The organism is Paenibacillus sp. FSL P2-0089, assembly GCF_038595095.1.
In the GTDB taxonomy this organism is placed as follows: domain Bacteria; phylum Bacillota; class Bacilli; order Paenibacillales; family Paenibacillaceae; genus Paenibacillus_AQ; species Paenibacillus_AQ silagei.
The window spans coordinates 1,152,154-1,209,824 of record NZ_CP152006.1; the positions used below are offsets into that span (position 1 = coordinate 1,152,154).

Annotated in this window: 53 protein-coding genes and 1 other annotated feature (1 of these 54 running past the window's edge); of the genes, 33 read left to right on the forward strand and 20 right to left on the reverse strand. The window is 55.5% G+C overall.

Features of this window, described 5'->3' with window-relative positions; genetic code table 11:
* From cbiB to NST69_RS04870, 10 genes are all read left to right on the forward strand, one after another.
* On the forward strand, nucleotides 1–735 hold the 3' portion of the coding sequence (gene cbiB / locus NST69_RS04825) for an adenosylcobinamide-phosphate synthase CbiB (RefSeq protein ID WP_342548643.1). The gene continues 231 nt to the left of window position 1, outside the view; only the last 735 of its 966 coding nucleotides appear in the window; its start codon lies beyond the left edge, outside the window; its stop codon occupies nucleotides 733–735.
* Between the two features lie 6 nt (nucleotides 736–741).
* Nucleotides 742–1,515 (forward strand): histidine phosphatase family protein, encoded by a 774-nt coding sequence (locus NST69_RS04830; RefSeq protein WP_342548645.1) that lies wholly within the window; start codon nucleotides 742–744, stop codon nucleotides 1,513–1,515.
* A gap of 683 nt (nucleotides 1,516–2,198) precedes the next feature.
* Nucleotides 2,199–3,659 (forward strand): PLP-dependent aminotransferase family protein, encoded by a 1,461-nt coding sequence (locus tag NST69_RS04835; protein ID WP_342548646.1) that lies wholly within the window; start codon nucleotides 2,199–2,201, stop codon nucleotides 3,657–3,659.
* Between the two features lie 9 nt (nucleotides 3,660–3,668).
* Nucleotides 3,669–4,643, forward strand: coding sequence for a D-alanine--D-alanine ligase (locus tag NST69_RS04840; protein WP_342548648.1), 975 nt, complete (start codon nucleotides 3,669–3,671; stop codon nucleotides 4,641–4,643).
* Complete coding sequence (locus NST69_RS04845) at nucleotides 4,640–5,857, forward strand: aminotransferase class I/II-fold pyridoxal phosphate-dependent enzyme (RefSeq protein ID WP_342548649.1); 1,218 nt, start codon at nucleotides 4,640–4,642, stop codon at nucleotides 5,855–5,857. Before NST69_RS04840 ends, NST69_RS04845 begins: the two co-directional genes overlap by 4 nt.
* A 219-nt stretch (nucleotides 5,858–6,076) precedes the next feature.
* A complete protein-coding gene (cobT, locus tag NST69_RS04850; protein ID WP_076081873.1) occupies nucleotides 6,077–7,138 on the forward strand; it encodes a nicotinate-nucleotide--dimethylbenzimidazole phosphoribosyltransferase in 1,062 nt (353 codons plus the stop codon).
* A complete protein-coding gene (gene cobU / locus NST69_RS04855) occupies nucleotides 7,135–7,698 on the forward strand; it encodes a bifunctional adenosylcobinamide kinase/adenosylcobinamide-phosphate guanylyltransferase (RefSeq protein WP_036727601.1) in 564 nt (187 codons plus the stop codon). Before cobT ends, cobU begins: the two co-directional genes overlap by 4 nt.
* On the forward strand, nucleotides 7,695–8,507 hold the full coding sequence (cobS, locus tag NST69_RS04860; RefSeq protein WP_342548650.1) for an adenosylcobinamide-GDP ribazoletransferase: 813 nt from the start codon (nucleotides 7,695–7,697) through the stop codon (nucleotides 8,505–8,507). Before cobU ends, cobS begins: the two co-directional genes overlap by 4 nt.
* A 287-nt stretch (nucleotides 8,508–8,794) precedes the next feature.
* Entirely contained in the window at nucleotides 8,795–10,351 is a 1,557-nt protein-coding gene (locus NST69_RS04865; RefSeq protein WP_342550083.1) for a cobyric acid synthase, read from the forward strand.
* 2 nt (nucleotides 10,352–10,353) lie between these two features.
* Nucleotides 10,354–10,680: a YnfA family protein gene (locus NST69_RS04870; RefSeq protein ID WP_036727604.1), complete on the forward strand. Its 327-nt coding sequence runs from the start codon at nucleotides 10,354–10,356 to the stop codon at nucleotides 10,678–10,680.
* A 444-nt stretch (nucleotides 10,681–11,124) separates the two neighbouring features.
* Here the strand turns inward: NST69_RS04870 and NST69_RS04875 are convergent, their stop codons facing one another.
* Nucleotides 11,125–12,813 (reverse strand): methyl-accepting chemotaxis protein, encoded by a 1,689-nt coding sequence (locus NST69_RS04875; protein ID WP_036727606.1) that lies wholly within the window; start codon nucleotides 12,811–12,813, stop codon nucleotides 11,125–11,127.
* Between the two features lie 301 nt (nucleotides 12,814–13,114).
* Here NST69_RS04875 and NST69_RS04880 point away from each other — a divergent pair, with 301 nt between their 5' ends.
* The gene (locus NST69_RS04880) at nucleotides 13,115–13,822 is read left to right on the forward strand and encodes a queuosine precursor transporter (RefSeq protein WP_339313089.1); all 708 of its coding nucleotides are present in this window, start codon (nucleotides 13,115–13,117) and stop codon (nucleotides 13,820–13,822) included.
* 113 nt (nucleotides 13,823–13,935) lie between these two features.
* Here the strand turns inward: NST69_RS04880 and NST69_RS04885 are convergent, their stop codons facing one another.
* Nucleotides 13,936–15,030 (reverse strand): Xaa-Pro peptidase family protein, encoded by a 1,095-nt coding sequence (locus NST69_RS04885; protein WP_339313090.1) that lies wholly within the window; start codon nucleotides 15,028–15,030, stop codon nucleotides 13,936–13,938.
* A 174-nt stretch (nucleotides 15,031–15,204) separates the two neighbouring features.
* On the opposite strand from NST69_RS04885, the gene NST69_RS04890 reads away from it, so the two are divergent.
* The 3 genes from NST69_RS04890 to NST69_RS04900 all read left to right on the forward strand — a co-directional run bounded on the left by NST69_RS04890 (nucleotide 15,205) and on the right by NST69_RS04900 (nucleotide 18,012).
* On the forward strand, nucleotides 15,205–16,410 hold the full coding sequence (locus NST69_RS04890; RefSeq protein ID WP_339313091.1) for a PQQ-dependent sugar dehydrogenase: 1,206 nt from the start codon (nucleotides 15,205–15,207) through the stop codon (nucleotides 16,408–16,410).
* Nucleotides 16,411–16,546: 136 nt separating this feature from the next.
* Nucleotides 16,547–17,389, forward strand: a complete 843-nt coding sequence (locus tag NST69_RS04895) for an SDR family oxidoreductase (RefSeq protein WP_342550084.1) — start codon at nucleotides 16,547–16,549, stop codon at nucleotides 17,387–17,389.
* A gap of 119 nt (nucleotides 17,390–17,508) precedes the next feature.
* Entirely contained in the window at nucleotides 17,509–18,012 is a 504-nt protein-coding gene (locus tag NST69_RS04900; RefSeq protein ID WP_339254306.1) for an N-acetyltransferase family protein, read from the forward strand.
* Nucleotides 18,013–18,031: 19 nt separating this feature from the next.
* Here the strand turns inward: NST69_RS04900 and NST69_RS04905 are convergent, their stop codons facing one another.
* Complete coding sequence (locus NST69_RS04905; protein WP_036727611.1) at nucleotides 18,032–18,385, reverse strand: helix-turn-helix domain-containing protein; 354 nt, start codon at nucleotides 18,383–18,385, stop codon at nucleotides 18,032–18,034.
* 90 nt (nucleotides 18,386–18,475) lie between these two features.
* Between NST69_RS04905 and NST69_RS04910 the strand changes: the two genes are divergently transcribed.
* The 8 genes from NST69_RS04910 to NST69_RS04945 all read left to right on the forward strand — a co-directional run bounded on the left by NST69_RS04910 (nucleotide 18,476) and on the right by NST69_RS04945 (nucleotide 26,052).
* Entirely contained in the window at nucleotides 18,476–18,736 is a 261-nt protein-coding gene (locus tag NST69_RS04910; protein ID WP_036727612.1) for a YqkE family protein, read from the forward strand.
* 392 nt (nucleotides 18,737–19,128) lie between these two features.
* Nucleotides 19,129–20,577: an RtcB family protein gene (locus NST69_RS04915; protein WP_342548651.1), complete on the forward strand. Its 1,449-nt coding sequence runs from the start codon at nucleotides 19,129–19,131 to the stop codon at nucleotides 20,575–20,577.
* Nucleotides 20,578–20,579: 2 nt separating this feature from the next.
* On the forward strand, nucleotides 20,580–21,866 hold the full coding sequence (locus NST69_RS04920; protein WP_341169789.1) for an AAA family ATPase: 1,287 nt from the start codon (nucleotides 20,580–20,582) through the stop codon (nucleotides 21,864–21,866).
* A 589-nt stretch (nucleotides 21,867–22,455) separates the two neighbouring features.
* On the forward strand, nucleotides 22,456–22,959 hold the full coding sequence (locus NST69_RS04925) for a sigma-70 family RNA polymerase sigma factor (protein ID WP_076081859.1): 504 nt from the start codon (nucleotides 22,456–22,458) through the stop codon (nucleotides 22,957–22,959).
* Entirely contained in the window at nucleotides 22,952–24,154 is a 1,203-nt protein-coding gene (locus NST69_RS04930) for an anti-sigma factor (RefSeq protein ID WP_342548652.1), read from the forward strand. Before NST69_RS04925 ends, NST69_RS04930 begins: the two co-directional genes overlap by 8 nt.
* A 181-nt stretch (nucleotides 24,155–24,335) precedes the next feature.
* Entirely contained in the window at nucleotides 24,336–24,842 is a 507-nt protein-coding gene (locus tag NST69_RS04935) for a metallophosphoesterase (protein WP_342548653.1), read from the forward strand.
* A gap of 12 nt (nucleotides 24,843–24,854) precedes the next feature.
* Nucleotides 24,855–25,316 carry a GNAT family N-acetyltransferase gene (locus NST69_RS04940; protein ID WP_341169785.1) on the forward strand — a complete coding sequence of 154 codons (462 nt, stop codon included), beginning with the start codon at nucleotides 24,855–24,857 and terminating at the stop codon, nucleotides 25,314–25,316.
* Between the two features lie 25 nt (nucleotides 25,317–25,341).
* The gene (locus NST69_RS04945; protein ID WP_342548654.1) at nucleotides 25,342–26,052 is read left to right on the forward strand and encodes an HAD family hydrolase; all 711 of its coding nucleotides are present in this window, start codon (nucleotides 25,342–25,344) and stop codon (nucleotides 26,050–26,052) included.
* Between the two features lie 128 nt (nucleotides 26,053–26,180).
* On the opposite strand, the gene NST69_RS04950 is transcribed toward NST69_RS04945, so the two are convergent.
* A complete protein-coding gene (locus NST69_RS04950) occupies nucleotides 26,181–27,314 on the reverse strand; it encodes an FAD:protein FMN transferase (RefSeq protein WP_342548655.1) in 1,134 nt (377 codons plus the stop codon).
* A gap of 240 nt (nucleotides 27,315–27,554) precedes the next feature.
* Between NST69_RS04950 and NST69_RS04955 the strand changes: the two genes are divergently transcribed.
* On the forward strand, nucleotides 27,555–28,127 hold the full coding sequence (locus tag NST69_RS04955; protein ID WP_342548656.1) for a TetR/AcrR family transcriptional regulator: 573 nt from the start codon (nucleotides 27,555–27,557) through the stop codon (nucleotides 28,125–28,127).
* Between the two features lie 201 nt (nucleotides 28,128–28,328).
* The gene (locus NST69_RS04960) at nucleotides 28,329–30,083 is read left to right on the forward strand and encodes an SGNH/GDSL hydrolase family protein (RefSeq protein ID WP_342548657.1); all 1,755 of its coding nucleotides are present in this window, start codon (nucleotides 28,329–28,331) and stop codon (nucleotides 30,081–30,083) included.
* A gap of 171 nt (nucleotides 30,084–30,254) precedes the next feature.
* Here NST69_RS04960 and NST69_RS04965 read toward each other — a convergent pair whose 3' ends face one another.
* Nucleotides 30,255–31,187, reverse strand: a complete 933-nt coding sequence (locus NST69_RS04965; RefSeq protein WP_342548658.1) for a glycosyltransferase — start codon at nucleotides 31,185–31,187, stop codon at nucleotides 30,255–30,257.
* A gap of 257 nt (nucleotides 31,188–31,444) precedes the next feature.
* Here NST69_RS04965 and NST69_RS04970 point away from each other — a divergent pair, with 257 nt between their 5' ends.
* Nucleotides 31,445–32,170 (forward strand): DsbA family oxidoreductase, encoded by a 726-nt coding sequence (locus NST69_RS04970; protein WP_339254323.1) that lies wholly within the window; start codon nucleotides 31,445–31,447, stop codon nucleotides 32,168–32,170.
* A 553-nt stretch (nucleotides 32,171–32,723) separates the two neighbouring features.
* On the opposite strand, the gene NST69_RS04975 is transcribed toward NST69_RS04970, so the two are convergent.
* The 9 genes from NST69_RS04975 to NST69_RS05015 form a co-directional block, all read right to left on the reverse strand.
* Complete coding sequence (locus NST69_RS04975) at nucleotides 32,724–34,304, reverse strand: oleate hydratase (protein ID WP_342548659.1); 1,581 nt, start codon at nucleotides 34,302–34,304, stop codon at nucleotides 32,724–32,726.
* A gap of 162 nt (nucleotides 34,305–34,466) precedes the next feature.
* Nucleotides 34,467–35,036, reverse strand: coding sequence for a TetR/AcrR family transcriptional regulator (locus NST69_RS04980; protein ID WP_209879708.1), 570 nt, complete (start codon nucleotides 35,034–35,036; stop codon nucleotides 34,467–34,469).
* Between the two features lie 25 nt (nucleotides 35,037–35,061).
* Nucleotides 35,062–35,457 (reverse strand): hypothetical protein, encoded by a 396-nt coding sequence (locus NST69_RS04985; protein WP_209879711.1) that lies wholly within the window; start codon nucleotides 35,455–35,457, stop codon nucleotides 35,062–35,064.
* A gap of 24 nt (nucleotides 35,458–35,481) precedes the next feature.
* Complete coding sequence (locus NST69_RS04990; protein WP_339254328.1) at nucleotides 35,482–36,006, reverse strand: hypothetical protein; 525 nt, start codon at nucleotides 36,004–36,006, stop codon at nucleotides 35,482–35,484.
* Between the two features lie 58 nt (nucleotides 36,007–36,064).
* The gene (locus NST69_RS04995; protein WP_342548660.1) at nucleotides 36,065–37,036 is read right to left on the reverse strand and encodes an RluA family pseudouridine synthase; all 972 of its coding nucleotides are present in this window, start codon (nucleotides 37,034–37,036) and stop codon (nucleotides 36,065–36,067) included.
* Nucleotides 37,037–37,117: 81 nt separating this feature from the next.
* Entirely contained in the window at nucleotides 37,118–37,303 is a 186-nt protein-coding gene (locus NST69_RS05000) for a CLC_0170 family protein (protein ID WP_342548661.1), read from the reverse strand.
* A gap of 41 nt (nucleotides 37,304–37,344) precedes the next feature.
* Nucleotides 37,345–38,568 (reverse strand): Ger(x)C family spore germination protein, encoded by a 1,224-nt coding sequence (locus NST69_RS05005; RefSeq protein ID WP_342548662.1) that lies wholly within the window; start codon nucleotides 38,566–38,568, stop codon nucleotides 37,345–37,347.
* Nucleotides 38,565–39,662, reverse strand: coding sequence for an endospore germination permease (locus tag NST69_RS05010; RefSeq protein ID WP_339313098.1), 1,098 nt, complete (start codon nucleotides 39,660–39,662; stop codon nucleotides 38,565–38,567). The genes NST69_RS05005 and NST69_RS05010 overlap by 4 nt, the downstream gene beginning before the upstream one ends.
* Nucleotides 39,655–41,265: a spore germination protein gene (locus NST69_RS05015; RefSeq protein ID WP_342548663.1), complete on the reverse strand. Its 1,611-nt coding sequence runs from the start codon at nucleotides 41,263–41,265 to the stop codon at nucleotides 39,655–39,657. Before NST69_RS05015 ends, NST69_RS05010 begins: the two co-directional genes overlap by 8 nt.
* A gap of 187 nt (nucleotides 41,266–41,452) precedes the next feature.
* On the opposite strand from NST69_RS05015, the gene recQ reads away from it, so the two are divergent.
* The 4 genes from recQ to NST69_RS05035 all read left to right on the forward strand — a co-directional run bounded on the left by recQ (nucleotide 41,453) and on the right by NST69_RS05035 (nucleotide 47,822).
* Complete coding sequence (recQ, locus tag NST69_RS05020) at nucleotides 41,453–43,279, forward strand: DNA helicase RecQ (protein WP_036727639.1); 1,827 nt, start codon at nucleotides 41,453–41,455, stop codon at nucleotides 43,277–43,279.
* 15 nt (nucleotides 43,280–43,294) lie between these two features.
* Nucleotides 43,295–45,232, forward strand: coding sequence for a B12-binding domain-containing radical SAM protein (locus NST69_RS05025; protein ID WP_342548664.1), 1,938 nt, complete (start codon nucleotides 43,295–43,297; stop codon nucleotides 45,230–45,232).
* A 572-nt stretch (nucleotides 45,233–45,804) separates the two neighbouring features.
* Nucleotides 45,805–46,392: a nucleotidyltransferase family protein gene (locus NST69_RS05030; protein ID WP_342548665.1), complete on the forward strand. Its 588-nt coding sequence runs from the start codon at nucleotides 45,805–45,807 to the stop codon at nucleotides 46,390–46,392.
* Nucleotides 46,393–46,970: 578 nt separating this feature from the next.
* Nucleotides 46,971–47,822, forward strand: coding sequence for a hypothetical protein (locus NST69_RS05035; RefSeq protein ID WP_342548666.1), 852 nt, complete (start codon nucleotides 46,971–46,973; stop codon nucleotides 47,820–47,822).
* Between the two features lie 564 nt (nucleotides 47,823–48,386).
* On the opposite strand, the gene NST69_RS05040 is transcribed toward NST69_RS05035, so the two are convergent.
* The 4 genes from NST69_RS05040 to NST69_RS05055 all read right to left on the reverse strand — a co-directional run bounded on the left by NST69_RS05040 (nucleotide 48,387) and on the right by NST69_RS05055 (nucleotide 52,080).
* Complete coding sequence (locus NST69_RS05040) at nucleotides 48,387–49,349, reverse strand: alpha/beta hydrolase (RefSeq protein ID WP_339254349.1); 963 nt, start codon at nucleotides 49,347–49,349, stop codon at nucleotides 48,387–48,389.
* A gap of 89 nt (nucleotides 49,350–49,438) precedes the next feature.
* Nucleotides 49,439–50,407, reverse strand: a complete 969-nt coding sequence (locus tag NST69_RS05045) for a type I phosphomannose isomerase catalytic subunit (RefSeq protein WP_342548668.1) — start codon at nucleotides 50,405–50,407, stop codon at nucleotides 49,439–49,441.
* A gap of 120 nt (nucleotides 50,408–50,527) precedes the next feature.
* On the reverse strand, nucleotides 50,528–51,124 hold the full coding sequence (locus tag NST69_RS05050; protein ID WP_342548669.1) for a class I SAM-dependent methyltransferase: 597 nt from the start codon (nucleotides 51,122–51,124) through the stop codon (nucleotides 50,528–50,530).
* Complete coding sequence (locus tag NST69_RS05055) at nucleotides 51,124–52,080, reverse strand: TIGR01212 family radical SAM protein (RefSeq protein WP_209879751.1); 957 nt, start codon at nucleotides 52,078–52,080, stop codon at nucleotides 51,124–51,126. The genes NST69_RS05050 and NST69_RS05055 overlap by 1 nt, the downstream gene beginning before the upstream one ends.
* Before the next feature lie 245 nt (nucleotides 52,081–52,325).
* Between NST69_RS05055 and NST69_RS05060 the strand changes: the two genes are divergently transcribed.
* Together NST69_RS05060 and trmB are read left to right on the forward strand one after the other, a co-directional pair.
* A complete protein-coding gene (locus tag NST69_RS05060) occupies nucleotides 52,326–52,499 on the forward strand; it encodes a hypothetical protein (RefSeq protein WP_179090500.1) in 174 nt (57 codons plus the stop codon).
* 201 nt (nucleotides 52,500–52,700) lie between these two features.
* Entirely contained in the window at nucleotides 52,701–53,417 is a 717-nt protein-coding gene (trmB, locus tag NST69_RS05065) for a tRNA (guanosine(46)-N7)-methyltransferase TrmB (protein ID WP_036727654.1), read from the forward strand.
* A 79-nt stretch (nucleotides 53,418–53,496) separates the two neighbouring features.
* Here the strand turns inward: trmB and NST69_RS05070 are convergent, their stop codons facing one another.
* Nucleotides 53,497–54,636: a glycosyltransferase gene (locus tag NST69_RS05070; RefSeq protein ID WP_342548670.1), complete on the reverse strand. Its 1,140-nt coding sequence runs from the start codon at nucleotides 54,634–54,636 to the stop codon at nucleotides 53,497–53,499.
* A 52-nt stretch (nucleotides 54,637–54,688) separates the two neighbouring features.
* Nucleotides 54,689–55,216, reverse strand: a complete 528-nt coding sequence (locus NST69_RS05075; protein WP_036727657.1) for a phosphatase PAP2 family protein — start codon at nucleotides 55,214–55,216, stop codon at nucleotides 54,689–54,691.
* Between the two features lie 417 nt (nucleotides 55,217–55,633).
* Between NST69_RS05075 and NST69_RS05080 the strand changes: the two genes are divergently transcribed.
* Together NST69_RS05080 and infC are read left to right on the forward strand one after the other, a co-directional pair.
* Nucleotides 55,634–56,875, forward strand: a complete 1,242-nt coding sequence (locus NST69_RS05080) for a glycosyltransferase family 2 protein (RefSeq protein ID WP_036727659.1) — start codon at nucleotides 55,634–55,636, stop codon at nucleotides 56,873–56,875.
* An 83-nt stretch (nucleotides 56,876–56,958) separates the two neighbouring features.
* Nucleotides 56,959–57,102, forward strand: a sequence feature (ribosomal protein L20 leader region).
* A gap of 57 nt (nucleotides 57,103–57,159) precedes the next feature.
* Nucleotides 57,160–57,657, forward strand: a complete 498-nt coding sequence (gene infC / locus NST69_RS05085) for a translation initiation factor IF-3 (protein WP_209879757.1) — start codon at nucleotides 57,160–57,162, stop codon at nucleotides 57,655–57,657.
* The last annotated feature ends 14 nt before the right edge of the window (nucleotides 57,658–57,671 follow it).

Genomic DNA, 57,671 nt, shown 5'->3' on the forward strand with positions numbered 1-57,671 from the left:
GCCCGCCTGTCTCCCTGGCTTGCCGGGCTTGCCGAAGTCTGGCTGATCTCGACCACCATCGCCTCCAAGGGATTGAAGGATGCAGGCATGGCAGTATACACCGAGCTGCGTTCAGGAGATATTCCCGCCGCGCGCCGGGCGCTGGGGATGATCGTGGGCCGGGATACGGCTCATCTGGACAGCCCGGAGATTGTGCGCGGTACGGTGGAGACGGTCGCAGAGAATATCGTCGATGCGATCATCTCTCCGCTGTTCTTCGCCCTGCTGGGCGGGGCGCCGCTGGCCATGGCTTACCGTGCGGTGAACACGCTGGATTCCATGGTCGGCTACAAGAACGATAAATACCGCGACCTCGGCTGGGCATCGGCCCGCTTGGACGATGTCGCCAACTACATACCGGCGCGGTTGACCGCACTGCTCTTAACCTTATGTGCTGCGCTCCTGCGGCTGGAATGGCGGAGATGCTGGCGCACCGTGCGCCGGGATGCCCGCCTTCATCCCAGTCCAAACAGCGGCTACCCGGAATCGGCAGTTGCCGGGGCCCTCGGCATCCGGCTGGGCGGCGAGAATGTATACCATGGCATCGTCTCCTTCCGCGCTTACATGGGTGATCCGCTGCGGACGATGGAGCCGGAGGATATTATTGTGACTTCGCGGATGATGATGTGGTCATCCGCAATATTTGTCTGCATCTGTGCAGCCGTTGCCCTGCTATGGCACGGGATCGGGGGCTAAAGCGGAATGGAGAAAGTTGGCACACAGTCACCTCAGACCAACCCTGCACAGCTGGAGCTGGTATTAGTCCGACATGGCTATACACAGTGGAATCAGGAACGGCGTTATCTGGGGAGAACTGATGTAACGCTTATGCCGGGAGAGGCGGAGCGGTTGAAGAGGCTGAGGGCACAGCCGCCGCTTGGCGGGGAATTCCGCCGCGTCTATTGCAGTGACCTGCGCAGATGCCGGGAGACCCTTGAGGCCCTGGTTCCGCACCTGATGCCGCAGGCAATCTATGATTCCCGGCTAAGGGAGATGGACTTCGGGGCGTGGGAAGGGTGCAGGTATGATCAGCTCAAGGATAATCCGCTGTACCGGAGCTGGATTGACAACCCCGGGTCGGTAACGCCCCCAGAAGGGGAGACGTGGGAGCAATTCGCCGTCCGGGTTGATCATTTCTGGGCGCAGCTTCTGCAGGAGGTGGCGGCAGCGGTACCCGCAAGAGTTGGAACGGCACGGGCATCAGCTGGAGCGGAATCGATTCATCCGGCAGACCCTCCCACGGAAGCGTGTGATCCAGAGACCACTCTGCTGAAGCCAGATCAGGGCCAGGTTCCAGCGGTATTCCGTGTCATGCTGGTGACCCACGGCGGTGTCATCCGGCAGCTGCTGGCGCGGATCATCGAAGGCGTGACATTCTATACCGCAGCAGCACCGGCTCCAGGTGAGGTTACGGTCCTGCATCTGCGGAAGGTTGGAGGAAGCTGGCGGATGGCAGCGGAGAATGCTAACGGGTGAATGAGGCGTAACTACTAACGCTGACGATTCCGCTATCGCAGATACTGAAGATTCCGCTAACGAATACGCTATCGCTAACGAGATACTGATGATTTCCCTGACGATAACGCAACCGCTGATGATTCCGCGCATCTGCTAACGGGTGATTGCACTATGTACATCAGATTGGTCTAATAACCGTGCCAAAACACGTTCTACTGTATTTCCTGCAACAGAATATCAGCAATTACCCCCATAACGGGCAAAATCCAAATTTCTAATGTACATAATGCAGCAGAACACGAAAAAGTGTCAATATACGCTAATCTGACTGTACGAAATACAATAGAACCCTCAGGAGAGCGCCCGAATGGTGTCTAGAGCCAATTGGTATAATCACATCATGTCCGTGTCCCGCCGCACCCGTCGTTTAGGTCCCATGTGGGTACTCGTAGCAGCACATCAGCATTCCGGTCCTATGCGGGCACTCGCAGTATTATATCTGGAACGTCTGGTCCCGGGAGCATTGGCAGCCTCTCATCAGACATTCCGTTCTCAACAGGCGGGGACGCCTACCAGCACCGCAGGCGGCACATTCCCGCCCCTCATCCCCCACAGAACCACGCCCGGATGAAAATCCCGGGGCGGTGGTTCTTTTTTTACGGCAAAGTCTGTGCCATGATAGCTATGGAGGCGATCACAGGATGTTTAAGGATTTCAAGCTCATTGCCGGGCGTCCGGTATCGATCCAGGTGAAGGATTACATGAAGCATCTCATCATCAAAAGCGCGCTCCAAGGCGGGCAGAAGCTGCCCTCGACACGTGAGCTGAGCACCTTGCTGAAGGTCAGCCGGAACTCGGTGATCTCGGCTTACGAGGGGCTGGAAGACGATGGCTTCGCCTATACCGTGCAGGGCCAGGGCAGTTATGTCGCACAAGGCGCGGCAGCGCAGAACGGTGCGGAAGCCGCCCCATGGACGCTGGACTGGACAGAGCGGCTCAGCAGCCAGGCGCTGCTCGCGGAGGAGCTGGACATTATGAAGCGGGGGATACGCGCGGAGAAGGGCACGATTTCTTTTACCAGCATCGCCCCGGATGAGCGTCTCTTCGATCTGGACCATGTGCGCAGAGCGTTCCTGGAGCGTATGTCCGTAGAGGGCAACGTTCTGCTGAATTATGGATATGCCAAAGGCTATAAGCCATTAATAGACTATCTCAAACAATATATGGAGCATAAAGGCGTGGATCTGCGCGGGAAGGATCTGCTGATTACGAACGGGTTCACGGAGGGCTTCGACCTGGTGCTGTCGGCTCTCGGCAAGCGTCATGGCACAGTGGTCTGCGAGAATCCGACGCATCATACGGCGATCAAGAATCTGAAGCTGCACGGCTTCGGAATTCACGGGGTCAAGATGGAGCGGGACGGCATCCACCTCGGGGAGCTGAAGCAGGCGCTGGAGGCGCGGCCATACGACTGTGCTTATCTGGTTCCCTCCTACCATAATCCCACCGGCATCGTCATGTCCCCCGAGAAAAGACAAAGGCTAATGAAGCTGATGCAGGACTATAACGTGCCAGTGATTGAGGACGGGTTCAACGAGGAGCTGCGCTATTCTGGCGCCCATGTGGCTCCGTTAATTGCGGCGGCGGGTGGCGGGAATGGCGTGGTGTATCTCGGCAGCTTTTCCAAAGTGCTGTTCCCCGGGCTGCGGGTGGGCTGGGTGCTGGCGGATGAGGAGCTGATCTATTATCTGGAGAGTGTGAAGCGGGCGCGGACCATTCATACCTCGACGCTCGACCAGTCCATTCTGTATCAATACCTGCTGGGCGGCAACCTGGAGAAGTATCTCAAAAAAGCCCGGCTGGAGTATAAACGCAAATACGAACTGACCTTAGCCTGTTGTAAAGAGCATATTCCGTATGCCTCCTTGTCGGGTGATGGGGGGCTGCATCTGTTCGTAACGTTCGCGGAAGGCTTCAACACAAGGGAATTGCTGGCGGCTTGCCATGCGCGGGGGGTTATTTTTACGGCGGGAGACATCTTCTTCACCGACGGTGCAGGGCAGAACACGCTGCGGCTGGGCTTCTCCAGGGTGGCGGATGAGGATATCAAGAGGGGTATTGCAATCATCGGTAAGACAGCACGGCAAATCATGGGAGAATGAGGTGGGGATATGCTAAGAGTAGGTGTGATTATGGGCGGGGTGTCGTCCGAATATGAGGTGTCACTGAAGACAGGCAGGGAGATGCTGAAGGCGCTTGATCCGGCAAAATACACAGCGGTTCCGGTACACATTACCTCGCGCAAAGAGCTGCTGGAAGGGGCAGCGGGACTGGACTTCGCTCTGCTCGCCCTGCATGGGGCCTACGGGGAAGATGGTACGGTGCAGGGAGCCCTGGAGACGCTCGGAATCCCGTATTCCGGTAGCGGGGTGCTCGCAAGCAGCTTATGTATGGATAAAGGGCTGGCCAAGACGGTCATCCGCAGCAAAAGCATCTCCACACCCGATTGGCTGTGCTGGGACAGCATGGACGAATATGCCCCGGAAGCCGTGCAGCGGCTCGGTTATCCGGTGATGGTGAAGCCGAATTCCGGCGGGTCCAGCATCGGCATGACCAAGGTAAGAGGGCCAGAGGAGCTGCGGGCGGCGGTGGAAAAAGCTTTTGCCAGTGCGGATGGAGGCGCGGTGCTGATTGAACACTATATCCCGGGACAGGAGATTACCTGCTCCATCCTGGGGGGAGAAATGCTGCCGGTCATCGGCATTCAATCGCTGGGTGCGGGCTGGTTCGATTATGAGGCCAAATACGAGCAGGGCGGCGCGGAGGAGCGGATTATACGGCTGCCGGATGCGTTGCAGGAACAGGTGCGGATGGCGGCGTTAACCTGCTATCAGGCGCTCAAATGTGCAGTGTATGCACGGGTGGATATGCTGCTGAAGGATGGGATCCCTTATGTGCTGGAGGTGAATACCCTGCCTGGAATGACGGCAACCAGCCTGTTGCCCCAGAGTGCAGAAGCTGCCGGGATAGACTTCAGCAGCCTGCTGGATGAGATCATTACCGGATCACTGCGGGAGCGCGGGGGTCTGCAAGGTGCATCTGGAGAGGGAGCGCGGACTGTAGAATATGGAGGTGTCAGGCTATGAACACGATGAGAAGGGACAATGCCTTCATCATTAATCCGCGGTTACAAGAGATTCCGCCTTCGGGCATCCGGGCTTTTTTTGATCTGGCTGCGGGTAACAACGATATTATTTCACTCGGTGTAGGCGAGCCGGACTTCGCTACACCCGAGCAGGTAAGAGCAGCCTGTATCCGTGCGCTGGATCGGGGGGAGACGGGGTACACCTCTAACAGCGGACTGCCGGAGCTGCGGGAGGAGATTGCGGGCTATATGCAGACCAGCTTCGGATTGCGTTACGATCCTGCGGATGAAATCTTGGTTACGGTGGGCAGCAGTGAAGCGGTGGATCTGGCGCTGCGGGCCTTCATGGCTCCCGGGGATGAGATTCTGATTCCTTCTCCGGGATATGTTGCTTACGCGCCTATCGCCTACCTGAACGGCGGGACGCTGGCACCGGTGGAGACGAAGGTGGAGGAAGGCTTCAAGCTTACGGCAGAAGCCTTGCGCAGAGCGATTACCCCACTCTCCAAGCTGCTGATTGTGAATTTTCCGAGTAATCCTACGGGGGCGGTTATGACTTACGAGGACTGGCTGCCGGTGGCTGAAGTGGTGAGAGAGCATGACCTGATCGTCATTTCCGATGAGATCTATGCCGAGCTGACCTACGACAGCAAGCATGTAAGCATCGCTTCCCTGCCCGGGATGCAGGAGCGGACGGTGGTGATCAGCGGGTTCTCGAAGGCTTTTGCCATGACGGGCTGGCGGGTGGGCTATGCCTGCGGGAACCGTGAGCTGCTCTCGGCCATGCTCAAAATCCATCAATACACCGCCATGTGCGCCCCTGTACCGGGACAGATTGCTGCTGCTGAAGCCCTGCGCAGTGCGTTGCCGGATATGGAACGGATGAAGGCGTGCTTCAAAGAACGACGCTCGCTGCTGGTGGAGGGCCTGCGGTCTGCCGGATTGTCCTGCCATATGCCGCAGGGGGCCTTCTATGCCTTCGCTTCGATCGGCCGCACCGGGCTCGGGTCAGAAGAGTTCGCCTTGCGCCTGCTTCAGGAGGCAGGGGTTGCCGTAGTACCGGGCCATGTGTTCGGAGCCGGAGGGGAAGGCTATATCCGCTGCTCCTACGCCGCTTCTACGGCGAAGCTGACCGAAGCGCTGGAGCGGCTGGACGACTTCATGAAGATGTCAATGCTGCATAGTGTTGCAGGTAAAAATGTAATTGTAAGATGATTTCATATCACCTATAATCCTTAAAGGAAGAAATAGGGATATTGTAACAGCATTCCGGCCCGCCGTCGGATCAGGAAGCCCCCTTCTTCATTTGGAGGGGGGCTTTTGGGTTGTAGCAGGGGGAGGGCTAAACAACTTCAACGTAACCTGATCAGCAGACACAGATGTATTCTTGCAGCGGGAGTCCGCTTCCGCACTATCTAATAGGAGGCATTATTAATGATCTCAGCCATTCAAGAAGTAACCGGACGGATCGCCCCGCCTGACGAAAAAGCTACACTGCGCGCAGTGCTCCGCCTGAACAGTCTGACCAAGCCGCCCGGAAGCCTCGGGCGGCTGGAGGCGCTGGCTGTCCGGTTGGCCGGAATCTCCAAAGTAGAGCAGCCCTGCTACAGCAAACGAACGGTAGTGGTTATGGCCGCAGACCATGGGGTCTGCTGTGAAGGCGTCAGTGCTTTTCCGCAGGAGGTCACCATGCAGATGGCCTATAACTTCCTCAGCGGCGGGGCGGCTGTGAATGTGCTGGCCCGCCAGGGCGGTGCTGAGGTACAGTTCGTGGACATCGGGATCAACGGCGATATCGAGCACCCGCAGCTGATTAACCGTAAGGTCCGCCGGGGCACAGACAATATGGCAGCAGGCCCGGCGATGAGCCGGGAGGATGCACTGCGCGCGATTCTGGCCGGAGTTCATGTGGCGCAGGAGGCGGTGAAGAATGGAACGGAGATTTTCATTACCGGGGAGATGGGCATCGGGAATACGACAGCCAGTGCGGCGGTCTTGTGCGCACTCGAAGGCATTCCGGCAGAGACGGCGGCTGGGCGGGGGACAGGCATTAACGATGAGCGGCTCCAGCACAAAATCTCGGTAATTGAACGTGCCCTCGAGGTGAATAACCCTGACCCCGCAGATCCGGTTGATGTGCTCGCCAAGGTCGGGGGGCTTGAGATTGCGGGGCTGGCCGGGCTGATTCTCGGAGCGGCGTCCCTGCGGATTCCGGTTATTCTGGACGGCTTCATCTCCGGGGCGGCAGCCTTGATCGCCCGGGCACTGGCGCCGGAATCCACAGCGTATATGATCGCTTCCCATGTCTCTGGTGAGCAGGGGCATAAGCTGATGCTGGACCGCCTCGGTCTGGAAGCGCTGATTGATATGGGCCTGCGGCTGGGAGAAGGCACTGGGGGTGCACTGTGTTTGCATTTCATCGAAGCGGTCTGCCGGATTATGCGTGAGATGGCAACCTTCGAGAGTGCGGGCGTCTCCGGATCGGAGAGCGTATGAGCATTCTGGTCACGGGAGGGGCACGCAGCGGCAAAAGCGGCTTCGCCGAGCGTCTGACCCGCAAGCTGGCTGACTCGCGGCAGGCGGTCTATGTGGCAACCGGACAGGCTTTTGATGCGGAGATGGAAGCGCGGATTGCGTTGCACCGGCAGCAGCGGCAGGCGGATGCGGACGGCTTCCAGTGGGAGACACTGGAGGAGCCGCTTAAGCTCGCAGCGCTGCTGGAGCAGCTCTCCGGCAGCGGCCAGACTGTGCTGGTGGACTGCCTGACGCTCTGGCTGTCGAATCAGCTGCTGGCTGTGGAGGAGAGGAGCGACAGGCAAAAATTCGTGGAGGATGAAATTGCTGGTCTGGAGCAGGCGGTCTCCGGCTTCGAGGGAACGCTGATCCTCGTTACCAATGAGGTCGGCGGCGGCATTGTGCCGGAGTATCCGCTGGGCCGGCTGTACCGTGATTTGGCCGGAAGGATGAACGCCCGGCTTGCTGCCCGGTGCGGGCAGGTATTTCTTGTTACCGCCGGAATCCCGGTTGAGCTGAGAAGCCGGGAGTATCTTCTGTGAGTGCGCGGGGGAGCGCCGCAGCCGCGTTTCAGTTCCTGACGCGGTTTCCGGTCAGAAGCAGCGGGGAGTTCTCGCCGGAGCTGCTGCGCGCCAGCGTGGTCTATTACCCGCTCGTCGGGGCAGCCATCGGCCTTAGCACGGCGCTCGGTGCCGCAGCGGCAGGCTGGCTGCTGCCGGCTTGGCCTGCCGCTGTCGTCACCCTCATCCTGTGGGTGGGGCTGACCGGCGGGCTGCATTTGGACGGCTGGATGGACACTGCCGATGCCCTGCTCAGCTACCGCTCCAGGGAGCGGATGCTGGAGATCATGAAGGACAGCCGTGTCGGCGCTATGGGCGTGCTGGCCTGCGTGCTGCTCCTGCTGCTGAAGGCCTCGCTGCTGGCGGCATGGCTCGAAGGCGGCAGCTTCAGCCTGCTGCCGCTGCTCCTGCTGCCGCCGGTCTGGGGCCGCTGGTACATGGTGCGGGCGATGGCCCGCTATCCCCTGGCCCGCGGCAATGAAGGGCTGGCCGCCACCTTCGGCGGGCTGCCTGCCCGGCAGGAGCGGCGCGCGGGCCTGAGCGCCGCACTGCTGACGCTGGCCGCTGCCGCTGCGCCTCTGGCGCTGGGCGCGGGCGGCGGGGCCTGGCCGCTGCTGGCGGCTGCGGCCATCCTGGCGCCGCTGGCTGCGGCGGCCGGCGGCCGGCTCGCTGCGCGGCGGATTGGCAGCCGGCTCGGCGGGCTCACCGGCGACGTCTACGGCGCGCTGGGCGAGCTGCTGGAGACGGTGGTCCTGCTTGTGCTGGTACTGGCCCAGCACAACCTGCCTTAGCGGGCTGAGCGGCAACTGCCCGCGTGCGTCTGAATTGTGTGCCATGCCTACGCAGCATTTAAGCGCCGCTTGGCACCGCTTCGCCCGGCGCATGAACCGGCCGCGCCGGCCCTTCACCTATACGCCGCACCACCCGGCGACCAACACCTGCGCGCCGACAAGCCGGCAGCAGCAAGAAAGCGAGGAAGATGAACATGGAAGATACAGCCTCATATATAGGCGCAATAGGCGCACTAGGCGCAGCCCGGTCAGCGGAATCCGGGCCTCGGCGCCCCGGCGCCGTGCTGATGATCCAGGGGACAGCCTCCGATGTCGGCAAAAGCCTGGTCACTGCCGCCATCGGGCGGATTATGACCCGGGACGGCTACCGGACGGCCCCGTTCAAGTCGCAGAATATGGCGCTGAATTCCTATGTCACAGCGGACGGCAAGGAAATCGGCCGTGCCCAGGGGATGCAGGCGGAAGCCTTCGGCATTACGGCTACCAGCGATATGAATCCGATTCTGCTGAAGCCCTCCGGAGAGATGAGTGCGCAGATTGTCGTGCATGGGGTGCCGCATGCCGCCCTCAGCGCGAGGGAATACCGTGAGAAGTTCCTTCCCGAAGCTAAGGACACCGTAATGGATGCGCTCGGGAGGCTGCGGGAAGCTTATGATATTGTGCTGATGGAGGGTGCGGGCAGTCCGGCGGAAATCAATCTTAAAAGCCGGGATATCGTCAATATGAATCTGGCCGGATGGGCAGATGCACCCGTGCTGCTGGTCGCCGACATTGACCGGGGCGGGGTCTTCGCCTTCATCGTCGGCACCCTGGAGCTGCTGGAGCCGCATGAACGCGCCCGGGTGAAGGGCTTCATCATCAATAAATTCCGCGGGGATGTCTCCCTGTTACAGCCCGGACTAGACTGGCTGGAGGAGCGTACAGGCATCCCGGTACTCGGGGTGCTGCCGTTCCTGCCGCAGCTGCGGATTGAGGCGGAGGATTCCGTGGTACTAGAAGGAACGTCCGGCCGTCAGCGGGAGGAGTCCGCGAAGGAGCTTGATATCGCCGTCATCCGTTATCCGCGGATCTCCAACTTCACCGACTTCGATCCGCTGGAGGAGGAGCCGGATACCGTCTTACGCTACGTGCAGTCGGCAGATGAGCTGGGAACGCCGGATGTAATTATCCTGCCGGGCACGAAGAACACTGCTGCTGACCTGCAATATCTGCGCGAGCAGGGCTTCCCTGCTGCAATCGAGCGTGCGCTGGAGCGGGGAACAGAGCAGCTTGCCGGAATCTGCGGCGGGTATCAGATGCTGGGCTTGAAGCTGCTGGATCCCCATGCCGTAGAGAGTGCGGAGCCGGGAGAGAGTGAGGGGCTGGGATATCTGCCGCTCTCGACAGCTTTTCTCCAGCACAAGACTACGGTGCGGGTGAGCGGCGGGCTGGCTGCGGATCATCCCCTGCGGTTAAGCACCACAGCCAATGGTGTAACACCGGAAGTTTTGCCTGTCGCTGGTTATGAGATACATATGGGAACAACCACGAACCACGATCCGTCTTCTGTACTCAGCCTGTTTACGCTGGCCGGACCGGAAGGACAGGCTGTGCCGGAGGGTTGGGGAACCCGGGACGGTAGAGTCTGGGGCAGCTATCTGCACGGGCTGTTCCATAATGATGCCCTGCGCCGGAGCTGGCTGAACGGACTGCGCAGCTCCAAGGGGCTGACACCGCTAACGGCGACCTTCTCGGCTGCCGAACTCCGTGAACAGGAATTTGACCGGCTGGCAGATGCTGTGGAGTCCCATTTGAATATGGCTGCGGTATATGCAACCATGGGTTTGCCTGGAGGGGGAGAATAGCCATGCTGCTTGCAGTGCTGCTGTTTGTTGTAGCTGGTCTCGCTGAGATCGGCGGCGGATACCTCGTCTGGCTCTGGCTGCGGGAATCGCGCCCGTTATGGTATGGATTAGCAGGCTCGGTTATCCTGATCGCCTATGGTATAATCCCGACCCTGCAGAAGTTTCCTTCGTTTGGCCGGGTATACGCCGCTTATGGCGGAGTATTCATCGTACTGGCTGTACTGTGGGGCTGGCTGGTGGACCGCAAGACGCCGGATCTCTACGACTGGATCGGGGCCGGCATCTGTGTCATCGGGGTATCCGTCATTTTATGGGCGCCAAGGCACTGAGCAACAACCTTCTCTTTTCCAAAAAAAAGCAGTTCCAAAGGCCACATCGCCTCGGGAACTGCTTTTCTATTGTATTAGCTGGTCCGGCGGATCTTCAAGCTCTGTATCAGTATCAGCGTCAAAAATAGTTGGATTTTCGGCACTTGTTCATGCACCACAGGCACCTTGCTAAGCAATAGTTGGAAAAAAGGCACTTAAAAAAGCTGGAATTACCGAAAAAAGAGAATTCACCCGATAATAAGTTACACTTTTCTAACTAAAATCCTCTAACGTTCCAAAATTGCGGAATTAAGATACATTTATCCAACTAAATCCTGCATCACGCTAACGGCAGCAGCATTCGCAGAGGTCCCAGCACTCCCTTCCACTAAACAAGATACCGTTTGAAAATCAATTTACACTATAAGCGCTCCCGCTATCTCCACATGACCGCTCTTAGCTCCCTCAAATCTTAAACTGCTGAGCGGCCTTCTGCAGCTTCACGGCCTGCTGGTAGAGGTGCTCGACAGTTAGGGCATGGCCCTCCAGCTCTTCATGCTGGCGTGCCGAGTTGTCGGCAAGCGTGTCTGCGTTCTGCTGCGACTTGGCGGTAATCTGCGCCGTTTCTTCTACAGAGGCACTGACTTCCTCGGTACCTGCTGAGATCTGCTGGGTTGCGGCAGAGACGGACTGGATGCTGTGATTGATGCTCTGAATGAGGATCAGCAGGTGGTTGAAGGCGTTGCCTGCTTCGACCACCTTATTCACTCCGGAAGCCACTTCAGCGTTGACATGGTTCATTTCGGATACGGACTGGTTCATATCCTCCTGCAGACTCAGCAGGAATTCACGGATCTGCTCATTGGACTCCTTGGACTGCTCGGAGAGCTTGCGCACTTCTCCGGCCACCACAGCGAATCCGCGGCCATGCTCCCCGGCACGGGCAGCCTCAATGGAAGCATTGAGCGACAGCATCTGAATCTGCTTGGTAATCTCCGTAATCCCCTGCACGACTTCACCGATCATCAGCGAGCGTTCGTTCATCAAGCGGAATTGCTCCAGTGACTGTTCGGAGGCCTGCTCTACCTGGCGCATCTGCTCCACTGCACTCTGGGCAATATCATTGCCGCTCTGGGCTTCGGTGGAAGCCTCGCTGATCTGCTCGGTGACCTCACCGGCGGCGGAGGCAATATGCTGGATGCCCATATTGATCTCATCCATGGCGCGGGAGTTATCCATCGCGCTGCTGGCAATCATGGTACTGCCCTTGCCGATCTCTTCCACAGAGGCCGCTGAATGTTCAGCCATCTCATTAAGGATCTGGACACGCGTCTTCAGATCATTGGAATCGGCCACTACTGTCCCGGAGGTATCCAGCACATGTCCGATCATCTCCTTCAAGCGCTCACTCATGATGCGGAAGCTCTCGGAGAGCTGTCCGACTTCATCGGTACCCTTAAGCGTGAGCGCTTCGGTGAAGTCGCCGCCTGCCAGCTTGTTGCTGTAGGCCGCAAGCTTAGAGATCGGACGGGTGATTCTGCGGCTCATGAAGCCAGCAGCAGTGACGCCTACCACCAGCGCCAGCAGGGTAATTCCTGCGCTTGTCCACAGGATGCTGCTCATTTTGTCTTGGACGAAGTTCATATCGGCGCTTGCAGCTACAATCATGGTTGTTCCGGGAACACCGACATAGGCACTTTTATGTATACCGTGGCTATCACTATAGATTTCACTAAGCCCTGTCTTTCCTTTGGAGGCTTGCTCCATGGCAGGCGATACTTCTAAGGCTTCATCCGGCTGGAGCTTGGCGCCATGATCTGCGGTCAGGACAGTGGCCTGGCCATCCTTCAGATTGATGAGGAAGAGAGTATCCACATCCAGCTTTTTACGCTTGTCTTCCAAATAGAATTCGACATTGGTCCTGGCCTGCTCATTCTTGTTCAGGGTCTGCTGCGCACTGGTTGCATTCAGGTTCTTATAGGCATCCTGGGCGGCGGCACTCAGAGACTTGTCGATCTGCGGAATGACATAGCTGTTAATGGTGCCGATAGATATAATGTAGAAGCTGATACTCAACGTAAGAGAAGTGAGTAGCAAAACGACAAACAGCAACAGCGTAAATTTGCGACTAATTGATTTTTTGAAGCCAAACATGGCATTCGCTCCTTTTTACGTGAAATGCATCTTAATCTCCATATTCTATAGAATTAACCTCCGGTTGAATAGTGAAAATTTGCAATATACTGCATTATTTTCAGAAATAACTGAATATTTAATGACTCTATCACTATTTCGGCAAAAAGAAGCAACGAAATGCCGTTTTTCTGAAAATTTAAAATTTCATAGCATGTTAGCTTTGTATGTGATAGAGTAGTAATGTTTTGTTTCTTGAATACTGCGATCCGCGGTTCGTAACCATCCCGCGTAACCAAAACTAGGAGGAATACCAGGCATTATGTTTAATTTGTTGTGGGGCGTTTGTTTTGTTGTCGTTAATTTTGTGTTTTTTCTGCTGTGCTACCGCTTATTCGGTAAAAAAGGGCTCTACGCCTGGGTCGGCATGGCGACCGTAGTCGCTAATATCCAGGTCGCCAAGACGATTGCGATGCCGTTCGATATCGTGATGACGCTGGGCAATACGATGTATGTCACACTCTATATGACCAGTGACCTGCTCAATGAGCGGTATGGCCGGGCTGAAGCGCGGAGCGCTGTATGGTTCGGCTTCTTCACGCTGCTGATGACGACCGTCATTATGCAGATGGTGCTGGTGTTCAAGCCGCAGGAGACGGACATTGCCCAATCCGCGCTGCAGACGATATTCGGCCTGATGCCGAGACTGGCGCTGGGCAGTCTGACCGCTTATTTTATCAGCCAGTTCCTGGATGTACGGCTCTACGCCTGGATACGAAAATATTACGGCAGCTCTAAGCAGCTATGGATTCGCTCGAACGGCAGCACGATGATCAGCTCCTTTGTCGATACGCTGATCTTCTGCACGATTGCTTTTGCCGGAACCTATGACATGAAGGTGTGGACCGAGATTCTGCTGACCACCTACCTGTCCAAGTTCATCCTCACGGCCGCCGGCACGCCGGTGCTGTATCTGGGCCGTTCCTTCAAATTCGCCGAAGAAGAGCAGAAGCCTGTTATCCGGGAGTAAGTCTCCCCATTATAAAGCCCCAGCCCCGAAGATCGGGAGACTGGGGCTTTTGTGTGCCGTGATGTATAGCGGACTCGCGAACTAACTTGAAGCTTCCTGAACGCTCAGCAGAATTACAGGTTAAGCACTGTCCATTCTTTGGGGAAGCGGGTCAGCGTCTGCGGACCTTCGGCGGTGACCAGCACATCGTCCTCAATGCGCACACCGCCGAGACCCGGCACATAAATTCCCGGCTCTACGGTGAAGACGTTGCCGTTCTGGATAATATCCGTATTCAGCCCGTGCAGCGAAGGATATTCATGGGTGTCCATGCCCAGCCCGTGTCCGACACGGTGCATGAAGTACTCTCCGTAACCTGCGGCGTCAATGACATCACGTGCCGCTTTGTCGACAGAACCGAAGGACGCTCCGGCCACGGAGGCGGCAATGCCCGCTTCATTGGCAGCAAGCACAGCACTATATATATCACGCAGTCTGCTGTCCACTTCACCTACAGCGAAGGTGCGGGTAATATCGGAAGCGTAGCCTCCGGCATACACACCGAGGTCGAACATAAGCAGATCGCCCGGCTGAATAAGGCGTTCGCCCGGTACGCCGTGTGGGAGGGCCGTTTTCGGACCGGACAGCACCATCGTGTCGAAGGAGGGGCCGGAGGCACCGGTTTTTTTCATCAGATACTCCAGCTCCGCTACCAGTTCAATCTCGCTGACGCCGGCTTTGACATGCGCCAGACCCTGACGGAGAACCTCCTCCACCAGCTCGGCGGCATGCTGCATGATGCGCACTTCCTCCGGGGTCTTGACCGCGCGCATCGCCCGTAGCAGATGGCCGATATCCTGGTAGGAACCGGCGGCGACCGCTTCTGCGAGGAGTTCATACCGGCTGACGGAGAAGTGTTCCTTCTCGATGCCGATGCTGCCCGGACTAACATTGCCGAAGCGTGACTTCAGCAGAGCGTACGGGTTGTCCGTGTCACTGTGTGTCAGAATCGTCTTCACCGAGGAGGCGGCATGCGCGGCTTCGGCGTCCAGCGCCGGAACGATCAGCACCGGGTTCTCGCCCCGGATCAGCAGCAGGCCCAGAAAACGTTCATGCGGGTTGCTGGCAAAGCCCGTCAAATAGTACACATGCTTGGGATCGGTTACGAGCAGGGCATCCAGGCTTGCGGCTGCCATGTCCTGCTCCAGTTGTTGCAGAGCTGCATTCATTTCATTAGTTCCCCTTTCATCTACACGCTTGAACAGCAATGTTCCCATTATAATTCATAAAAATGGATGCTGCACCTCCCGTTATCACTGCAGCCTCAGTCGTTTGAGGAAGAGAAGCACAGGGTAATAGTTGCCACAATCAGGATCTGATAATACTTGAAGGAGGTTAGGAATATGAATGGATCAAAAATAAGGTTACTCTCCCGGACCTGTCTGCTGCGTGTAACACTGGTCTTGCTGATGACGTTGCTGTCAGCCTGCACTTCTGCTGCACAGGAGGATAGTCTGCAGGAGAATGGGGCAGAAGGCAGTCCGCCGGTCAACGCCCAGCCTGATGAAGCTCCGGGTGTATCCCCGGATTTCCCCTATACTGCTGAGACTTTAGCCAGCGGACTGGAGGTTCCCTGGGAGATGGCGTTTGCAGCGGATGGACGAATTTTCATTACAGAGCGTTCCGGCAGCCTGCGTGTCATGGAGAACGGCAAGCTGCGCGATGCTCCGCTGCTGAAGCTCTCGGATCCTTTTGTCAGCAAGGGAGAAGGCGGGCTCTTGGGGCTTGCGCTGGATTCTGATTTTGAGCAGAATGGACGGGCTTATGTCTATCACACATACCGTACCGAAGAGGGCGAACCGGCGAACCGGGTGCTGCAGCTTCAGATTGGAAGCAGCTCAGCAGAGATCAGCCGGGTTCTGCTGGATCAAATACCTGGCGACAACAATCATAACGGCGGACGGATCAAGATCGGGCCGGACGGGAATTTGTACATCACCACAGGTGACCGCTATGAGCCGGAGCTGGCGCAGGACAAGGATAATCTGGGCGGCAAAATCCTGCGGATTACGACCAGCGGCTCCATCCCCGAAGACAACCCGTGGCCCGGATCGCCGGTCTACAGCATGGGTCACCGCAATGCCCAGGGGCTGGCCTGGCAGCCGGAGAGCGGGTCGCTCTACAGCTCCGAGCATGGGCAGTCCAATCATGATGAGCTGAATCTCATCAAGGCCGGAGCCAATTATGGCTGGCCGCTGATCGAAGGCGATGAGACCGGAGACGGCCAGCCGAAGCTGGTGACTCCGCTGGTCCACAGCGGAGAGGAGACCTGGGCTCCGTCAGGAATGACCTTCATTACGCAGGGACCCTGGGCCGGTGAGCTGCTGGTTGCAAGTCTGGCCGGACAGCAGCTCCTAAGGGTATCGCTGCCGCCTGCGGGCGGAACGCCTTCCATTACCAGCCTGTTCAAGGAAAAGTACGGGCGAATCCGTAATGTGGCGGAAGGGCCGGATGGTACTCTGTACCTTATGACCAACAACCGCGACGGCAGAGGAGATCCGCAGGCGCAGGATGACCGGCTGATTGCGCTGCGTCCGGACTGGAAGTGAAGAATGGCCGTTTTTTGACTATGTTAACCCTCTGAAATGATGTAACATAACCTTAACTAGCATATACTTACTCGGATTAGGCCAGGCCGCTACAATTGCCTATAGGACCTATATGCAGGAGAGGGGGAAGATGTCCATGCAAGGAAAAACGGTGCTGGTCACCGGTGCAAACTCCGGGATGGGGCTGGCTACAACCGTGGAAATGGCCCGCAGGGGAGCAACTGTCATTATGGCCTGCCGCAGCCTTAAGCGGGGGGAAGAGGCTCTTGCCGAAGCGGTGCGGCAGAGCGGCTCCAGCCAGATCCGGCTGATGCTGTGCGATCTCGCTTCCTTCGATAGCATTCGCGCTTTTGCCGGGGCGTTCACTGCCGAATATCCTGTGCTGGATGTTCTGATCAATAACGCAGGGGTGGTAGCGCTGAAGCGTGAGCTGACAGCAGATGGCTACGAGCTGGATCTGGGCGTGAATCATCTGGGGCACTTTCTGCTGACCCACCTGCTGCTGGATAACCTCAAGGCTGCTGAACAGGGGCGGATTGTTGTCGTGGCATCGGGAGCGTATAAGATCGGCAAGCTCTATCTGGAGGATCATACGCTGTCGCGCGGCTTCAATCCGGCCAAAGCGTACGGCCGCTCCAAGCTGGCGAATATTCTCTTCACCCGTGAGCTGGCTGCGCGCCTGAAGGGAACGCAGGTGACGGTGAACAGCCTGCATCCGGGTGCAGTGGGAACGAGTATCGGCGTGAACCGGGAGACGGGCTTCGGACGCCGGGTTCTGAAGCTGGTGTCCTACTTCTTCCTCACTCCAGAGCAGGGGGCGGATACGGGCATCTATCTGGCGACTGCACCGGAGCTGGACGGGGTAAGCGGGCAATATTATTACCGCCGCAAGATCAAGGAACTGACGCCACGGGCGGAGGATACAGAAGCGGCCGCACGATTATGGAAATGGAGTCTGGAACAGACCGGGCTTGAATAATGCTGTTTCAGTGAGGTTGCTTCAGCTTTACTGAAACTGTAGAACTGCTGCGTAATAAGACCGGCTTGGAGTATAATTACTCTACGGATGCTCATACCACAATTAGGAGGACGTACAGCATGGATTGGCAGGCTTACAGCATAGAGGATGCAGTAATAGAGGATTTGGAAGCAATTGTGGAGATCTATAATTCGACGGTTGCCGGAAGAGTGGTAACTGCGGATCTTGAACCGGTAAGCGTAGAGGAGCGGGTGGGATGGTTCCATGAGCATAACAGCCATCACCGGCCGCTGTGGGTACTGAGACAGGGGGGCGAGATCGCGGCCTGGTTCAGCTTCCAGTCGTTCTACGGACGTCCGGCTTATAATGGAACAGCAGAGATTAGTGTCTATGTAAATGAGAAATTCCGCGGCAGCGGTGCGGGAAGTATTCTGCTGGCCAAGGCAGTGGAGGAATGTCCGCGCCTTGGGCTGCAGAATCTGGTCGGGTTCGTATTCGGCCATAACGAGCCCAGCCTCGCCCTGCTGCGGAAGTTCGAATTCAAAGAATGGGGGCTTTTGCCGGGAGTCGCGGTGCTTGACGGCATCCCGCGCGATCTGGTCATCATCGGCCGCAAGCTGTAAATATATAAATCGACAGGCTTTATTGAGGTTGCGGAGGAGCGCTGAAGGCGGAACGGCATTCCTCTTCCGTAATCCATGATTCCGACCATACCTGGAGATCGCGGATGACGGATTCCAGCGCCCGGCCTTTGCCTGTAAGCGAATACTGGATGCGGACGGGGGTCTCAGGGAATACCTCGCGCAGCACGATGCCTTCCTGCTCCAGCTCCTTCAGCCGTTCGGACAGCAGTCGGCCGCTGACAGGCAGCGAGGACTCGATTTCCCCGAAGCGCTGGGGGCCCTGCAAAAGTTGATAGATGATTAAGCCCGTCCAGCGTCTGCCGATAATATCCATGCTTTTTTGTAATCTTGGACATAACTCTGTGGATTTCATTAGGCTCACCTCTTATTGTACATTATAAACGAAAAGCCCTGTGCCTAAAACAAATTTGAAGGATTATAGCCGCATGAAAGGATGATTCCCATGGCAAAAAAGAAAAAAAACACTCCGGCCCCGCGCCCTGCGGCAACGGATGCTCCGGCAACCCTGAAGGATATGCTGAGCGGCGAGGTTCTGGAGAAGCTAAAGGCGCAGTCCGATGCGCTCAAGGCAGAAGAACGGGACAAGAAGGAGGCTGTCCTAAAGGCAGCCGAGGATAAGCGCAAGGCGGAGCAGAAGCGGCTGGAGAATGATTTCGGCCATCTGCTGGAGAACAGCAATCAGGACTGGTCCAAATTTAAGTAAAATAATTTTTTACCAGAATAAGGGTTGACAATCTGCTGCAAGGCCATATATTATTGGGTTTATCATTTAGAGAAGGGAGGCTGACGGATCATGATTGGAACAAATGAACGGAACAGACAGCAGGATCACCTGACAACCGCATATGTACGATCTGATCTCATCGCCTTCGTCCGGAAGACATAATGCGCAGGGTATTGCTGCTGATGTCTGAACTGAATACGGGTGTGCTTTGAACGGGTGCAAGCTTCAACGGGAAGCTGCACTTAGCGCGCCGGGAGCCGCATGATCAGAACTGGTCTGCGGCTCTTTTTTGTGTACCTGGAAACTCGAAATTCACTGAACCCCTATGGAACCGAACCAGAAACCCAACCTGAGAGGAAATGAAAATAGATATGAATAGCATGAAGCAACAAGCGGAAGAGATGTCCCGCTATAAACATGAGGTGGCGCTTCCGGGCGGCGATCTCAAAATCTACGCCAGTGAGCAATTATTCGGCACGCTGGATTACAAGGTCTTGGAGATGGCTAATAACAATCTGCAGATACCAAATATCGAATATATGAGCTATACCCCGGATGTACATGTAGGTGTCGGAACCTGTATCGGCACTACGGCTGTCTGGGATGCCGAATCAGGCTATGTGTCGCCGTCCATTGTGGGCAGCGACATCGGCTGCGGGATGCGCGTGCATCTGACCAACCTGCACGTGGATGATCTGCGAGAAGTGAAGCTGCGCCGCAAGCTGGTCCGCGCCATTGAGCGGTATCTGCCGATGGAGGCCCAGCAGCGCGGCCACTACAGCGATATCCGGCTGGAGAATATCGTACGCAAGGGACTGCACGGCCTGCCTAACAAGTATATCCCAGACAGCTACACGCCGAAGAAATCAAGTGCGCTGTCCCATGTGGAGATCAGCAAGCTGGGCTTCGACGAAGAGATTCTGAATGAGCTGCCGGATATGGCCTGGCACCGGGGCCACCGCCAGCTCGGAACTCTTGGCGGCGGCAACCATTTCGTGGAGATTCAGGCGATTGAGATCGCAGAGGAGCAACGGGAAGTGGCGGAAGCCTGGGGGCTGAAGGACGGGCAGATTGTCGTCATGATCCACTCCGGATCACGGGCCTGGGGCGGCATGGTCAATCAATTCTGTACCCCGGCCTTCGCCAAGGTCATGGGCCAGCTGGGGCTGGGCAGCGCCGACCCGCGCTTGATCTATGCGCCTCTGGCGCATCCGCAGGCGCAGCGCTATGTTAATCTGATGTACTCGGCACTGAACTATGCGGTAGTGAACCGTCACCTGATTGCTTATGGAGTCCGTGAGGGCTTCCGAGACGTCTTCGGCACGAAGTGCGAGCTGCGTACCCTTTACGATCTGATGCACAATTATGCCTGGGAAGAGAAGACTTCCTCAGGCAGCAAGTTCGTCCACCGCAAAGGAGCCACCCGCGCTCTGCCTGCGGAGCATGCGGATAATCCGCGCTCTTATGCGGGGACCGGACATCCGGCGCTGATTCCCGGCTCGATGGGTACGGCCTCTTATATCATGGTCGGCCAGCCCGGAGGGGAAGAGAATTATTATTCCATCTGCCATGGTGCAGGACGTATCCGCTCCCGCTCGGCCACGAAGCGGCTGGTGAGTATCCAGGAATTCTCCCGGTCGATGAAGGTGGGAACGGAAGACGAGATTGTCGTGAACCAGCATTCCCTGGAATCTATCATTGACGAATCCCCCCAAGCCTATAAGAATGTAGATGAGATCATAGAAAGCGTTACGGGGGCCGGCCTGGCTGCCGTTGTGGCCAAATGCAAGCCGCTCGCAGCGATAAAGGGGACGAAATAAGGATGGAGCAGGAGAACAAGAAACCGGCTGTAATCTATGAATATGATGAAGAGAGAGCCGGCATTATCAAAGGCTACGATGTGTATGCCCGCCTGGTGGACGGTATCCTTGAAGCCCTCTACACCCGGTACGGTGTCCGTTACGAGCTGTATGCCAGCGATGACCCCAACAGCGAATACTGGAAGCTGCTGGAGAACGATGTGCAGAGCGGGAATGCCGGGGTGGAGCATGTGGCGCGGATTTTTGACCGTCTGGAGGACCGGACCTTCGTGTTCGATGATGAGAAGGAGCAGCCGGAGTACCATATCCATCTGTCGGTCCGCAATAATGTGCTCGCTTATCCGGCGATGGGCATTGCGCTGGCGCGGGTTCCGGTGTTTCAGGAGAACGGCATTAACTTTCAGGATTATGTATTTGCCGCATCGGATCAGCAGCTGCAGTTCTTCCTTGGTAATGTGCGCAAGCGTCAGCGGGAGCAGAATATCAACAAGGTGACGGTGTTCACCGACCGGCGCAACGGGATCTCCCGTGAGGATGAGCCGATTACGCGTGCGGTTAGGCGTGAAGAGGTGATTTTGGACGCCGGTATCAAAAAAGAGATCTACCGCTCGCTCGACCAGTTCTTCGACAGCGACCGCAGCTTCTATGTGACCTATGATATCCCGTACAAGCGGGGGATTCTGCTCTACGGGCATCCGGGCAACGGCAAGACCACCCTGGTCAAATCCATTGCCGGAAGCGTGCCGGGACCGGTGCTCTATTGGCAGATTACGGAGTATACGAGCAGCGAATCGGTGAATGAGGTGTTCGAGGCTGCGGCCCGGCTGGCGCCGATGGTGCTCGTGATCGAGGACATCGACTCCATGCCGCAGGAGGTGCGCTCTTTCTTCCTGAACACGCTGGACGGGGCCACCTCCAAGGAGGGAATCTTCCTGATTGGCACGACCAATTACCCTGACAAAATCGACCCGGGTCTCATGAACCGCGCCGGGCGCTTCGACCGGGCCTACGAGATCAAGATGCCAAGCGAAGCGCTGCGCCTTGAATATCTGCAGCTGCGCGGCTTCTCCGCCTTCGCAGGTGAGGAAGGCACGGCCACCGCTTCGCGTCTGACCGGGGATTTCTCCCTGACCCAGCTCGGCGAGCTGTATGTCAGTGCCGCACTGGAATGGCATGAGAACGGCACGGCAGATGTGGAGCTTCTGGTGCGCGGCATGCGCGGCGAGCTGGACAAGGGGCGCAAACGGGAATGGATGAAGGATGCTTCGGCCAGCATCGGTTTTTATTGAATAAAATACGTGGAGAGCAGGCTGCCAGCGCGAATGAGGCTGGGGAATGAATCGCCAGAGTTAGCATACAGGGGGCCGGGAGGCTCCCTTTGTGCTGAATTTGAGCTCCTCCGCCGTTGCTGGCTGCTAGCCTTCGGTGTTTACAAATTAGAGGTTTCGGGGTCATCTGGGGAGTTTTGCGGACACAGAGGACGTTATTTGGCGAAAAAGACGGCTTTTCTGCTCGTATCGGACTCAGGAGCCCCTATATTGTATTGTGGAGCGTAAACGGAGGCCGGAGAGGGGGCTTAACGGCATCTGAGTCCGCCAGGCGTGCGAAATGCTGTGTTCCGGCCAAATAAGGGATCTCCAGTCCGCAACGGGAGTGGCGGGGTTCGCACCCCCGCACACGCCCCCGCACATCGCGCCCCCTGCACGTCGCCCCCTGCACCATCGCATCTCGGCCCATTGCACCCTAGCGGATCCCGCACCACCGCCTCTCCGGGGAAGAAGGACTTTGCTTGCGAACAAAATGGATGATTTCAGGAAATTTCGTACAGAGGTGTAACTTTTCGCATTCTCATACGTGGATGGAGTAAGGGGGGAGGAGATGGAGCCAAATTCGCTGGATGAACTATATGAACATTATGTTGACGACATCTACCGCTATCTGCGCTCCCTCTGCCAGGACCATCATGCGGCTGAAGATTTGATGCAGGATACCTTTTACCGGGCGTATCTGTATCTGGAGGATTGCCGGGAGGAACGGGTTAAGCCGTGGCTGTTCCGGGTGGCGTATAATGCATTCGTGGATTATACGCGCAAAGAGAAGCGGAGCGTGGCGAAGGAAGGTGCTTATTTCAGCAGCCTGCCCCACCCGGAGACAACGGAAGGCACTCTGTTGAAGCAGGAACGGTGGGAGGAAGCGGCGCGGGCGCTTAGCCTGTTGCCGGAGGGGCAGCGCCATGCCCTGCTGCTGCACGATGTGCACGGGCTGAGCTATAAGGAAGCTGCTGGCATTATGGAGGTGGGCTTGTCCCAATACAAGATACTCATATTCCGCGCCAGGCAGAAGCTGCGTGAGGCGGATCGGAGGAGGAATGAGCATGAGTGAGGAATTCAAAGAGAAGCTGCGCCAATACAGCGAGGGTACCCTCCCGGAGGAAGAGCGTGAGGAGCTGGAGAGTGAGCTGGCGAAGCTTGAAGCGTATCAGTTGTATCTGGAGGAACAGATGGAGCGCGAGGATCAGGCAGACGGGCGGTGGAGCCTACCGGACCGGACGGAGGACGCAGCTTCGGGATCACAGAAGAAGAACAGGAAGAAGAACGAGAAGCGGATTATCCGCCGGGGCAAATGGAAGGCGCGGATTAACAATACACTTACTGTATTTTCGGCGTTCCTGATCTTTACGGTCATCAGCGGCATCATTACAACAGTCTTCTACAACACCAGCGACCGCATCGATACCTATCGTGATGTGGTGTCATCAGCGATTGCTGTTACCCGTCCTAACACCACGGTGCATCTGTCAGCGGATGTTCATAATTTTTACCGGATGGAATTATCCGGGAATGTGCTTAAGCAGGTGGGTAGCGAGAGTATTCAGGTCGGTAATTATACACAGAAATTCCTTCTGGGACTGGCCAATATTGGAATGTTTAATTGGATGGATGAGCAGAACGGGGCTGGAAAAGTGTTCTACTATCCGTCTGCGGAGGGCAATGCCGGGGGAGGAGATGACAACAGTCAATGGAAGAGGCTCACGAAGCTTCCTGAAGGTACGGTTGCCGAGGCGTATTTGTCACTGGACCGTCTGTATACAACTGATGAGCTGCTCAAACAGCTGGAGCCGCTGAGTCTTCAGCCTGTCTGGTTCGGGGCGGATGCCGGACCTTCAACGAGGGAGAACGATGTGGTGGTATATCCGCTTGGCTTCCCCTATTATCCTATCTGGCATAGGGATGATATGAAGAGATCAGAGGTCACCAAGGAAAAAACAGGCTGGTTCAGCTCCGTATCCTCCTACAGCAGCGTGTCGCCTTCCGTTGAGGCATACGGGAGCGGAGAACTACGTGATGCGAATTTCATCAAGACACTTAGACTGCTGCAGGAGCATCCAAGGCTTACCCGGTCAGCGGCACACATCAATCAGATCGACACCTCTGTGGCCTATCTGGAGCAGAACGGGGTCAAGCTCTACGGAGCCGTTGTCACCGGACCGGTCAAGGAGTTGCTGAAGCTGCGCGAAGCTTCGTGGGTAAGCCACCTCCAGGTAGGGGAAGTACGGCTTTGGAACTGGACGGAGTGAGGATCACTATATATGAAAATGGCTAAAGGATCAGATCGCGGTGACCTGCAGCTTCAATTTGCATTCCCTCTTCAGGGCATCGTACAATGATAGAACGTAAACTTGGATTTGAACATAAAAATGGCTGGGAATCGCAGTTTACCGCGCTTCTTAGCCATTTTGAATAAGGAGGAGAATGCAGATGAAGATTGGAGTGGTATCGGATACACATCTCTCAAGCCGGGCCAAGGGGCTGCCGTCCGTGCTTATGAAGGAATTTCGCCAGGTGGATATCATTCTGCATTTGGGAGACTGGGTGTCGCCGGAGATTTACGATATGCTCGCCGAGCTTGCTCCGGTAGAGGGGATTGCCGGGAACAACGATGGCTATGAGATTATTGAGCGCTTCGGCGAGAGCAAGATCCTTACGCTTGAAGGCTTGCGCATCGGAATGATTCATGGACACGCTCCGTATTCCCGCAAGGGTACGGACGGTAATGCGCTGCTCGCTTTTGAAGGCCAGGACGTAGATTGCATCCTCTTCGGGCATTCCCATCAGCCGCTTATGCGCCGGGAGAACGGGATTCTGCTGTTCAACCCCGGATCACCTACGGATAAGCGGCGGGAGAAGCAATATTCCTTCGGCCTGATGGATATTGAGGATGGTAAGATTACCGCCCGTCATGTCTTTTATGATTTCAGGGAATAAGGGGGATTACCTTTGTTGAATTATCGTTTTGAACGGGCAGGTCTTGAGGATGTGGAGGAGCTTGTACCGCTGTTCGATGAATACCGCAGCTTCTACGGCCAGCAGCCGGACAGGGAAGCCGCCAGGGAATTCCTGCAGGCAAGACTGGAGAACGGAGAGTCTGTTGTCTTCATGGCTGTTGCCGGTGAAGGTGAAGACAGGCGGATATATGGGATAGCGCAGCTGTATCCCTCATTCTCTTCCATTACGGTTCAGCCGGTGTGGATACTGAATGATCTGTTTGTGACGCAGGAGCAGCGGGGACAGGGACTGGGCTCACTGCTGCTTGAAGGCGTGAAGGGATTCGCGCAGGGGACAGGCGCCAAGGGTTTGACGCTATCCACCATGACAACCAATACCGGTGCACAGCGTCTATACGAAGCTCAGGGTTATGAGCGGGACGAGAGCTTTTTCACTTATCATTTATATTTCTGAAGATATAGTTAGGAGAGTTATAGTGGTGGAGACAAGCAGTAAGCTGGCTGTATTTTTTGATCTGGATGATACACTATATGACCACCTGGTCCCCTTCAGGGAAGCTGTACGTGAGGTGCTGGCCCCTGAGGAGGACAAGCTGGATTATGCGGAGCTGTTCTACACGGTAAGGCATCATAGCGACTTGCTGTGGCCGAAGTATCTGCGCGGGGAGATGGAGCTGGAGGAGACGCGGGTGCTGCGGCTGGAGCTGGCTTTTGCCGAATATGGGTTGCCGCTCAACCGGGAGCAGGCGGTGCAGATACAGGCCTCCTATATTGCCCGCCAGTACACGATTGAGATGATTGACGGCGTAGCAGAGCAGCTTCAGCGGTTCATTAGCCTGGGCCATCCGGTAGGCATTATCACCAACGGCCCGCAGGAGCACCAGATGGGCAAGCTGCGCGGGCTGGGCATCGACCGGATCATTCCCCCGGAGATGATCTTCATCTCGGATGCTGTCGGTCTGGCGAAGCCGGACCCGGCCATCTTCGCTCATGTCAACAGGGTGACGGGAACTACACCGGAGAACAGCCTTTATGTGGGCGATACCTGGGCCAACGATGTAGTAGGCGCGCTGACGGCAGGCTGGAAGGTATGCTGGTACAATCCGCGCGGGCGGCAGCCGGGCACGGACCATGCGCCGAGCTATATTTTCAAGAATTATAAGGAGTTCGGTGCGTTGCCGCTGGTGTGAGGGATTGCGCCGCTGTGACAAGACTCCGGGCTAAATATTCATACAGAAAAGGTGCCCTCCGTGAGTGGAAGGCACCTTTTTGTGTATTTTACCCAGAAGCTACTTCACCACATCAGCACCAAGCTCCGTTAATTAGCGAAGCTATAAGTCGAATCGGTCAGATTCAGCCGTTTCTTCAGCTCAGAGGTGGCATAGATCTTGTTGTCGTCTGTAATGAAGAAGGCCTCCACCTTCTCCGGCAGCGCTTCGAGATATTTCATGCCTTCTTCCAGGCCCATGAGGAACACACCGGTGGAAAGAGCGTCCGCGTCTGTCGCGCTCGGGCTCATGATGGTGATACTCTTCAGCCCGTTCTGGGAAGGGAAGCCTGTACGCGGATCGAGGATATGGTGGTAACGCACTCCGTCCTGCATGAAGAAGCGCTCATATACCCCGGAAGCATCAATGACCTCATCGGTAATCTTAATCGTGCCCAGCTGGGTGCCCCGGCTCTGATCGGGGTCCTGCAGGCCGATATTCCACTGGGAGCCGTTCGGCTTGTTGCCAAGGGCGATAATGCTGCTGCCGCCGAGATTGATCATTGCGCTGTTCAGGCCCTGAGCCTTGAGATAGTCGGCGATCCGGTCAGCCGCATAGCCTTTGCCGATTCCGCCCATGTCCAGCACCATGCCTTCTTTGGCCAGCTTGACCGTCTTCGCAGCCTCATCGACAATCACATCCTTGTAATTGACCAGACTCCGGGCCTTGTCGATCGCCGCCTGGTCAGGCACATGCTCCCCGCCTTCGCCGATCGCCCATAGATCCACAAGCGGGCCAACCGTCGGATCATACAGCCCGTCCATTTCCTCAGCATATTTGAGGGAGAGCTTCACGATATCCAGCGTTTCATCAGACACAGCAACGGCTTCTTTGCCGGCGGCTTGATTCACCGCGTACAATTCCCCGTTCGTCTTGGTGCGGCTGAACTCGATATCCATCCGTTCCAGCATAGCCTGAATGTCGTCCATATTCTTCTGTTCCACCGTATCGCCGAACACCTTGATATTCACAACCGTATCATAAATATAAAACGTCTGCTCCAGGGACTTCGTATCGCCGTCTTTGGAGGCAGTAGCGCCAGGGGTTCCGGTAGCAGCAGGGCTGTCTTCACTCTTGTTGCCCATTGTAAGCCAGATTACCACAGCCGCAGCGATAATAACGACTAGAGCGGCCAGAATTACAACGGTTTTTTTGTTCTTAGATGTTTTTTTGATTTCAGACATATTCCACCATCCATACAATTAGTTTCGTGGTTGCATCTTTACTATCATACCCCAGAAAGAACGGCAATGGATACTCATTTGGTGACATTTTGTGCAGAAGAGCGGCTTGCGGAGTGCCGAATCCGGTGATATTTTGATGAAAATATTGTCTTCTTCCCGGTGGCGTGGTAAATTGGGTGGTAATTAATGACCGGAAATAAATTCTAGTCAATTTGTATTCTAGAGAATGGAGTGTTACCCATGTCCATTGACCGTAAAGCATTAATCCTGCAGGCAGCAACCCTGTCCTTTGTTCAATTTGGTTATAAGGCTACGACTATGGATCAGGTATCCAGAATTGCCAATGTGGGCAAAGGCACGATCTATACCTTTTTCAAAACCAAGGAAGAACTGTTCGAGGAAATTCTGGACAAGGCGACCTCTGAATTAACATCGGTGATGAACCGTGTGGCTGCGCAGCAAACTTCCTTCGTACATAAGCTGCTTAATCTGCTGGATTCCATTCTGGAATTCCGCCTGGACCATGAGCTGTTCGTGAAGCTGGCCCAGGAGGTCCGGGATATCGGTACGGCCCAGGCGCTCGAAGGCGTGAAGCGGATGGAGGGCTACGCGCTGGACTTCCTGCAGCAGCAGATTGAGGAGGCTATCGGGAGCGGAGAAGTGAAGCCTTGCGATGCCAGTGTGGCGGCGTTTATGATTCTGCGGATGTATCTGGCTCTGACCACGGAATGGAACAAATCCCATGAGCCGCTGGATCAGGACAAGATCAAAGAGCATATGATTCTGTTCATCTCCACCGGAATACTGCAATAGAGGCAAACAAGCGAATTGTTGTAATAACTAAACAGAGCTTCAGATTGTACGTTGAGCTGTTCCGGCACCCCGGGCTATAATGAAAGCGTTAATGAAAACGATTATGGCGCAGCTGAAGTCTAGAGCTGGCATGGCGGCGGGGTACTGCTGTCCTGTTCCAGATGGATGAGAGCGCCTTCAGACAAAGTGAGGCTGATGGTTATGGAAGAGTATAACAGCGGTATCGGGCTTGGCGGGCAGGAGGGTCCGGCGGCACCTCAAGATCCAGTGGAGCGCCGTGACGGCTTCTTCGTCATGTTCGAGACGGCGATTGAGGCAACCGCCCGGGCGGAGGGCAAGCCCTCGCAGGAGGTCTATCTGGAAGGCAATTATCTGATCGATAAGGCCAAATACATAGGCGGGGTTACGGATGAGCAGATGCTGGCGATGCTTAGAGACTGGACCGGCTTCCGCAAGCTGGTGCACAGCATTGGAGTGTCTGTGAAGACGGCGGAGGAAGGGGCTGCGGTCACTTTTCTTATGCAGAATTGGGGCAGAACCAGCAAGTATGAGACCGGCACGCAGCTGCGGGTCCCCTGCCCGGGCGATGGAACGGAAATCCTAGTGAAGCTGGAAGAGCACGAGTGGTCTGAGGAGGATGTGGCTCCCGGCAAATATGCCTTTGAATTCAACAACGAGGGGGAACTGGCGACAGCGAGCATCGTTCTCTACCTGAATGACGGGTACACGGCGCCTGAGCTGACAGCGGAACCTTCCGTAGACTTCGAGTCGTCTGCTTACCGCGCGATGATTGCGAAGTCTCTGCTGTATGCGGGCAATAACCGGCGGCTGAAGCGGGCTATGGACAAGGCTGCAAGCGGAGAGGATGTGACGATTGCTTATATTGGCGGGTCCATCACACAGGGGGCCGGAGCTAAGCCCATTCATACGGAATGCTATGCCTATCAGTCGTACTTAAGATTTAAGGAGCTATTCGGCAAGGAGGGTGGAGAGAATATTCATTTCATCAAGGCCGGGGTTGGCGGGACGCCCTCTGAGCTTGGGATGATCCGCTATGAGCGGGATGTGCTGAGGGATGGTACAGCCGCTCCCGACATCGTAGTGGTGGAATTTGCCGTGAATGATGAAGGGGACGAGACGAAGGGCAACTGCTTCGAGAGTCTTTGTCTCAAAATCCTGTCTGCGCCGAACCAGCCTGCCGTCATCCTGCTGTTCAGTGTCTTCGTGAATGACTGGAACCTGCAGGACCGCCTCTCCCCGGTAGGCAGACGCTATAATCTCCCGATGGTCAGTGTCAAAGATGCAGTAACAGAGCAGTTCCGGCTGAGCAAGGCCGAAGGAAATATCATCTCCAAGCGGCAATTCTTCTACGATATCTATCACCCCACGAATGACGGGCACCGCGTAATGGCGGACTCCCTGGGCTACCTTTTCGCCGAGACCGCCCGGATGGGATTGGATGAAAAGGAGCAGGATATGCTGGCGGGACCGCCTGAGCTCGGCAATGATTTTGCCCATGTCCGGCTGCTGGACCGTATAAGTGATCTGGGCAGCGCAGCTACTGCGATTGTTATTGAAGCAGGCGGCTTCCACGGTACGGATGAGGAGCTGCAGCAGGTGGAGATGGATGCCAATCCGTTCGGCACTCCGCAATTCCCGCATAACTGGATGCACACGGCTGCGTCTGGTGAGGATCGCTTCAGGCTGACAATCACCAGCAAGAATCTGATCCTGGTCTTCAAGGATTCGGGCAGCCCGGATGTAGGCAAGGCGGAGGTCTATGTGGACGGCAAGCTGGTTCTGACGGCAGATCCGCATGTGAATAGCTGGACGCACTGCAACGCTGTGATTCTATACAACAATGAGCAGAGCGGGGAGCATGTGGTGGAGATCCGGATGGCGCCGGAGGATCAGGACAAGAGCTTCACGATCCTGGGCTTTGGCTATACGGCTTAAGAATAATATAAGGGTGCCACAGAGGCCGCATTGAAGCAGCCGCCTGTGGCACCTTTTTTCTAATGTACTGACCAGAGGGTGTATGAACCGGATGTATGGGGCACAGGGCCCCCAGCATCCTTAAACTGTTTGGTTCTGTGCGCACTAGCGGTTCTTCGCGGAATGCTGTACCTAATCCAGCATGAATTCCCTGTACTTGTTCTTGCGGGGGTTGAGGATGAAGAGGATGCCACTGGCGTAGCCGGAGACGGCATTGAAGTTCCGCTTGAGCGTAGACTTGACGGCGAGGTAAGACAAGGTCCAGAGCAGAGCTGCATAATTCTTCACGGGTGCTTTGCGCAGATTCAGCAGATAATAATGGTTGACTGCGGTCGCCCGGGCGACCCGGCCTGCCTTGTCGCGAGAGCTGGGCGATTCATGATGCATGATTTTCAGCTCCGGGTTAATCACGAGCTTGCCGTATCTGCTCGCCAGATGGCACATATAGATATCGTCCGCTACTGCATAGCTGGTCATCCAGGGGTACGGCTTCATATCCCGCAGCGCCGAGCTGCGGAAGGACATATTGCAGCCGTGGAAGAAATCCGTCTCAAAAATATTCTCGGTCTCCCCCCATAAGAGAAGAGACCCGGCCAGTGTGCTGGCCGACAGTCTGCCTGGCGAAGCCGACATTTGACAGGTGAGCCTGCCGAGCAGCTTGCCCGATTTGCTGCTGGAGAGACCCTTGGCGATTCCGCCGACTCCGGCAATGGACGGATCTGAGGCGTAGGTGTCGAGCAACCGGCGGATATAGAGCGGATCGTCCAGCTCCGCATCGTCATCGAAGCTGAGCAGAATCTCCCCGTCGATGAGCCCGAGGGCCTCATAGCGGGAGAGCCAGACGCCGGGCTTGGTTTTGCGGTAATAACGCAGGCTGGCATCCGGAAGTCGCCCGAGCACCTCACGGAAATATTCCAGCACCTGCTCTTCGATCTCACCGTCGTCCACGATCAGCAGTTCGATGGAGACATTCTCCAGCCCGCTTTGCGCGCCGATGGACTCAATGCAGAGGGTCAGATCGCTGATCCGGTTACGCGTGGGAATGACTATAGACAGGTCATGCATGCCGCTGACTCCTTTCGGGACGCCATAGACCGTCCGCTTTGAATTAGAGATGTTGCTCTAATTTTACCTGCCCGGCCGGGCGTACGTATATACCTCTTTCGTTTACTTTTCTCCCGGAAGCCAGCAGGGAAGAGAATGTATGGGACATTCAATGGGAAGGGGCCGTTCAGAAAGTTTGTTTGTAATTTTCGGTTTTCAACTATATAATAGTAAGTGAAATGCAATACCAATACCATTACCATTCAGGAGGAATTCCCATGAGAATAGATATATGGTCTGATTATGCCTGCCCGTTCTGCTATATCGGCAAAAGACGGCTGGAGCACGCGCTGAGCCAATTCCCGGGCCGTGACCAGGTGGAGGTCGTGTTCCGCAGCTTCCAGCTGGACCCGAATGCACGCACCGATGAGACGAGAGATATCCATGAGCTGCTGGCCGGTAAATACGGCATGACCCGTGACAAGGCCAAGGAGATGAACGCACAGCTGGCCGAGCAGGCGCAGGGTGTGGGTCTGGAATTCAATTTCGATACGATTCAGTCCACGAATACCTTTGACGCTCACCGCTTGAGCCACTATGCCGCTACTCAGGGCAAGGCTCCGCAGATGACCGAACGGCTGCTGCGTGCTTATTTCACCGATACACTGAATGTAGGTGACCGTAAAGTGCTGGCTGAGCTGGCTGCGGAGGCCGGACTGGATCAGGCTGAAGTTACTGCGGTGCTCGACAGTGAGGCTTACGGCGACCGGGTCCAGGCTGACATTGAAGCTGCCCGGCAGCTGAACATCACTGGCGTTCCCTTCTTCGTCTTCAATAATAAGTACGCCGTATCTGGCGCACAGCCGGGTCCGGTCTTTACTGAAGTGCTGGACACGGTATGGGCGGAGGAACAGAAGGGTCCAGAGCTTCAGGTGGTCGGCCAGCCGAAGTCCGGGGCTGCACCGTCTGCTGACGGCTGCGATGACGGTTCCTGCAGCATCTGATTACGATCAGTGGCAGGTTCGAGATAAGCGTTGCTGCGTGCTGCTTCGGGACGGAACGTACGATTCATTCCGGTTACGGACTACAGTTCCGCTATTTGCGCCAAAAGGCCATTTGGAGCGGCGTGCCGGACTCTGAGGACGTTATGCGGAGATTTTGGAAGCGAAATTGCAGGATATTCGGCACTTAAGCGCACTGGAGTCCGCAGCGCTGCCGTAAAAGATGATTTGGAACAAATAAGCGCACTGGAGTCCGCATAAGCGTGCTCCATCCAGTCAGGCGGCTACGCCCTGATCGAAGCAGGCTAAAAGTACGGCATTCCTGCCGCCACTGGCCCTTCCTGGCAAGTTTGCATCAATAGACGCACCAAACCCCCGCCGCATGAAATTCATGCAGCGGGGGTTTTTTGTTCAAATATAAGAATTTATATGTTGCACACGATAAATTATCCTTCTATTTCTCGCTGAAACGGTACCGTCCTTTAAAAGGACGGCAAAGCCGTTTCCACTTGCTTACAGAGACCACTGGCCTGGAGCGGGAAACCGAATCATTCCGTTACCGGAACGAGGTCACCAGACTGGAGAACAGTGTGCGGACATCGTTCTGGTACGCATTGATCGGCTCTACCGGACGGTTCAGGCCGAACAGGGTGTAGACGGCGATGCGGGCGGCACGGACTGAATACTCTTCCGTGAAAACGATGTCGTCCGGGATCTCGCAGTATTGCCCGATAAAGGCCAGGTTGGTTGAGCCTTCAGGCACCACCTGCGGCCGGTCGCTGTTCAGGCGCGGCATGAATTGGGAGGTGATATACGGCATCATGCAAGGAATACAGTTGGCGGTAGCCATGATCTCTTCCTTATGCGCCTCGAAGTGCAGATGTCCGATCAGCTCCTCCATAATCTCCTCGCCGGTACAGTCGCACATTTTTTTGTGCACATAATCGCCGACCTTGTCCGGGTACAGGCCATATCCCCAGAAGACCCTGACATGCTCCGGCTGGTTGCGGAAATGCGGCTGGAACGCCAGCACGACCGACATGAACCAACTGGAATCCTTGAACGTTACAAGTGCGCCGGTACCGGCCCGGTTGCGGGTGAACTTCTCCATCAGGTCGAAGAACTTCGAGTCCTGGAAGGTCACCGTGAAGGATTCCCATTTGGATTCGTCCACATGATCGTCGAAGGAAGAAGGATTGCCGAGACCCGGCTTCTTCGCGGCGATTGTCTCCCACAGCTTCCATGAGCTGCCCTTACCGTTCATCCCGGGAGCGGAGGTCATCGATCCGAGGCTGGAGCCTTCGGTCATCGAGCCGTTCGTCACAATGACCCGGTCGCCTTCATGAACCTGGATCGTGTCCTCCACGCCATCGCGGACGACCTTCATCGCTGTCACAGTAATGCCGTCGCCTTCTTTGAATTCCAGATCAGTGACCGTACATTTTAAGGTGAAATCTACGCCCAGCGGCTCCAGATATTGATGCAGCGGCAGAATAATGGAATCATATTGGTTGTATGGAGTGCGGGTTACGCCTTCAAGGGTTTGAATTCTAGGGAACTCGTGCATGAAGCGGAGCATATACCGCTTGAACTCAACTGCACTATGCCAAGGCTGGAAGGCAAAAGTGGTCGCCCACATGTACCAGAAGTTCGTTGTGAAGAAATGTGGTCCGAACCAGTCGTTAATCCGCAAGGTGCCCATGGCTGGCTCCGGCGTCATGATCAGCTTGCCCATGGCCAGGCGGTCTGCCATATCGAAGCCCATGGAGGTGACGTCCAGAACCTCACCCTTGCTGTTGATCAGCCGGGCCTGGCCGCGGGTCGGATTGGATTCGTCGAATTGAATGATTTCTTCCCGCAGCGTCAGCCCCGGCTGGTCAATGGACGGAATGGTACTTAATAGCTCCCACAGATTCTCATAGGTCTCATCGTTCAGCATCCGGCCGCCGCGAATGACATATCCATGCTCTGCATCGCCGGCACCGTCATTGCTGCCGCCAAGGATCTTCATTTCTTCAATAATGTGAATGTTCTGTCCGGGAAAACCGCAGTCTCTGACCAGATAGGCCGCACCTGCAAGGGATGCAATGCCACCGCCTACGAAATATACCTGCTCGTTACCATACTCTTTTTTCACTGATTACCGCCTCCATAGGTTTGCTTGAATACTGGACCTGAACCGAGTGTAATCCAGTCCCGCCTTGGAGGGTATCATCAAAGCACTTGATCTGTATAAAATTTGGACATGTGGAACAAAGTGTAACATTTTTGAGCAGAAAAAAAGCCGCAGCCTCTAAGGTTACGACACAATGTTCTCATATTTATGCAGCGCCTTCAGAAAGTTCCCTTCTATCAGGACGCTCAGCTTCCCGATCATCTGCTCCGGCGGCTCCTTCATCCCGTCCTGCATCCACTGAATGACCAGTCCGGTGAAGGCCAGCGTGTAAAAGTTGGCGATGAACTGCTTATCCGGCGTCCCGACATCCAGCCCCGCGGCCAGCTCGTTGATGACGCCCATAACGAGATCATTCGTCACCTCATACAGATACGCGTCCAGATGCCTCCGTCCGAGGGAGTCCAAGGTATTGCTGCAGAACGCCTTATTGTTCCCGATATAGCAGAATATCCGGTAGAAACCGTCTGTCCAGGTGCTGTAGCTGCGGTACTGGGCAATGCTCTCGACAGCCTCCGTCCTGTAGATCCAGCCCAGCAGATCATAGATATCCTGAAAATGATAATAAAAGGTCTGCCGGTTCACGCCGCAATCCTCGACCAGATGCCGGACGGAGATTTTGTTCAGCGGAAGCTCCTCCATCAGGTCTTTGAGCGAGCGGGCGAGCGCATTTTTGGTCAGCAGGGAATTGGACATAAGGGTCATCAGCTCCTAACAGGAATCAGCGTGTGCGCCAATAGTGTATCAGCAGCCGGCCGCCCTCGGCGATCAGACCCAGAGCGAAGCCGCCTGCTGTAAACAGGCCGAAGGAAAGAAAGCCCGCAAGATCCTCGAAGCCCGACATCTCACGGTAAGTGTACAGGTACATCAGGAAGAGCCCCGCCACAGTCCCAGCGGTTGAGAAGATCCACACAAGCTGCGCACCCAACCAGCCGAACCCGTTGACTATACCGGAGATGACAAGGGCAAGGATGGCCCAGCGTAGGGCAAGAATAAGGTTGAAAGGCTCACCTAACCACATATACCGGTGCAGAATCAGCGATAGCCACAGCAGCAGCGCGTAACCGGCAGACCATGCCAGCCAGCGGCCCGTCCGGGCAGGAGGCAGGAAATTCATTATCAGCTCACCCCATGTATAGCGTTATACCTCTTCCAGTTCCTCTGCGCTCTGCAGCATGAACTTCAGGAGGTTCGGAAGGTCTTCCATTTGCTCTTCGGTAATTTGCCGTTTGAATTGCAGTTCAACACAGTTATTGTACGTATCGTCTGTCTGTCCATAGCGGAAGCTGAGCGATTGCACAGGCTGGAATTCGGGTCCCCAGATTCGGGTCAGAATCTCTTCAATGGCCGGGCACTGCACATTCACATCTTCTATCTCCATATAAAAGCGTAAGAAAAGACTGCATCCCGGATCGCTGCCCGGCGTTTCCAGAATTTCATCGCTGAGGTCCTTCACTGTGGACTGGAGCAGAATCTCGGACGTCACATTCAGGCCTCCGGTCAGCTTGAACGCGAGGCTGAATTCACGCGACATCAGCGCGAGATTGAGCAGATCGGACCGGTCAGTTACAACTAGAACCCCATCCAGATTATCGTAGTCGTAGATCTGGTTCTCCAGGGCGATTTTGATATTGTCAAAAACAGTAGGGTGGAACAAGAGCGGCACCTTCTATCGTTTCTCTATAATATATTATGATCTGCTGTTGGCACTCACAGCTTAGGAATTAGTTCGTAGGTGCCGGTGCCGTGTATTTCAGAAAACTCTTCGGAATCGCGCTCTCAAACGTTAGAATTTCACCTGTGGTCGGATGGATGAACGAGAGCACGCGGGCATGCAGGCCGAGGCGGCCGACCGCCTTGGTCTCAGCGCCGTACTTCTTGTCCCCGGCAATCGGATGTCCGATGTCGGACATGTGGACACGGATCTGATTCTTCCGTCCGGTCTCTAAGTGCACCTCCAGCAGGGAGAAGTGGCGGTTCGCCTGGATCAGCTTATAGCGGGTTACGGCGTGCAGCCCGTCTCCCTCATGCGGACTGGAGTACATCTTCAGTGTGGAGGTCTCCTTCAGCCAGGAGCTGATCGTGCCTTCGGATCTCTTAACGGCGCCTTCCACCAGAGCCACGTAGGAGCGTTCCTTGACGGTCTCCTTCCAGCTGTTCTGGAGCTGCTGCTGAATCGCCTCGCTGCGGGCAAACATCATGACGCCCGAGGTATCACGGTCCAGCCGGTGCACCACATAGACGCGGTTCTTCGGGTTGCTCAGGCGGACATGCTCCATCAGCTGGCGGTAAGCCGTCAATTCATTATCTTCACCGGTAGCGATGGACAGGAGCCCCGCATCCTTCTGGATCACAATAATATCGTCATCCTCATGGACAATGGTCAGCCCGAGCATCTCCTTGGTTTCGGCAGGCTTCTCATGGTCAATCGTCACGGTCTGGCCGGGATGGAGCGGATGGTTATGCTTCGTCACCGGCTTGCCGTTCACCGCAACCTGTCCGCGGGAGAGCATGGATTTGATCGAGTTGCGCCCCTTGTTCGTAATCGTCTTCAGCAGAAAAGCAAGCAGCTCCGCAGGCTCGGCTACTGTATAGGATTTGGGTGCTGCTGCCGGCTTGGCCGGGGCTCCGGATCTTGCTCCCTGTTTATGGTTAGAGGTTCTGTTCCCCTGATTTCTGGTTCTTCTTGTATTCATGACCGCATTCTCCGTCCTTTAATAGGTTACTCCTCAATATACCATGGGCCGTGAAGAAATACTACGAAGGGACGTGGGGCACTAGATATAGAGGAGCAGGCCGATACAGATTATCAGGGAGAGCAGGATATAGCCCCAGGCTATGATCTTTGCGTACTTTTTCTCCCGGAGCCAGCCCCGGTTACTGTAAATTCGGATATCTACAACCAGCAGGAGCATGGCCGAGAAGAACAGCATCCCGGCAAGGCTTCCCAGCAATCGGATCATACGCTTCCTCCTCCATAGCGGTTACCTGCACGGGCTGGCGCTTAATCATGCTTGAGGCCCACTCTGCGGATATGCAGGGTCAGTCTGATATCTACACCAACACTGCTGTACAGGCTCTCCCAGTCGTTTTTGCCGTGGATATGCTTCCTCCAGTAGGCGGGATGATGGCTTCGGATCTGTTCGCCCATGCCAAAAATATCGGAGTGGTCCTGCTGGGTCTGCTTCACCAGTCCGGTCAGCACCGTCTGGATCTGCTGCTCGAAATCCCGCTCGATCTCATGCAGCTTCTGCGGGGAATTGACAGGAATGTCACTGCTGTAATGCTCGTCCAAATCCCCCTCCAGGAAGATCTCATAGGACAAATAGGGCTTGCCGTCCTTGATATAGCTCCGGGTGCGGGTGAAGCGTTCATTGATCTTGGTCATGACAATCCCGAGCTCCTGCGTACGGAGCAGAGTGGAGTAGCCGCCGGGGTCCATCCCCTGCATCGCCATGAACCCGCCGATCTCTATAGGGGCAGTCTTGCTGACCATCTTGCCGCCGCTGAAATAAGCCAGCCCTTTGATCAGAATATTATCCTTGTTGCGAAGTGCCACATAAGGCAGATAAGCGCTTTGTCCCCACCTGGAGTCGGCTGACCAGAAGGTGCCGATATAATCCCGGGGGAATTTGCCGGAGGAGACGGACTTCTCCATCATGGACAAAATATAAAGAGTAGGCACACGCTGCAGCGGCGGGTTCACATCCATGAAGGCGGACGCGCGGCCCTCGGAGACGAGCAGCCAGGTTCTGCGCCGGATTTCTGGGTTGCGCCGCAGATAATCATTCAGCTCGGCGAGACTGCCCCGGGCAATCTCCTCGCTGATGATGATGATCCGCAGGTGAACCAGATAACGCGGGTCGGCTATCTGCTGCTGCAGATTATTCATGGCATCGTCGAGGGAGATGCCGCGCACGCTGACTACCCAGACGGGACTGGTCTTGCCTTCCCCTGCGCTGCCGCCGGTGCCGGGGCCCAGCGGGACTCTGCCCGGGACGGCAATCTGAGCGGTGACACTGATCATCTCCGTAGGCAGAGAGTTATCATGGATGTGAGTGACCCGGTCTTCTTTTTGCGTATCGTCTGCAGGGATCTTGTCAATGGATAGGCCGAGAACCAGCGCGCGGTCCTCAATCTCCACCTGATCCCAGCATCCGCTGAGCAGCGGGGCGGCTATAGTGAGCAGGAGGAGCAGGGCGAGCGTGCGCGGAAGCTGTATTTTCATGAGGTCACCTTCTCCTTGTGGCGTCTGAGCAGATAGACTGTCCATAACAGCAGCGGATAGCCGAACATCAGCATCATGCCGGCATTGCCCAGATGAAGGGCCCACTGGTAAGATTCGAACACATTTGAGGGCAGCATGGCCAGGATGAACATCACCGGCAGCAGGACCGTGGAGGCCATCCGCTGGTCGCGGAATCGCAGCAGCTTGTGCAGCAGATAGGCAGATATGTAATAAGTAGTGTAGATCGTCGTGTAGACAGAGATGACCCAGATAATAATGAAGATAGCATCCAGCCGCTCCAGGAATCCCTCGCCAAAAGCCGCCGAACGGGCCATCTCCAGAGTAGGGTAGATCAGCAGCTTGGTCTCCTCGGCACCGAATATCCCTACAGAAGCAATGACGATCAGCACGTAGATTGCACCCGACAGGAAGATGGCCCAGGCCCCCGCGCGGACGGCATGCCCAGGCTTCTCCATGAATGGAATCAGCAGCACGATGACGAAGGAGCTTTGGAACAGATAGGTGGCCTCCCGCGCCCCTTTCCAGAACTGGAGGCCGGGAGCCATCAGGACAGGCTGCAGATTGAGCATATCCACATTTTTGAGCGAGAGCAGAATGGTGGCCAGAATAGAGCCGACAATCAGCGGCAGATAGAAGAAGTGGATATAGGAGAACTTCACAACGTTGCGCCTGGAGGACAGCAGACTGATAAGCAGCATCAGGAAGATGGTTGCTTCGATCGGTGTTTTTTTGTACAGCACGGTTGTGGCAACATCCCCGAACTGGCGTACAGTGAGGCCGGTGAGTACAATGAACAGCAGCATAATCACCACAGTGAAAATAGCAGCAAGCGGGCGTCCGATCAGGCGGCGGCTGAACACGAACAGGGTCTCCTGCGGAAACCGCTGGCAGAGAGAGGCCAGCAGCCAGTAGCTGATGAAGGAGAAAAGTACGCCGCAGAATGCAACAAGGGGAGCGCTGCTGTTACCTGCTTCGGTCATATAGCGCGGGAAGCTGAGGATGCCCACTCCGATAATGGTGCTGCTGATCACGGCTGCTGCGCGCAGACTCGTAATCTGGCGCGGATTATTCATCGGTCTCATCTCCCTGCCTGAGAATCTGGTCAATCTCTGCGGTGGGTACACTGCGGGGCAGTCTGTCGGTATCCCGGACATGCAGGAAGCTGGGGCGGCGGCGCATCCACCAGAGCGGCACCCGCACCAGCGTATCCTTCAGATCACGCCACTTACCGGGAATGTAGGGGGACATATAGGGAACTCCGAAGGACTCCAGGTAGAGCAGATGATTCAGAATCAGAATCGTACCAATCATAACCCCGTAGAGGCCGAACATACCGGCCAGAAGGATCAGCGGAAACCGCAGCATACGCAGGGCGATCGCTGCATTGTAGGCGGGGGTGGCGAACGAGCCGATGGTCGTCAGAGCCACAATGACAACCGTGATCGGGCTGGCGAGTCCTGCGCCCACTGCAGCCTGTCCGATGACGAGGACGCCTACAATAGATAATGCCCCGCCGATCATCTGCGGCAGCCGGATCGTCGCTTCCCGCAGCACCTCCATGGATACCTCCATAATCAGCACCTCCAGCACAGCCGGAAACGGCACGCCCGCCCGGCCGCCCGAGATCGCCACAGCGAAATCTGTAGGCAGCAGTTCGGGGTTGTACGAGATGACAGACACATACAACGCCGGGAAAAACAGCGAGCAGGCCAAAGCAATCAGCCGGATGATCCGGATCAGGCTGCCCATAATGAAGCGTTCCGTATAGTCATCCACCGTCTGGAAGAACTGGTTGAAGAGGGCGGGAACAATCAGGGCAAACGGGGAGCCATCCACAAGAATGGCGACCCGTCCTTCCAGAAGGGCGGCCACAGTTTTGTCCGGCCGCTCGGTGCTCTGAACCTGAGGGAAGGGGGACAGCGGCTGGTCTTCGATGAACTGCTCGATGTATCCGGCATCGAGGATGCCGTCCGTATGAATCAGCGAGATTCTGCGCATGACTTCAGCGACCAGACTGCTGTCAGTGACACTGTCAATGTAACATAGAGCCACCCTTGACTGGGTACGCTCTCCGAGCGGGCTAATTTCAATCCGGAAGTCTTTGCTCTGCAGCCGGTACCGCAGCAGGGAGAGGTTGTTCTCCAGCTTCTCCACATAGCCTTCACGCGGCCCGCGGATGACCTGCTCCGTCTGCGGCTGCTCGACCCCGCGCATCTCAATCTGGCGCATTTCCAAGCGAAGCGCCTCTGGAATCCCGTCGATCAGCAGAATCAGGTCGCCCTTCACGGCGGCTTGGGGGAGTGCGGACAGATCGACAGTTGTGGTGCCTTGAGTGACCTGGACAGCTGTACTCCAGATATAATGAATCATTCCGCCCGTATCCTCCGGGACCTCAGACTGCCCTGGAGGCGGGGCCATTAACGGTTTCAGTACATGCTCGCGCACCTGCTCCATATTCACGAGTGAGGAGAAGAAGAGCATTGCAGCAGGATAAGCCCCGAAGAGCAGGAAGTCGCGTACGACCAGGTCGCCGTTCTCTCCGAGCCTCGCCTGAAGCTCCGGCAGATCGCTCTTCAGCTCTCCTGTCAGCCTGCTGCCGCTGGCAGGCTTCTGCTCTGTAGAAGAAGACTGTTGCTTATCTATGTAGGAGGCATATTTATCTTTCCAGTCTTGCAAACGGGCGACCTCCTTCATAGGGCAGATGGATGAATCTATATAAAGTGTTGCTTGATCGTACGGTTTTTATGTAATTTCTATGTGTAAGGCCCGGAAGGAGTGCTATGATATCTGCTTCAGACGGTTGCTTGGCAGCCGGTTGCCCGGTAAACTAAAAGGTAGAAAGCCTTAAGGAGTTTGAAGAGATATGGAGATGCAAGGATCATTAATGGAGCAGGCCCAGGCCGAGCTGCAAAAATATTACGGTTATCCCGATTTCCGGGACGGCCAGAAAAAAATTGTAAACAATCTGCTGGAAGGCCGCGATACGCTGGGCATTCTGCCTACCGGAGGCGGTAAGTCCATCTGCTATCAGGTTCCGGCGCTGCTGCAGCCGGGGCTTACCCTGGTCGTCTCACCGCTGATCTCCCTGATGAAGGATCAGGTGGATGCTCTTACGACGGCAGGGATTCCGGCTGCTTATATCAACAGCACCCTGAGCGGCAAGGAAGTGAATGAGCGCATTCGTGCGGCCCGCCGCGGCGACTTGAAGCTGCTCTATGTAGCTCCCGAGCGTCTGGAGCTGGACTGGTTCCGCCTGGAGATGGCGGGACTGAACATCTCCTGCGTAGCTGTAGATGAGGCGCACTGCGTCTCGCAGTGGGGCCATGACTTCCGCACCAGTTATCTGGCAGTGTCCCCGTTCGTGGAGCAGCTGCCGCAGCGTCCGATTCTGGCGGCCTTCACCGCTACGGCTACCCCGGAGGTCATGGAGGATATGGTCCGGCTGCTGCGCCTGCGCGAGCCGGGCGTCTTCATGACCGGACTTGGCCGCGACAACCTGGCGATGTCCGTGCTGCGCGGAGAGAACAAGCGCGAGTTCGTGCTGGATTACGCGGCTCAGCATGCCCATCAGCCGGGCATCGTGTATGCCGCCACCCGCAAGGAGGTGGATGATCTCTATCAGCGCCTCCAGGCCGCAGGAATCACCGCCGGGCGCTATCATGCCGGAATGAACGACCAGGAGCGGGCGGACAGCCAGGAAGGCTTCCTCTATGACGATATCCGCGTCATGGTCGCCACGAATGCCTTCGGGATGGGGATCGACAAGTCTAACGTGCGTTATGTCATCCATTACAATATGCCGAAGAACATGGAAGCTTATGTTCAAGAGGCGGGACGTGCCGGGCGTGACGGGGAGCCGAGCGATTGTATCCTGCTGTTCAGTGCTCAGGATATCATGACCCAGAAATTCTTGATTGAGCAGAACCCGCAGGACCCGGAACGTAAAGCCAACGAATACCGCAAGCTTCAGCAGATGATTGAATACTGCTATACCACCCGCTGCCTGCGCAGTGCGCAGCTCGACTATTTCGGCGAGAGTCATGACGATGATCACTGCGGGATTTGCAGCTCCTGTACCGACGAGCGTGAGCTGGTCGATATCACCGTTGAAGCGCAGAAGATCTTCTCCTGCATCCACCGGATGCGGGAGCGTTACGGCGTGGCGCTGGTCTCATCCGTGCTGAAGGGCTCACGTAACCAGAAGGTGCTGCAATACGGCTTCGAGAAGCTGCCGACTCACGGCGCTATGTCCAGCCGCAGCGAGAAGGAGATTACCGAGATCATCAATATGCTGATCTCGGAAGGATATCTGGCCTTGTCCGAAGGCCAGTATCCGGTGGTCCGGCTGCAGCCGCTGGCAGCCGAGGTGCTGCGCGGCCAGCGCCAGGTGCATCAGCGCGTGGCCCGCACACTGGTCACCTCCGGCACGCGGGACCGCAGCCGCTCGCGCGATACTTCACCGTCTGCGGTCAACGAGACGGTGTTCGAGCAGCTGCGTCTGATCCGCCGCGAGCTGGCGGGGCGCGAGCATGTGCCGTCGTACATCATTTTCAATGATGCGACGCTGCGTGAGATGAGCGTGGTTTGTCCGCAGACAGAAGCGGAGATGCTGAGGGTGAAGGGTGTCGGTGAAGTGAAGTACCGGAAGTACGGCAAGGCCTTCCTGGAGTTTTTTCAAAATGACATGTAAAGAAGGTTATAAGGCATGAGAATCATCCTGGCCACATTAAATGCCAAATATATTCATACCTCGCTTGCGATCCGGCTGCTGAAGGCGTATAGCGAGCATGAGTTCGAGGATATCCTTTTGGCGGAATATACCATCAAAGATCCCGCGATGAACATCGTGTCTGACCTTTTTCAGAAGCAGCCGGATGTGATTGGCTTCTCCTGTTACATTTGGAACATCGAGGAGACCATCAAGCTGGTCGGTATTCTCAAGCAGGTCATGCCGGAGGTCAAGATTGTGCTGGGCGGGCCGGAGGTATCCTATGAGCCGCTCTACTGGATGAAGCGGGAGGCCGGAGTGGACTTTGTCGTGATCGGTGACGGGGAAGAGACCTTCCACCATCTGCTGCAGGAGATCCGGGATGAACATAAGTACCATTTCGTATACGGTGCGGCTTACCGCAAGGGCGAAGAGCTGATCGTTAATCCTCCCCGTCCCAAAAGTGATCTTAACACCCTGCCGACCCCGCACCGCTTCGCGGAGGATCTGCCGGAGCTGAGCAAGCGGATTGTTTATTTTGAGACGAGCCGGGGCTGTCCCTTCAACTGCCAATTCTGCCTGTCCAGCATTGAGGTGGGCGTGCGTTATTATGATATCGAACGGGTGAAGTCCGATCTGCTCTATCTGATTGAGGGCGGGGCCAAGGTGATCAAGTTCCTGGACCGCACGTTCAATATCAACCGCAATTATGCGATGGAGATGTTCCAGTTCCTGATCGATAATCATCAGGGCTGCGTGTTCCAGTTCGAGATTACCGCTGATATTATGCGTCCCGAGGTGCTGGATTTCCTGGCGCAGAACGCCCCTCCGGGCGTCTTCCGCTTCGAGATCGGCGTCCAGTCGACGAATGACGAGACCAATGAGCTGGTCAAGCGCCGCCAGAACTTCACCAAGCTGTCGCGCACTGTGATGAAGATCAAGGCCAGCGGCAACATCGACCAGCATCTCGATCTGATCGCCGGATTGCCAATGGAGGATTACGACACCTTCCGCAAGACGTTTAATGACGTCTTCGCCATGGAGCCGGAGGAGCTGCAGCTCGGTTTCCTCAAAATGCTGCGCGGCACCGGGCTGCGAGCCCAAGCCGCCAAATACGACTATACGTATATGGAGCATGCGCCATACGAAATTCTCAGCAGCCATGTCATGCCGTTCGCCGATATTATCCGGCTCAAGCGGCTGGAGGATGTGCTGGAGAAGTACTGGAACAGCCAGCGGCTGGCTCATTCGGTCAAGTACCTGATCCGCCATGTCTTCCCGTCCCCGTTCGACTTCTTCCAGGAGTTCGGGGACTACTGGGAAGAGCGGGGCTGGCAGAAGATCGGGCATCAGCTGGAGGATCTGTTCACCCGGCTGCATGACTTCCTGACGGACCGGGGCACGGCCTCCATGGACATAGTCACCGGCCTGATGAAGCTGGACTACTTCCTCGCCCACAAGTACAAGCCCCGCAAGATCTGGTGGGACGATGTGCTTGATAAAGCGGAGTGGGCGAAGCACCTGAAGCAGATCGCCAGTCAGCCGGAGCTGATCTCGGCCAAGCTGGCGGAGGCCGGACTTAGCGAGCGGGAGCTCCAGAAGTTCATCGTGCTCGACGAGCTGCCGTTCCGGCTCGATCCGGTGCTGGAATCGATCAGCGGGCTGCGCTATGACGGGGAGCTTGGCGCTGAGGCGGAGGTTGGAGCTTCTGGCGAAGGTGAAGCAGTTGCCGCAATCAAGGCAGAAGTATCGCCTCCGGCGGTTGCCGGGGGAGGCGGGTGTGAAGGCCGGGCGGCTGCAACGGCGGTCGCCGCCGGGAGCGGGTTGGCCCTGCCTGGTCCGCACCCCGGGGCAAGCGATGGCCGCACGCTGCTGGTCGTCCTGTATCAGCAGGACGAGAGCCAGCGGGCACAGTATTATACGCTGCCTTTGTAGGGGAATGCCCCTGACTACACTGGACACCTGCCTGCCGATGCGGATGTATGCGAAAAACCGGACACATCCGGCGTTCCGTGGGCGCGTGAACCAAGTGTAATCGAAAAACCGACCACATTCGGCGTTGCGTGCCCACGTGGTCCAAGTGTAATCGAAAAACCGACCATATTTGGCGCTGAGTGCCCACGTGGGCCAAATGTAATCGAAAAACCGTCCACATCCGGCGTTGCGTGTGCGAGTGAGCCAAATGTAATCGAAAAACCGACCACATTCGGCGTTGCGTGGTAGCGTGGGCCAAATGTAATCGAAAAACCGACCATATTTGGCGCTGAGTGGGCCCGTGGTCCAAGTGTAATCGAAAAACCGACCACAATTGGCGCTGTGTGTGCACGTGAGGCAAATGTAATCGAAAAACCGACCACATTCGGCGAAGCGGCCGCAAGGGAGCATGAGCGGGAGTCGGTTACCTATGGGGGGCATACAGTTGAGTCAGGAGCAGCACATATCATTGTTTAGATACGGTGACGAGCACGGGGAGCAATTCAAAGACCAGAGTGTGGGGGATTTGGGCGATGGATAGTTGCTATGAAATGTATAATCGTCTTACAGAGCTATTCACCCGCGATACACTGCTAATGGATATTTTCAAGCGTGCCCAAGGCTTGGCCCCGTTCCCTTACTACATAGGTGCAGGATGCTTGGTGCAAACGGTGTGGAATGAGCTTACCGGGCGTGCGCCGGGGTACGGAATTAGTGACATCGATATTATTTATTATGATGCGGCCGATTTGAGTTATACTGCTGAGGATGCGATGGTTGCTAAGGGCAGGGAGCTTTTTAAGGATATTGCTATCCCGGTCGATCTCATGAATCAGGCCCGAGTTCATTTGTGGTACCCCCAGAAGTTCGGTGTGGAGATCCAGCCCTACACATCGCTGGAAGCTGCAATTAATAGCTGGCCAACCACGGTGACTTCTCTGGGAGCACGGCTTGAGCTGAACGGTGACTGGAAGGTTTATGCCCCATTTGGTCTGGAGGATTTATTTCAATTAATTCTACGCCCCAACAAAGCACTGATCAGCGAGAAGATTTACGAAGCGAAGACGCAGAAATGGAAGTCGAAGTGGCCGGAGCTTACAGTGGTCCCTTGGGGGCAGTGAGACTCTGACCGTTTTTGGGCGAATAGACGGCGGAGCTTATCCTCCCGGGGAGACCCGGATTTGGGAATCTAAGGAGCTGCTGAGGAACCGTGTAGAGAAGGTGATTGACCAATATCTCGGGTTCCAAAAGGTGATCATTACCGGACACGGCATGGCTTTTCGTACCTTGATAGGGGAGGCTGCGGAAACACCACATGCTTCTATCAGCGAATATACAAAAACTCCGGAGTCTTCTGAAATATAAGCTATTTTCAAAAACACTTCTTTTATAAACACTTCATTGTATTTATCTCCATTAAGTGTTACGTTAAATGATGAGATGCAATTAAAGGAGCATATACCTTATCATGTGGATTACTCTGTAAGGATAAATTAACCGGAAGAATGCCAGCATTAGTGGAGAACACTATGCTATTAGGCATGTCTTTCTTTAATCTTACAGGGTATGCAGGGTGAGCTTGGTTCATAGACCGACTTCTGCGGATACCTTAGGGTATCTTTTTTTGTTGCCGGGACACCGCATCTCAATGGCTTCTTATCTGCTTATCCTCCTAAATCGTGAATGGGGGAACTACTATATGCAACCTAAATTGATTTTTATCGAGGGCTTACCCGGCTTCGGGAAATCCACCACGGCGCAGCTGATTTATGACATTCTTGCTGAGTCGGGCACTAAAGCTCAGCTATTCCTGGAGGGGAATTTGGATCATCCGGCGGATTATGATGGTGTCGCTTGTCTTACAAAGGCAGAGTACGATGAGCTGTTGGGGATGTGGGCCGATTCAAGGCATGTATTAAGTCCGCGGACAACTGTTCATGACAGCCATTACCTGGTGGAATACCGGAAAATCCTAAATGAACACAGTTCCCGGGTTCCAAAGGAAGGGACGGATATTTTTGCCCGGAACGATGTGTATGAATTGTCGTTCGCGCAGAACAGGGAGCTGATTACAGCAAGATGGAGGCAGTTCGCGGAAAAGGCCTTGCAGGGGGCGGACACGTATGTGTTCGATTGCTGCTTTATCCAGAACCCGGTAACAATGGGGATGATTAAGCATGGGGCAGCCGAGGAAGACATTATAAGCTACACGTTGGAGTTGGAGGCCATCACGGCCGGATTGAATCCGCTGCTGATCTATATTGAACAGGACGATCTGGAGCATTCTTTCCGCAAAGCAGTCCGCGAAAGACCCCTGGAGTGGTCAGAGGGGTTCATTGAATATTACACCAAACAGGGGTATGGCTTTAAACAGGGGCACGAGGGCTTAGAAGGAACTCTGAAGGTTCTTGAGGCCAGACTGAAATTAGAAGAAATTATATATAACCGCATAAACATGCACAAGATCAAAGTCAATAATTCCTCGTATGATCTTCCGGCGTATAAGCAAGATTTAGCGGGGAGACTGGCAGGATATTTAGAGCGTGAATAAAGGGTCCTCGTAGAGTTACTGTTAATACCTGAGGTGATAATTTGGGTTTTGGCGCGGTAAGTGGAGCTTAAGCGGTAAATGAGGCTTAAGAAGAAGCCTGGAAATCGTGTATGAATTACAACATTCGCTGCTTCTGGAGCGTCAACATGGCGAAATCCTGCACAGAATGCAACAACTGGTGCTTCTAAGAGCGTTAATTTGTTAAAAATAATGCAAAAAGTGCAACATTTTCTACTGTGACGGTGCTGATAGGGTGGAGATCCTGCAAAAAGTACAACAATTGCTACTGCAGGATCAGCGGCAGACCTTACGTTACAGCTAAGTTGAGAATTACCACAGAGCTTAACTAACTGCTACGGTTAAATATTACCGATGAGGACGCTATACAGCTGCTACGGCAAAATAATCGAAAGAGAGGCACTCCGTCCGGGCGGAGTGCCTCTCTTGTCGTACTATACCTGCGGATCAAAGTGCAGTGGCGACATAGGTATGCACTGTGTTACACCACCGTAAGCATCAGACCAACGTCAGCACCAGACCAGTAAGTGCGTCTGCATCAATAGGCTAATCCGCCGTAGGCTGAAGCCGCATGGATTCGGCAGGCAGGTGGCGAGCGAGCCAGTCCAGCACATCGGCCGTGACCTCGTCCCGGTTGACCTCATTCAGCATCTCATGCCTTCCTCCCGGATACAGCTTGCATTCTACATCCTGAAGCCCCTGCTTCCGGTATAACTCAGCCAGACGCATCACCCCTTGACCGTTCATCCCCACAGGGTCCTTCTCGCCCGCAAACAGGTAGACCGGCTTGTCGCTGCATAGGTGCTGAAGAGTGGACCTGGTATGAAGCTCACGCAGCAAATGGAAGAAGTCCCGGAAGAAGCGGGTGGTGCAGATCGCCCCGCAGTACGGGTCTGCAATGAACTTATCTACCTCCTCCGGATCACTGCTGAGCCAGTCAAAAGCTGTGCGGACCGGAGAGAAGGACCGGTTATAAGCGCCGAAAACAATGCCATTCAGCAGTACACTGCGGTGATGGTCGCCCTGTAGCCTTAACTGCATAGCCGACAAGGATTCTGCCAGCCGCAGCATGCTCCGGGGACCATTGGTGCCGCTGAGGATGAAGCCGCTGTAAATCTCATGCCCCTCTTCGCACATGAGCTTCTGAGCCAGAAACGAACCCATGCTGTGCGCGAACAGGTAGATAGGGGCATGCTCATGCCGGGAGCAGGCAACTCCCGCAAGCTGCAGCAGATTGCGCCGCATCCAGTAGAAGCCGTTCTCCCCGCTGTCACCGAGCAGGTTGACTCTGCCGGCGGTTAGGCCATGTCCCCGGTGGTCATTGGCATATACGGCATAACCGGCTGCGGTGAGCGCCGAGGCGAACCGGGCATACCGCGCAGCCGTCTCACACATACCATGTGCAATCTGCACAATCCCCCGAATCTCCGTTCCCGCCTCCGGCAGCCATTCATAGACATGGATTTTGACATCTAAGGGATCAGTCATGGAAAAAGTGTTCTCAGTCATCGCCTGTCCTCCTGAAAATGAAGTTCAGCATTCCTAGCGTAAAGAGTACCTGGTGCTACCCTGATCCAAGTGAAACACAGTCCGTCTGCTTAAGGCAGATAAGAGCGCAGCACGGTAGATTGTCCTTCAATGCTGTAAGCGCCCAGGCTGGAAGGGAGCAGATAGCATTCGCCCGCTGCGTATGGCTGGGAGCCGCCCTCCCAGATCAGGTGGCCGCTGCCCTCGCAAATCACCAGGATGGTGAAGCTGTCATCGGTGGTGGCGAGCTGCCATTCGCCGGACACCAGACCTTTTTCCACGATAAAATAAGGGGAGGAGGCAATCTGCAGCCATTCACCGGCCACTGCACCATCGGTCTTCATCGAAGTCGCGCCTGCGCCTTCATAGGCAGTAACATTCAGGGAATCCTCGATATGCAGCTCGCGCGGCTTCCCGTCCAGACCCGGACGGTCGTAATCGTAAATCCGGTATGTAGTGTCAGAGTTCTGCTGGATCTCCGCTACAACGACACCTGCACACAAGGCGTGTACAGTCCCGGCAGGAATATAGAAGGAGTCACCGGCAGCTACAGTCACTTCCTGCAGGCTGTCCATAACCGTTCCGTTTTCCAGCGCGTCCTTCAGCATCTCGCGGGTGACGCCTTCCTTCAGGCCGTAGATGATTTTGGCGCCTGGCTTGGCGTCCAGCACGTACCACATTTCGGTTTTGCCCAGCTCGCCCTTGGGGAGTCCGGCATAATCATCCGTAGGATGCACCTGCACGGAGAGGTTGTCATTGCAATCCAGCAGCTTGATCAGCAGCGGGAATCTTCCGCCTTCTTCCGTGATGCCCTTGCTGCCGAACCACTCGTGCCCGAACTGCTCACGGATGGCATCCAGGCCTTGTCCGGCCAGCTCGCCGTTGACTACTGAGGAGGTGCCGTTCGGATGATCGGCAATCATCCAGCCTTCGCCGATATGGCCTTCCGGCAGATCCAGGCCGAATTTCTCCAGCGCTCGGCCTCCCCAGACACGTTCTTTGAATTCCGGCTGAAATTTCAGAGGATATGGTTTCGTCATTACAACATCTTCCTTCCTGATAATAGAATTGGCGATTTGTCTTGTCCCGGTCTGTCAACCCGATGATGGTGTCCCGGGAAAATACAATCGCTGCGAAAACTGGGCGATTGCAATCTCTGATCAGCTTCTTTTCTTCTCTACAGCTACTACGTACGGTGCAGACTCGCGCTGAAGCTGGCGGTACACGATGGTCTGCGCGTCCTGTTGGGCCAGTCCGGCGGCCCAGGCTTCGACAGCGGCGGCTTCGCGGCCGCCGCCTTCGTGGCCGGGATACAGCACGGCCGTGATGATCCCGCCCGGGCGGAGCAGCGCAAGCGCCGCCTCCAGCGCGGCCAGCGTGCTCTGCGGCTCGGTGATGATGGTCTTATCGGCATCGCCTGCGGGCAGATAGCCGAGGTTGAACATCACCGCCGAGGCCGTTCCGCGCCAAGCGGGCGGAACGGCTTCAGCCATGGCTGCATGGCTCTGCAGCAGCAGCGTCACGGGAGCCAGCGCAGCAGGCGCTTCCTCCCGGGCCAGCCGCAGGCGCTCGCCGGCAAGAGCCAGCGCCTGCGGCTGGATGTCGAACCCGTACACCCCGCCGCGCGGCCCGGCCGCCTTGGCGAGGAACAGGGTGTCGGCGCCGGTTCCCACGGTGGCGTCGATAGCCCGTCCGCCGGGCGGGAGCCGCTCAGCGGTCAGCTTATGGGCGAAGCTAAGGACAGAGAGGAAGCCCATCAGCCCTTCCTCCAGTACTTACCCTGCCAGGTGTCCCTGGCAACCAGCTCCTGGTCAATGGCATTCAGTACTTCCCACTTCTTGAGGCTCCACATCGGGCCGATCAGAGCATCGCGCGGGGCATCGCCGGTCAAGCGGTGGACGATCATGTCCGGCGGCAGAATTTCCAGCGAGTCGGCAATGAGCTTCACATATTCATCCTGCTCCAGGAACCGCAGCAGCCCGGCTTCATACTGCTTCACCATCGGCGTTTTGCGCATGAGATGAAGCAGGTGGATTTTGATCCCCTGAACTCCCATATTCGCTACAGCAGCTACAGTCTCCAGCATCATCTCATGCGTTTCCTGCGGAAGACCGTGAATGATATGGGTACACACCCGGATGCCGTGACGGCGGAGCTTCGCAACAGCTTCAGTATAGCAGGCGGTATCATGCGCGCGGTTAATCAGATCCGAAGTGGACTGATGAATGGTCTGAAGCCCCATTTCCACCCATAGATAGGTGCGCTGGTTCAGCTCCGCGAGATACTCCACTACATCATCCGGCAGGCAGTCGGGGCGGGTGGCAATGGCGAGGCCGACAACCCCGGGCTGCTGCAAAATGACTTCATAATATTCCCTTAGCTCCTCGACAGGAGCATACGTATTGGTATAGGCCTGGAAATAGCCGATATATTTGGCATTCGGCCATTTCTGATGCTGGCGGTCGCGGATATGGTTGAACTGGGTGACGAGATCATCCCGGCGGCTTCCGGCGAAATCGCCTGACCCTCTGGCACTGCAGAACGTACAGCCTCCTTTGGCGATGGAACCGTCACGGTTCGGACAGGTGAAGCCCGCATCGAGCATGACCTTGAACACCTTGGTATCCATCTGCCCGCGCATTTCGTAGTTCCAGGTATGGAACCGTTTATCCCCCCACAGAAGCGGAGAGGAGGCCTGTAAAAGATTAGACATGTGCAGCTCCTTTCATTAACCTTCCCATTGTATCAAAAATCCGTGATGAACGTAACAATCCCTCCCGGAAATCCGCCGAAAAAAAACTAAAAATAGGCTGTGAATTACCGCCATTCGGCTTGAAAATGCTTACACATTATGTTATATTTAAAGTGTTAAAAAAGCCGCTGCAGCAACCACAATCTTATGCTTGAATTCATAATTTCGTGTCGTCCGGTCCATACTAAACCTTAGAGGTGATAACGATGAATTCTCCAACGGTATTTGCTGATAACAAAGGTTCGATTGATGTGCAGCTGACTCCCGATGAAGCTCTCGCCCTGACAGGCGTAGAATTCAACGGCAACCACAAGATCAAGACAGAAGCGCAGCGGAAGATCCGCAATGCGTTCGAGAAGACCTTCGAGTTCGATAAATAAATGGCAGTCCGCTGAACGGCGGGCCGGTATTACAGATACAACACGCACGGAACTTTCGACCAGTCCAACAGGGGCAGGATGGAGGTTCCTTTTCTTTTGCTGAAATCCCTTTACTTTTGCCGGTAAGTTCGGCACAATATTGCAAGTGGCATTTATCCTATTCACAGATAAGGCAATAAAGAGATAAGCGGAGGAGTACCTATGCGTTTACGAGGAAGAAAAGGAATACGTGAAAGTCTTGAGGAGCAGACCGATCTGGTCATCCTGGAACCACGCAGCCTGAAGGGGCGCTGGTCCGAATTGTTCGGCAATGATCATCCGATTCATGTGGAGTTCGGAATGGGCAAGGGACAGTTTATCAGTCAAATGAGCTTCAAATACCCGGAGATTAATTTCATCGGCGTGGATATGTATGACGAGCTGGTGCGGCGCGCAGCCGAGAAGGCCCGGAATGTATGGGAGCCGGCAGGAGAAGAGACACCGCCCAACGTGAGAGTGGCCCTGGCCAATATCGATTACGCGGAGGAAGTGTTCGCTCCAGGGGAGCTGGAACGGATTTTTCTAAACTTCAGTGATCCCTGGCCGAAAAGCAAGCATGCCCGCCGCCGTCTGACGCATCCGCGTTTTCTGGATAAATACCGCGGACTGCTCAGTCCGCTCGGCGAGATCCATTTGAAGACGGATTCCCGCAGCCTGTTTGAATTCTCGCTTAATGCCTTTGCGGACTATGGCCTGCAGATGAAGAATATTTCGCTTGACCTGCATGAGGGCGGCGTGATCAACGAAGAGCATGTTATGACCGAATACGAGACCAAGTTCTATGGACGGGGCGTGAACATTCACCGCTGTGAGGCAATTGTCGGAGACGAGGCGCTGAAGCAATATCAGGCCACCCGTCTGGACAAGTACCGCCTCTAGGCTGCATTACCTGCAATTACAGCAAAAGGCAGCCCGGTTCATTCATACCGGACTGCCTTTTGCGTTCTAACCTGATTCTCTACTCCCCATGTTCTGCGCGCGGTTTATCCAGCATATCAATAATGCTTTGGGCGCTTTGCAGCGGGTTGTACCTGGAGATGGCCTCCAGATGGGCCTTGCGCGCCGCACGGACATTTCCGTAATCATTCAGCAGCCGCTCCATCCACCGGTCAACTACATCGAGGGAGCTGATCGGCTCTCCCAGTCCGGCGGCAGTGAAGTACCGGCAGTTCTCTTCTTCCTGGCCCGGCAGCGGAGAGTGGAAGAGCATCGGAATGCCCTTGGCCAAGCCTTCGCTGCAGGTCATGCCGCCCGGCTTGGTGACCAGCAGGTCGGACACCTCCATCAGCTTGTCAATCTCCCGGGTGAAGCCCAGCAGCCGGATGTTGGGATGCCTGAACCGCGGGTCTTGCATCATCTCCTGCAGCAGCTTGTCATTCTGGCCGAGGCAGAACACAATCTGCACCTTGTCCCGCCATCCGGCCAGAGCCGCATTCACTACTTCGTCATTCATCATGCCCCATCCACCGCCCATGACCATGACCGTCGGAATACCAAGCAGCTTGAACTGCTCTTGAATGTCTTCCCGGCCGTGCTGCTCCCAGAAGCTCGGGTGGACAGGAATGCCGGTTACCCGGATCTTGAAGGCGGCAACGCCCCGGCGGCGCAGCTTCGCCTTGACCTCAGGGGTGGATACCAGATAGCGGTCCACCTGCGGGCTGATCCAGCTGGCATGGGCGTCATAATCTGTAATGACCGTAATCAGGGGAGCCTTCAGCGACGGGTGAAGCCGCTTCAGGCGTGAGATAACAGCACCGGGAATGAAGTGGGTACAGACGATAATGTCCGGCTTCAGCTGCTTCACAATATTTTGGGCATGCGTATAAAACAAGCGGTGCAGGGCAAGTGTGGTAAGACGATTGAATGATTTCTGGTGACGGTACACATAGCCCATCAGCCGGGGCTGGGAGGTAACCGTCTTGCGGTATGCCGAGACAATGAGCGGGGCCACCTTGGGATTCAGGAAGCTCCCCAGCTCCAGCACCTTGGTCTGCACCTCCGGAGACAGCTTCCGCAGGCTGCTCGACAGCGCATATGCAGCCTGGGTATGCCCGGCACCGAAGCCCTCTGACAGCAATAATATTCTTTTTTTGCGCAATGTATAGTTCACCTGTTCCCTAGAGGTATTGACCGGCCGGCGCCCTTAGGCATCATATCCAGAGGGCAAGCGTACCGGCTGCGACTCCAGACCCAATGACCGCTCCTGCGAGGACATCAGATGGATAATGCAGCCCGAGGTAGATCCGGGAGAAGCCGACTGTGCAGGCCAGAGGAAGCAGGACCGCAGTCAGGACAGGAAAGGCTATCATATAAGGAACCGTTGAGGCGAAGATAGCGGTCGTATGGCCTGAAGGAAAAGAATGATCCTTAAGCGGATTGCGGAACGTATTGGTGTCCGGCAGGGCCAGATAGGGCCGCAGGCGCGGGTAGAGCTTTTTGGCGATAGCGACGGGCACATGGCTTATCGCCAGCGCGGCCAGTGCCTGAAGTCCTGTAGTTCTCCATGGCTGCGGGCACACTGCCCAGACCAGGAGATTGATGCCGATCGCGCTTGTTGCACCTCCGAGATGAGTGAGGTAGAAGAGCCAGAAGTTCAGAAACGGATTGTGCATCCGTCCGTTAATCCATTGAAACACCCGCTGCTCCAGGAGATGCAGTTTCTTGAATAAAGGTCTCATATCATGTCCCTCCGATAGTCCGGCTAAAAGAGTTCTGGCGCAGCTTAAGCAGCAGATTTCACGGCCTGAAGCTGTCTTTATCATACTTTTTTAAGGTAGCCCGTTCAAGAAAAAGCTCGGGTCCGCTCGAAAAATGTCTCTTTTGACTTGTGAGCCCCAAAGCGACTACAATGATTCAAGCAGGAAGATCGCGTTTATAAGGTAACAGAGAAATAAGGAGCCAGCCAGTACACTGGAATCCATATTCATATCTTGTGAAACGGGACATAACACAATTCGGAATCCTGCCCGGAACTAAGGGGAAATTCTTGTCTACAGTAAGGGATGCAACAAAAGGGTCAGATAGAACGTTAGCAAGTTAGAGAGAGAGAAAGAGAAAAAACATCAAGATTTGGAAAAAGGGGGCATCTAAAGATCATGACAGACGCATTGTTTGTTACGCTCCAAGTGATCTTGGCGGCAATCGCAGTTTATCAGTTTGCATTTTCGCTGTTTGGACTGCGCAAGAAGAAGAACAAGGTTAGGCATGCGCCGCAAAAGTCATTTGCCGTACTGGTCGCCGCACACAACGAGGAAGAAGTGGTTGGCGCTCTGATGGAGAACCTGAAGCAGCTTAATTATCCCCAGGAACTGTACGATGTATTTGTCATCTGTGACAACTGTACGGATAATACCGCTGCGATCGTGCGGGAGCACGGCATGAATGCTTGTGTACGTACCAACAGCAACCTGCGCGGTAAAGGCTATGCCATCGAGTGGATGCTAAAGGAGCTGTGGGCGCTGCCCCGCCAGTACGACGCTGTAGTCATGTTCGATGCCGACAACCTCGCACATACAGAGTTCCTGACAGAGATGAACAACGATCTGTGTTCAGGCGGACGGGTCATTCAAGGCTACATTGACACGAAGAACCCGGAGGATTCCTGGATCACGGCTGCTTACGGCGTATCCTACTGGTACATCAACCGGCTGTGGCAGCTGTCGCGCCATAATCTGAAGATGGCCAACTTCCTCGGCGGTACAGGCATGTGCTTCGAGACGAACCTGCTGAAGGAAATGGGCTGGGGGGCAACCAGTCTGGTTGAGGATTTGGAATTCACCATGCGCAGCGCCTCCAAGGGCGTATATCCAAGATTTAATTATGATGCCAAAGTATTCGATGAGAAGCCGCTTACCTTCAAGGCTTCCTCCAGACAGCGTCTGCGCTGGATGCAGGGTCATTTCACCGTAGCCCGCCGTTACTTCTTCCCGCTGCTGTGGCAGGGGATCAAGGAACGCAGCCTGACGAAGTTCGACCTGGCACTGTATGGAGCGAACGTATACATTGTGTTGCTTACGTTCCTGATGACTGCCGTAATGTTTGTGGATAATGCTGTGTTTGGCGGTCCGCATATTGCGAATATTTACGGACATCTGCCGCTGTGGCTCGGGTACTTTGCCGTAGGGGCGAACATTCTGACCTTCCTGCTGGCCATGGCCCTGGAGCGGGTGAAGTTCAAGAAGGTCTATCTGTACCTGCTGGTGTTCCCGGTCTATCTGCTCTCGTGGTATCCCATCACGTTCTATGCGTTCTTCACGCAGAACAACAAGCAGTGGAGTCATACCAAGCATACGCGCGTAGTCCGGCTGGAGGAAGTGCAGAGCAAGCAGGTTTCATAATCCGCACTGTAAATTAATAATTTCAGAGGATGTTGACATCTTCAGTCTGATGATGTATAGTATTCAAGTGTGCAAAACATAGGGATTGCAAGCAGAAGCACCGGCTTCTCACCTGACAGGCTAACAGCCTGCTGGTTTTGATCTCAATGCTTTATGAATGGTTACAATTCATGAACGTTGATCAAACGGGGTGTCGGGGAATTACCGGCATCCCTTTTTTATGGAGAACCGTAATATATTATCTGAAAATTATTCGGAGGTGGAGGATTATCAGTAAGGAACATATGATCAATGATGAAATTCGTGCCAAAGAGGTTCGGCTGGTCGGAGCAGAGGGTGAACAAATCGGGATCAAGCCGATCCGCGAGGCGTTACAAATGGCGATCGATCTTAATCTGGATTTAGTCAACGTAGCACCGCAGGCGAAGCCGCCGGTATGCCGCATCATGGATTACGGCAAGTTCCGTTATGAAACGCAGAAGAAAGAGAAGGAAGCCCGCAAGAACCAGAAGATCGTGGATCTCAAGGAAGTCTGGTTCCGTGCAAACATTGAGGAACATGATTATCAGACCAAGTTCCGCAATGTAATCAAGTTCCTGGGCGAAGGCGATAAAGTGAAGTGCTCCGTCCGTTTCCGCGGCCGTGAGATTACCCACGCTAGTATCGGCCAGAAGATCCTGGAGCGCGTGAAGAGCGAAGTAGAAGAGCTTGCTGTTGTAGAGCGCCAGCCTAAGCTGGAAGGCCGCAGCATGATTATGATTCTGGCTCCGAAGCCCCAATAATCCTGGAGTCACTT

Coding starts and splice junctions, on each gene's coding strand:
- NST69_RS05075 (WP_036727657.1), bottom strand. CDS start 55,216: ATGAGACCTTTATTCAAGAAACTGCATCTCCTGGAGCAGCGGGTGTTT.
- NST69_RS04980 (WP_209879708.1), bottom strand. CDS start 35,036: ATGTCCAATTCCCTGCTGACCAAAAATGCGCTCGCCCGCTCGCTCAAA.
- NST69_RS04915 (WP_342548651.1), top strand. CDS start 19,129: ATGAATAGCATGAAGCAACAAGCGGAAGAGATGTCCCGCTATAAACAT.
- NST69_RS04930 (WP_342548652.1), top strand. CDS start 22,952: ATGAGTGAGGAATTCAAAGAGAAGCTGCGCCAATACAGCGAGGGTACC.
- NST69_RS04890 (WP_339313091.1), top strand. CDS start 15,205: ATGAATGGATCAAAAATAAGGTTACTCTCCCGGACCTGTCTGCTGCGT.
- NST69_RS04955 (WP_342548656.1), top strand. CDS start 27,555: ATGTCCATTGACCGTAAAGCATTAATCCTGCAGGCAGCAACCCTGTCC.
- NST69_RS04905 (WP_036727611.1), bottom strand. CDS start 18,385: ATGAAATCCACAGAGTTATGTCCAAGATTACAAAAAAGCATGGATATT.
- NST69_RS04830 (WP_342548645.1), top strand. CDS start 742: ATGGAGAAAGTTGGCACACAGTCACCTCAGACCAACCCTGCACAGCTG.
- NST69_RS04835 (WP_342548646.1), top strand. CDS start 2,199: ATGTTTAAGGATTTCAAGCTCATTGCCGGGCGTCCGGTATCGATCCAG.
- NST69_RS05040 (WP_339254349.1), bottom strand. CDS start 49,349: ATGACTGAGAACACTTTTTCCATGACTGATCCCTTAGATGTCAAAATC.
- NST69_RS04840 (WP_342548648.1), top strand. CDS start 3,669: ATGCTAAGAGTAGGTGTGATTATGGGCGGGGTGTCGTCCGAATATGAG.
- NST69_RS05035 (WP_342548666.1), top strand. CDS start 46,971: ATGCAACCTAAATTGATTTTTATCGAGGGCTTACCCGGCTTCGGGAAA.
- NST69_RS04965 (WP_342548658.1), bottom strand. CDS start 31,187: ATGCATGACCTGTCTATAGTCATTCCCACGCGTAACCGGATCAGCGAT.
- NST69_RS05080 (WP_036727659.1), top strand. CDS start 55,634: ATGACAGACGCATTGTTTGTTACGCTCCAAGTGATCTTGGCGGCAATC.
- NST69_RS04895 (WP_342550084.1), top strand. CDS start 16,547: ATGCAAGGAAAAACGGTGCTGGTCACCGGTGCAAACTCCGGGATGGGG.
- NST69_RS04960 (WP_342548657.1), top strand. CDS start 28,329: ATGGAAGAGTATAACAGCGGTATCGGGCTTGGCGGGCAGGAGGGTCCG.
- NST69_RS04995 (WP_342548660.1), bottom strand. CDS start 37,036: ATGAATACAAGAAGAACCAGAAATCAGGGGAACAGAACCTCTAACCAT.
- NST69_RS05030 (WP_342548665.1), top strand. CDS start 45,805: ATGGATAGTTGCTATGAAATGTATAATCGTCTTACAGAGCTATTCACC.
- NST69_RS05000 (WP_342548661.1), bottom strand. CDS start 37,303: ATGATCCGATTGCTGGGAAGCCTTGCCGGGATGCTGTTCTTCTCGGCC.
- NST69_RS04970 (WP_339254323.1), top strand. CDS start 31,445: ATGAGAATAGATATATGGTCTGATTATGCCTGCCCGTTCTGCTATATC.
- NST69_RS05050 (WP_342548669.1), bottom strand. CDS start 51,124: ATGGGCTTCCTCTCTGTCCTTAGCTTCGCCCATAAGCTGACCGCTGAG.
- NST69_RS05045 (WP_342548668.1), bottom strand. CDS start 50,407: ATGACGAAACCATATCCTCTGAAATTTCAGCCGGAATTCAAAGAACGT.
- NST69_RS05060 (WP_179090500.1), top strand. CDS start 52,326: ATGAATTCTCCAACGGTATTTGCTGATAACAAAGGTTCGATTGATGTG.
- NST69_RS04845 (WP_342548649.1), top strand. CDS start 4,640: ATGAACACGATGAGAAGGGACAATGCCTTCATCATTAATCCGCGGTTA.
- NST69_RS04885 (WP_339313090.1), bottom strand. CDS start 15,030: ATGAATGCAGCTCTGCAACAACTGGAGCAGGACATGGCAGCCGCAAGC.
- NST69_RS05010 (WP_339313098.1), bottom strand. CDS start 39,662: ATGAATAATCCGCGCCAGATTACGAGTCTGCGCGCAGCAGCCGTGATC.
- NST69_RS04925 (WP_076081859.1), top strand. CDS start 22,456: ATGGAGCCAAATTCGCTGGATGAACTATATGAACATTATGTTGACGAC.
- NST69_RS04880 (WP_339313089.1), top strand. CDS start 13,115: ATGTTTAATTTGTTGTGGGGCGTTTGTTTTGTTGTCGTTAATTTTGTG.
- NST69_RS04935 (WP_342548653.1), top strand. CDS start 24,336: ATGAAGATTGGAGTGGTATCGGATACACATCTCTCAAGCCGGGCCAAG.
- NST69_RS04950 (WP_342548655.1), bottom strand. CDS start 27,314: ATGTCTGAAATCAAAAAAACATCTAAGAACAAAAAAACCGTTGTAATT.
- NST69_RS04865 (WP_342550083.1), top strand. CDS start 8,795: ATGATCCAGGGGACAGCCTCCGATGTCGGCAAAAGCCTGGTCACTGCC.
- NST69_RS04985 (WP_209879711.1), bottom strand. CDS start 35,457: ATGAATTTCCTGCCTCCTGCCCGGACGGGCCGCTGGCTGGCATGGTCT.
- trmB (WP_036727654.1), top strand. CDS start 52,701: ATGCGTTTACGAGGAAGAAAAGGAATACGTGAAAGTCTTGAGGAGCAG.
- NST69_RS05025 (WP_342548664.1), top strand. CDS start 43,295: ATGAGAATCATCCTGGCCACATTAAATGCCAAATATATTCATACCTCG.
- NST69_RS04875 (WP_036727606.1), bottom strand. CDS start 12,813: ATGTTTGGCTTCAAAAAATCAATTAGTCGCAAATTTACGCTGTTGCTG.
- NST69_RS04900 (WP_339254306.1), top strand. CDS start 17,509: ATGGATTGGCAGGCTTACAGCATAGAGGATGCAGTAATAGAGGATTTG.
- cobT (WP_076081873.1), top strand. CDS start 6,077: ATGATCTCAGCCATTCAAGAAGTAACCGGACGGATCGCCCCGCCTGAC.
- NST69_RS04920 (WP_341169789.1), top strand. CDS start 20,580: ATGGAGCAGGAGAACAAGAAACCGGCTGTAATCTATGAATATGATGAA.
- recQ (WP_036727639.1), top strand. CDS start 41,453: ATGGAGATGCAAGGATCATTAATGGAGCAGGCCCAGGCCGAGCTGCAA.
- NST69_RS05055 (WP_209879751.1), bottom strand. CDS start 52,080: ATGTCTAATCTTTTACAGGCCTCCTCTCCGCTTCTGTGGGGGGATAAA.
- cobU (WP_036727601.1), top strand. CDS start 7,135: ATGAGCATTCTGGTCACGGGAGGGGCACGCAGCGGCAAAAGCGGCTTC.
- infC (WP_209879757.1), top strand. CDS start 57,160: ATGATCAATGATGAAATTCGTGCCAAAGAGGTTCGGCTGGTCGGAGCA.
- NST69_RS04870 (WP_036727604.1), top strand. CDS start 10,354: ATGCTGCTTGCAGTGCTGCTGTTTGTTGTAGCTGGTCTCGCTGAGATC.
- NST69_RS04910 (WP_036727612.1), top strand. CDS start 18,476: ATGGCAAAAAAGAAAAAAAACACTCCGGCCCCGCGCCCTGCGGCAACG.
- NST69_RS05005 (WP_342548662.1), bottom strand. CDS start 38,568: ATGAAAATACAGCTTCCGCGCACGCTCGCCCTGCTCCTCCTGCTCACT.